Origin of the sequence: Dactylosporangium sp. CA-139066 (assembly GCF_050936175.1) — a bacterium.
Lineage (GTDB): Bacteria > Actinomycetota > Actinomycetes > Mycobacteriales > Micromonosporaceae > Dactylosporangium.
The window spans coordinates 8455099-8510391 of the sequence record NZ_JBNJNH010000001.1 but is presented as its reverse complement, the minus strand read 5'-3'; the positions used below and the strand labels follow the sequence as shown (position 1 = coordinate 8510391).

52 protein-coding genes, 5 tRNA genes and 1 pseudogene (2 of these 58 cut by a window edge) are annotated in these 55293 nt (G+C 73.3%); 22 read left to right on the top strand and 36 right to left on the bottom strand.

Features of this window, described 5'->3' with window-relative positions; genetic code table 11:
• From ACQEVU_RS38975 to ACQEVU_RS38945, 7 genes are all read left to right on the top strand, one after another.
• On the top strand, positions 1 to 182 hold the end of the coding sequence (locus ACQEVU_RS38975) for a hypothetical protein (protein ID WP_433332739.1). It extends 439 nt beyond the left edge of the window; the window shows 182 of its 621 coding nt (coding positions 440-621); its start codon lies beyond the left edge, outside the window; it ends in the stop codon at positions 180 to 182.
• 384 nt (positions 183 to 566) lie between these two features.
• Positions 567 to 1010, top strand: coding sequence for an HNH endonuclease (locus tag ACQEVU_RS38970; protein WP_433332737.1), 444 nt, complete (start codon positions 567 to 569; stop codon positions 1008 to 1010).
• A gap of 55 nt (positions 1011 to 1065) precedes the next feature.
• Positions 1066 to 1138 (top strand) — tRNA-Ala (locus ACQEVU_RS38965).
• Position 1139: 1 nt separating this feature from the next.
• Positions 1140 to 1212, top strand: a tRNA-Leu gene (locus tag ACQEVU_RS38960).
• Positions 1213 to 1249: 37 nt separating this feature from the next.
• Positions 1250 to 1334 (top strand) — tRNA-Ser (locus ACQEVU_RS38955).
• 1 nt (position 1335) lies between these two features.
• Positions 1336 to 1408: transfer RNA gene (locus tag ACQEVU_RS38950), tRNA-Arg, on the top strand.
• A 13-nt stretch (positions 1409 to 1421) separates the two neighbouring features.
• Positions 1422 to 1507: transfer RNA gene (locus tag ACQEVU_RS38945), tRNA-Ser, on the top strand.
• A gap of 223 nt (positions 1508 to 1730) precedes the next feature.
• Here ACQEVU_RS38945 and ACQEVU_RS38940 read toward each other — a convergent pair.
• Together ACQEVU_RS38940 and ACQEVU_RS38935 are read right to left on the bottom strand one after the other, a co-directional pair.
• Entirely contained in the window at positions 1731 to 2621 is an 891-nt protein-coding gene (locus ACQEVU_RS38940; RefSeq protein WP_433332735.1) for a glycosyltransferase family 2 protein, read from the bottom strand.
• A 793-nt stretch (positions 2622 to 3414) separates the two neighbouring features.
• Positions 3415 to 6027, bottom strand: a complete 2613-nt coding sequence (locus ACQEVU_RS38935) for a hypothetical protein (protein WP_433332733.1) — start codon at positions 6025 to 6027, stop codon at positions 3415 to 3417.
• Between the two features lie 342 nt (positions 6028 to 6369).
• Here ACQEVU_RS38935 and ACQEVU_RS38930 point away from each other — a divergent pair, with 342 nt between their 5' ends.
• The gene (locus ACQEVU_RS38930; RefSeq protein ID WP_433332731.1) at positions 6370 to 7998 is read left to right on the top strand and encodes a DUF2334 domain-containing protein; all 1629 of its coding nucleotides are present in this window, start codon (positions 6370 to 6372) and stop codon (positions 7996 to 7998) included.
• Between the two features lie 1686 nt (positions 7999 to 9684).
• On the opposite strand, the gene ACQEVU_RS38925 is transcribed toward ACQEVU_RS38930, so the two are convergent.
• Both ACQEVU_RS38925 and ACQEVU_RS38920 read right to left on the bottom strand, forming a co-directional pair.
• Positions 9685 to 10464 carry a hypothetical protein gene (locus ACQEVU_RS38925; protein ID WP_433332729.1) on the bottom strand — a complete coding sequence of 260 codons (780 nt, stop codon included), beginning with the start codon at positions 10462 to 10464 and terminating at the stop codon, positions 9685 to 9687.
• A 408-nt stretch (positions 10465 to 10872) separates the two neighbouring features.
• A pseudogene (locus tag ACQEVU_RS38920) lies at positions 10873 to 12084 on the bottom strand (MFS transporter); the annotation flags it as partial.
• 108 nt (positions 12085 to 12192) lie between these two features.
• Here ACQEVU_RS38920 and ACQEVU_RS38915 point away from each other — a divergent pair.
• Positions 12193 to 12735 carry a hypothetical protein gene (locus ACQEVU_RS38915; protein ID WP_433332727.1) on the top strand — a complete coding sequence of 181 codons (543 nt, stop codon included), beginning with the start codon at positions 12193 to 12195 and terminating at the stop codon, positions 12733 to 12735.
• Here the strand turns inward: ACQEVU_RS38915 and mgrA are convergent.
• The 11 genes from mgrA to ACQEVU_RS38860 form a co-directional block, all read right to left on the bottom strand.
• Positions 12712 to 13716 carry an L-glyceraldehyde 3-phosphate reductase gene (mgrA, locus tag ACQEVU_RS38910; protein ID WP_433332725.1) on the bottom strand — a complete coding sequence of 335 codons (1005 nt, stop codon included), beginning with the start codon at positions 13714 to 13716 and terminating at the stop codon, positions 12712 to 12714. The genes ACQEVU_RS38915 and mgrA overlap by 24 nt on opposite strands.
• A gap of 68 nt (positions 13717 to 13784) precedes the next feature.
• Entirely contained in the window at positions 13785 to 15491 is a 1707-nt protein-coding gene (locus ACQEVU_RS38905; RefSeq protein ID WP_433332723.1) for a S8 family peptidase, read from the bottom strand.
• A 190-nt stretch (positions 15492 to 15681) separates the two neighbouring features.
• Positions 15682 to 15927 (bottom strand): hypothetical protein, encoded by a 246-nt coding sequence (locus tag ACQEVU_RS38900; RefSeq protein ID WP_433332721.1) that lies wholly within the window; start codon positions 15925 to 15927, stop codon positions 15682 to 15684.
• Positions 15928 to 16010: 83 nt separating this feature from the next.
• A complete protein-coding gene (locus ACQEVU_RS38895) occupies positions 16011 to 17045 on the bottom strand; it encodes an ABC transporter ATP-binding protein (RefSeq protein WP_433335242.1) in 1035 nt (344 codons plus the stop codon).
• A gap of 107 nt (positions 17046 to 17152) precedes the next feature.
• The gene (locus tag ACQEVU_RS38890; protein WP_433332719.1) at positions 17153 to 18232 is read right to left on the bottom strand and encodes an ABC transporter ATP-binding protein; all 1080 of its coding nucleotides are present in this window, start codon (positions 18230 to 18232) and stop codon (positions 17153 to 17155) included.
• 49 nt (positions 18233 to 18281) lie between these two features.
• Positions 18282 to 19283: an ABC transporter permease gene (locus ACQEVU_RS38885; protein ID WP_433332717.1), complete on the bottom strand. Its 1002-nt coding sequence runs from the start codon at positions 19281 to 19283 to the stop codon at positions 18282 to 18284.
• A gap of 152 nt (positions 19284 to 19435) precedes the next feature.
• Positions 19436 to 21199 (bottom strand): ABC transporter substrate-binding protein, encoded by a 1764-nt coding sequence (locus tag ACQEVU_RS38880; protein ID WP_433335240.1) that lies wholly within the window; start codon positions 21197 to 21199, stop codon positions 19436 to 19438.
• A gap of 176 nt (positions 21200 to 21375) precedes the next feature.
• Positions 21376 to 22377 carry an ABC transporter permease gene (locus ACQEVU_RS38875; protein WP_433332715.1) on the bottom strand — a complete coding sequence of 334 codons (1002 nt, stop codon included), beginning with the start codon at positions 22375 to 22377 and terminating at the stop codon, positions 21376 to 21378.
• A gap of 494 nt (positions 22378 to 22871) precedes the next feature.
• Entirely contained in the window at positions 22872 to 23687 is an 816-nt protein-coding gene (locus tag ACQEVU_RS38870; protein WP_433332713.1) for an exodeoxyribonuclease III, read from the bottom strand.
• Between the two features lie 594 nt (positions 23688 to 24281).
• Positions 24282 to 25292 carry a LacI family DNA-binding transcriptional regulator gene (locus ACQEVU_RS38865; protein WP_433335238.1) on the bottom strand — a complete coding sequence of 337 codons (1011 nt, stop codon included), beginning with the start codon at positions 25290 to 25292 and terminating at the stop codon, positions 24282 to 24284.
• A gap of 300 nt (positions 25293 to 25592) precedes the next feature.
• Complete coding sequence (locus tag ACQEVU_RS38860; RefSeq protein WP_433332711.1) at positions 25593 to 25976, bottom strand: hypothetical protein; 384 nt, start codon at positions 25974 to 25976, stop codon at positions 25593 to 25595.
• Between the two features lie 92 nt (positions 25977 to 26068).
• On the opposite strand from ACQEVU_RS38860, the gene ACQEVU_RS38855 reads away from it, so the two are divergent.
• The gene (locus ACQEVU_RS38855) at positions 26069 to 26599 is read left to right on the top strand and encodes an AAA family ATPase (protein WP_433332709.1); all 531 of its coding nucleotides are present in this window, start codon (positions 26069 to 26071) and stop codon (positions 26597 to 26599) included.
• Between the two features lie 33 nt (positions 26600 to 26632).
• Positions 26633 to 27154 (top strand): hypothetical protein, encoded by a 522-nt coding sequence (locus ACQEVU_RS38850; RefSeq protein ID WP_433332707.1) that lies wholly within the window; start codon positions 26633 to 26635, stop codon positions 27152 to 27154.
• Positions 27155 to 27176: 22 nt separating this feature from the next.
• On the opposite strand, the gene ACQEVU_RS38845 is transcribed toward ACQEVU_RS38850, so the two are convergent.
• The gene (locus ACQEVU_RS38845; RefSeq protein WP_433332705.1) at positions 27177 to 30308 is read right to left on the bottom strand and encodes a penicillin acylase family protein; all 3132 of its coding nucleotides are present in this window, start codon (positions 30306 to 30308) and stop codon (positions 27177 to 27179) included.
• Positions 30309 to 30437: 129 nt separating this feature from the next.
• Here ACQEVU_RS38845 and ACQEVU_RS38840 point away from each other — a divergent pair, with 129 nt between their 5' ends.
• Positions 30438 to 33371 (top strand): SNF2-related protein, encoded by a 2934-nt coding sequence (locus ACQEVU_RS38840; RefSeq protein WP_433332703.1) that lies wholly within the window; start codon positions 30438 to 30440, stop codon positions 33369 to 33371.
• Here ACQEVU_RS38840 and ACQEVU_RS38835 read toward each other — a convergent pair.
• Positions 33368 to 34129: a DUF3105 domain-containing protein gene (locus tag ACQEVU_RS38835; protein ID WP_433332701.1), complete on the bottom strand. Its 762-nt coding sequence runs from the start codon at positions 34127 to 34129 to the stop codon at positions 33368 to 33370. The two genes, ACQEVU_RS38840 and ACQEVU_RS38835, sit on opposite strands and share 4 nt — an antisense overlap.
• A 320-nt stretch (positions 34130 to 34449) precedes the next feature.
• Between ACQEVU_RS38835 and ACQEVU_RS38830 the strand changes: the two genes are divergently transcribed.
• A complete protein-coding gene (locus ACQEVU_RS38830; protein WP_433332699.1) occupies positions 34450 to 35082 on the top strand; it encodes a hypothetical protein in 633 nt (210 codons plus the stop codon).
• Here the strand turns inward: ACQEVU_RS38830 and ACQEVU_RS38825 are convergent.
• The 5 genes from ACQEVU_RS38825 to ACQEVU_RS38805 form a co-directional block, all read right to left on the bottom strand.
• On the bottom strand, positions 35057 to 36379 hold the full coding sequence (locus ACQEVU_RS38825) for a hypothetical protein (protein WP_433332697.1): 1323 nt from the start codon (positions 36377 to 36379) through the stop codon (positions 35057 to 35059). The two genes, ACQEVU_RS38830 and ACQEVU_RS38825, sit on opposite strands and share 26 nt — an antisense overlap.
• A 519-nt stretch (positions 36380 to 36898) precedes the next feature.
• Positions 36899 to 37903 (bottom strand): ABC transporter permease subunit, encoded by a 1005-nt coding sequence (locus ACQEVU_RS38820; protein WP_433332695.1) that lies wholly within the window; start codon positions 37901 to 37903, stop codon positions 36899 to 36901.
• A gap of 5 nt (positions 37904 to 37908) precedes the next feature.
• Positions 37909 to 38643 (bottom strand): ABC transporter ATP-binding protein, encoded by a 735-nt coding sequence (locus ACQEVU_RS38815; protein ID WP_433332693.1) that lies wholly within the window; start codon positions 38641 to 38643, stop codon positions 37909 to 37911.
• 93 nt (positions 38644 to 38736) lie between these two features.
• The gene (locus tag ACQEVU_RS38810; RefSeq protein ID WP_433332691.1) at positions 38737 to 39579 is read right to left on the bottom strand and encodes an SWIM zinc finger family protein; all 843 of its coding nucleotides are present in this window, start codon (positions 39577 to 39579) and stop codon (positions 38737 to 38739) included.
• Positions 39576 to 39863, bottom strand: coding sequence for a YciI family protein (locus ACQEVU_RS38805; protein WP_433332689.1), 288 nt, complete (start codon positions 39861 to 39863; stop codon positions 39576 to 39578). Before ACQEVU_RS38805 ends, ACQEVU_RS38810 begins: the two co-directional genes overlap by 4 nt.
• Before the next feature lie 192 nt (positions 39864 to 40055).
• On the opposite strand from ACQEVU_RS38805, the gene ACQEVU_RS38800 reads away from it, so the two are divergent.
• Positions 40056 to 40316: a YciI family protein gene (locus tag ACQEVU_RS38800; protein ID WP_433332687.1), complete on the top strand. Its 261-nt coding sequence runs from the start codon at positions 40056 to 40058 to the stop codon at positions 40314 to 40316.
• Here ACQEVU_RS38800 and ACQEVU_RS38795 read toward each other — a convergent pair.
• From ACQEVU_RS38795 to ACQEVU_RS38760, 8 genes are read right to left on the bottom strand one after another with little or no spacing between them, the layout of a single operon-like run.
• Positions 40256 to 41566 (bottom strand): glycosyltransferase 87 family protein, encoded by a 1311-nt coding sequence (locus ACQEVU_RS38795; RefSeq protein WP_433332685.1) that lies wholly within the window; start codon positions 41564 to 41566, stop codon positions 40256 to 40258. The genes ACQEVU_RS38800 and ACQEVU_RS38795 overlap by 61 nt on opposite strands.
• Positions 41563 to 42048, bottom strand: a complete 486-nt coding sequence (locus tag ACQEVU_RS38790) for a hypothetical protein (RefSeq protein ID WP_433332683.1) — start codon at positions 42046 to 42048, stop codon at positions 41563 to 41565. The genes ACQEVU_RS38795 and ACQEVU_RS38790 overlap by 4 nt, the downstream gene beginning before the upstream one ends.
• A complete protein-coding gene (locus ACQEVU_RS38785) occupies positions 42045 to 43172 on the bottom strand; it encodes a molybdopterin-dependent oxidoreductase (RefSeq protein ID WP_433332681.1) in 1128 nt (375 codons plus the stop codon). Before ACQEVU_RS38785 ends, ACQEVU_RS38790 begins: the two co-directional genes overlap by 4 nt.
• Positions 43148 to 43288 carry a hypothetical protein gene (locus ACQEVU_RS38780; protein ID WP_433332679.1) on the bottom strand — a complete coding sequence of 47 codons (141 nt, stop codon included), beginning with the start codon at positions 43286 to 43288 and terminating at the stop codon, positions 43148 to 43150. The genes ACQEVU_RS38785 and ACQEVU_RS38780 overlap by 25 nt, the downstream gene beginning before the upstream one ends.
• Positions 43264 to 43908, bottom strand: a complete 645-nt coding sequence (locus tag ACQEVU_RS38775; protein WP_433332677.1) for a methyltransferase domain-containing protein — start codon at positions 43906 to 43908, stop codon at positions 43264 to 43266. Before ACQEVU_RS38775 ends, ACQEVU_RS38780 begins: the two co-directional genes overlap by 25 nt.
• Positions 43905 to 44240: a hypothetical protein gene (locus tag ACQEVU_RS38770; protein WP_433332675.1), complete on the bottom strand. Its 336-nt coding sequence runs from the start codon at positions 44238 to 44240 to the stop codon at positions 43905 to 43907. The genes ACQEVU_RS38775 and ACQEVU_RS38770 overlap by 4 nt, the downstream gene beginning before the upstream one ends.
• Positions 44237 to 44875, bottom strand: a complete 639-nt coding sequence (locus ACQEVU_RS38765; protein ID WP_433332673.1) for a TIGR04282 family arsenosugar biosynthesis glycosyltransferase — start codon at positions 44873 to 44875, stop codon at positions 44237 to 44239. Before ACQEVU_RS38765 ends, ACQEVU_RS38770 begins: the two co-directional genes overlap by 4 nt.
• Entirely contained in the window at positions 44872 to 45525 is a 654-nt protein-coding gene (locus ACQEVU_RS38760; protein WP_433332671.1) for a glycosyltransferase family 2 protein, read from the bottom strand. The genes ACQEVU_RS38765 and ACQEVU_RS38760 overlap by 4 nt, the downstream gene beginning before the upstream one ends.
• Positions 45526 to 45639: 114 nt before the next feature.
• Here ACQEVU_RS38760 and ACQEVU_RS38755 point away from each other — a divergent pair, with 114 nt between their 5' ends.
• Positions 45640 to 46674: an NAD-dependent epimerase/dehydratase family protein gene (locus ACQEVU_RS38755; protein WP_433332669.1), complete on the top strand. Its 1035-nt coding sequence runs from the start codon at positions 45640 to 45642 to the stop codon at positions 46672 to 46674.
• 216 nt (positions 46675 to 46890) lie between these two features.
• A complete protein-coding gene (locus tag ACQEVU_RS38750; RefSeq protein WP_433332667.1) occupies positions 46891 to 47736 on the top strand; it encodes an NAD-dependent epimerase/dehydratase family protein in 846 nt (281 codons plus the stop codon).
• Between the two features lie 67 nt (positions 47737 to 47803).
• On the opposite strand, the gene ACQEVU_RS38745 is transcribed toward ACQEVU_RS38750, so the two are convergent.
• Positions 47804 to 48199, bottom strand: coding sequence for a DUF2267 domain-containing protein (locus tag ACQEVU_RS38745; protein ID WP_433332665.1), 396 nt, complete (start codon positions 48197 to 48199; stop codon positions 47804 to 47806).
• On the opposite strand from ACQEVU_RS38745, the gene ACQEVU_RS38740 reads away from it, so the two are divergent.
• The 6 genes from ACQEVU_RS38740 to ACQEVU_RS38715 all read left to right on the top strand — a co-directional run bounded on the left by ACQEVU_RS38740 (position 48198) and on the right by ACQEVU_RS38715 (position 51052).
• Complete coding sequence (locus ACQEVU_RS38740; protein WP_433332663.1) at positions 48198 to 48332, top strand: hypothetical protein; 135 nt, start codon at positions 48198 to 48200, stop codon at positions 48330 to 48332. The two genes, ACQEVU_RS38745 and ACQEVU_RS38740, sit on opposite strands and share 2 nt — an antisense overlap.
• 31 nt (positions 48333 to 48363) lie before the next feature.
• Positions 48364 to 48933, top strand: a complete 570-nt coding sequence (locus ACQEVU_RS38735; RefSeq protein ID WP_433332661.1) for an Hsp20/alpha crystallin family protein — start codon at positions 48364 to 48366, stop codon at positions 48931 to 48933.
• Between the two features lie 30 nt (positions 48934 to 48963).
• Complete coding sequence (locus tag ACQEVU_RS38730) at positions 48964 to 49827, top strand: DnaJ C-terminal domain-containing protein (protein ID WP_433332659.1); 864 nt, start codon at positions 48964 to 48966, stop codon at positions 49825 to 49827.
• Positions 49828 to 49855: 28 nt separating this feature from the next.
• A complete protein-coding gene (locus ACQEVU_RS38725) occupies positions 49856 to 50431 on the top strand; it encodes an HdeD family acid-resistance protein (RefSeq protein WP_433332657.1) in 576 nt (191 codons plus the stop codon).
• 166 nt (positions 50432 to 50597) lie between these two features.
• Positions 50598 to 50750, top strand: coding sequence for a hypothetical protein (locus tag ACQEVU_RS38720; protein ID WP_433332655.1), 153 nt, complete (start codon positions 50598 to 50600; stop codon positions 50748 to 50750).
• Positions 50750 to 51052 (top strand): hypothetical protein, encoded by a 303-nt coding sequence (locus ACQEVU_RS38715; RefSeq protein ID WP_433332653.1) that lies wholly within the window; start codon positions 50750 to 50752, stop codon positions 51050 to 51052. The genes ACQEVU_RS38720 and ACQEVU_RS38715 overlap by 1 nt, the downstream gene beginning before the upstream one ends.
• On the opposite strand, the gene ACQEVU_RS38710 is transcribed toward ACQEVU_RS38715, so the two are convergent.
• The 5 genes in view from ACQEVU_RS38710 to atzF are tightly spaced (at most 11 nt apart) and all read right to left on the bottom strand, a layout consistent with a single transcriptional unit that may run on beyond the window.
• Positions 51042 to 51449 carry an AtzH-like domain-containing protein gene (locus ACQEVU_RS38710; protein ID WP_433332651.1) on the bottom strand — a complete coding sequence of 136 codons (408 nt, stop codon included), beginning with the start codon at positions 51447 to 51449 and terminating at the stop codon, positions 51042 to 51044. The genes ACQEVU_RS38715 and ACQEVU_RS38710 overlap by 11 nt on opposite strands.
• A gap of 11 nt (positions 51450 to 51460) precedes the next feature.
• Positions 51461 to 53023: a regulator gene (locus ACQEVU_RS38705; protein ID WP_433332649.1), complete on the bottom strand. Its 1563-nt coding sequence runs from the start codon at positions 53021 to 53023 to the stop codon at positions 51461 to 51463.
• On the bottom strand, positions 53014 to 53700 hold the full coding sequence (locus tag ACQEVU_RS38700; RefSeq protein ID WP_433332647.1) for a cysteine hydrolase family protein: 687 nt from the start codon (positions 53698 to 53700) through the stop codon (positions 53014 to 53016). Before ACQEVU_RS38700 ends, ACQEVU_RS38705 begins: the two co-directional genes overlap by 10 nt.
• Before the next feature lie 11 nt (positions 53701 to 53711).
• Positions 53712 to 54407, bottom strand: a complete 696-nt coding sequence (biuH, locus tag ACQEVU_RS38695; RefSeq protein ID WP_433332645.1) for a biuret amidohydrolase — start codon at positions 54405 to 54407, stop codon at positions 53712 to 53714.
• Positions 54404 to 55293, bottom strand: partial view of an allophanate hydrolase gene (gene atzF / locus ACQEVU_RS38690; RefSeq protein ID WP_433332643.1) — the 3' portion only. Its footprint extends 847 nt past the window's final position; only the last 890 of its 1737 coding nucleotides appear in the window; its start codon lies off the right edge, out of view; its stop codon occupies positions 54404 to 54406. Before atzF ends, biuH begins: the two co-directional genes overlap by 4 nt.

Below are 55293 nucleotides of genomic sequence, written 5' to 3'. Positions count from 1 at the left end.
TCGGCCTCGAGGACGTCGACCGCGCGACCCTCATCGCCAACATGGTCCGCGCCTCCCACGGCTTCGAGCAGTTCATCCACCGCTTCTGGCTGGAGAACTCGCTGTGGTTCAGCGTCAACGAGGGCGACGAGTCCACCGACGAGATGAACCTGTACCTCGCGCATTACACCGCCGCGATTTAATCTCTTGCGCCCTTCGCGGGGCGCGCCTATCTTTGAATACATCAGCGACGAGCACGAGCAGAGAAGGGACTGGCGATGAGTGAGCTTCGAGCACTACGACTGGCGGCGGCCTCATGGCTGGTCAGCGGCTTGTCGACGTTCACCGGTAGGTGGCGCGGCTAGGGGACACCCTCGGCTCACGCAACCGCCCGGTGCATCATCCGGGCGGTTTTTTCATGCCCTCATACATTGAAGTACTTAAATAGAAGACACGCCGTGGTAGCCCAATCGGCAGAGGCACTCCCCTCAAACAGGAATCAGTGCGGGTTCGAATCCCGCTCGCGGCTCGCAAGATCGTTTGGTTCGTACGTCGGATTTGTTGTGCAGATGAAGGGAGGAGGCCCGGTGACCGCGGTTCTCGTACTCAACGCCGACCTCGGACCCCTGCACCGGGTCTCCATCCGCCACGCCATCCGCATGCTCCTGCGCGAGGTGGCCGTGATTCACGAGGCGGAGCCGGACCGGTTGATCGGGGTGTACCCGCTCCCGCGGGTCGTGCGGCTCGTGTCCTACGTCGTCACCCGCTGGCGCTTCACCGGCGGGCCGGCCTGGTCCCGCGCCGGCGTCCACGCCCGCGACGGCCGCCGCTGCGGCTACTGCGGGGCCGAGGCGACCACCATCGACCACATCCTGCCCCGCTCCCGCGGCGGCCGGAACAGCTGGAAGAACACCGTTGCGGCCTGCACGGGCTGCAACCAGCGCAAGGGCGACCGCACTCCCGCCGAAGCGGGCATGGTGCTGCGCGTCAAGCCGTCGGTTCCGACGTGGCACGCGCTCGTCCAGCGCTGACGATAGGCCCCGGCGGCGCGGCTCCTTCGCTACCGCCCGCCGCCGGGGCCCTCAAGGGTCTGTAGCTCATCTGGTAGAGCGCCGCTCTTGCAAAGCGGAGGTGGCCGGTTCAAGTCCGGCCGGATCCACGCCCGGGTAGCCCAAAGGAAGAGGCGCCTGAATCAGACTCAGGAGGTTGGAGGTTCGAATCCTCTTCCGGGTACGCAGCACGGTCGCCGGCCCGCCCGGCCGGCGACACTGGAGAGTTGGCCGAGAGGTAAGGCTGCGGCTTGCTAAGCCGTCGACGGGGGAGACCCCGCGGGGGTTCGATCCCCTCACTTTCCGCGCCCTTGTAGCTCAGTGGAAAGAGCGCCCGGCTACGAACCGGGAGGCCGGAGGTTCGAGTCCTCCCTGGGGTACGCGCGTGTCATTGGGAAGGCCAGCCGATTGGTGCCGGCACCCGTCTCGAAAACGGCGTTGGGTTCACGCCCGTGTGGGTTCGACTCCCACCCTTCCCGCGCATCCGGTCAACGGCCCGGCGCAGGCGCCGCGCCAGCCGCCCCAGGTCGGCCTCGGCGGCCCGCCGCTCGTGCCCGTACGGCGCCATCTCCTGCCACATCGGGATCATGTCCCCGCTCCTTCGTTCGTCGTCACCCAGATGACGAACCGGGATCCGGGATCCGGACGCTGTGCCGGCGCGGCTTTCGTGCTCGGCGGCTTTGAGGTCAGCCGCTTTCGTGCTCAGCGCCCGAACGCGTACCGGGTCAGCACCCGCACGCTGCCGCCGCTGCGCTGCTTCGCGGCCGCCGGCAGCATCGTGAGCGCGTGGATGCGCGACGACAGCCGCAGCCGCGCCGCCCGCCCGGCCCGCGGCCAGCCGTGCTCGTCCATGCGCCGCGCCACCGCGACGAAGAAGTCCCGCGCCTCGCTGAAGCGGTTGCCGGTCACCGCCGTCGACGCCGAGAGGCTCTCCCCGTGCCGGCGATACTGGAACACGACCTCGTCGTCGGCCACGAGCGCCCCGCCGCGGGTCACCAGCTGCAGGATGAGCTTCAGGTCCTGGATGACGCTGAGCGCCGGGTCGAAGCCCACCGCCTTGATTTCCTCGGTACGCCAGACCAGCGACGGAAAGTACAACCAGTTGCCCCGCAGCAGGCTCACCGCGAGGTCCTCCCCGGCCATCGTCACCGTCCCGGCGAACCGCGGCGCGTACACCCGCCGCTTCGTCGTGTCCGCCAGGGTCTTCACGACGCCCCCGTCGCCCCCGATGACCTCGACGCCCGGCTGCACCAGCACCGCGTCGGGGTGCGCCTCGATCAGCTCGTGGACGCGCTGGACGTACCGCGGCAGCATCACGTCGTCGCACCCCATGAGCGTCATGAACGGCGCGCTCGCGAGGTCGACGCCCTGCTGGAAGTTCCGCGTGATCCCCAGGTTGACCCGATTCGGCCGGTACCGCACCCGCGGATGCCCGAGCCCCGCGAAGTACTCGGCGATCTGCGTGCCCCGCTCCGCCGGGTTGTCGTCCAGGACGGTCAGCCGCCACCGGTCGTCGGTCTGCGCGAGGATGCTCTCGACGGCGATCCTGAGCAGCCTCAGGTCGCCGTAGTGCGGCAGCATGATGTCGAGCACCGTGCGATGGTATCGGCTGCGCCGGGACCGCCTCCCGGCCTCGCGCCGGGCTTCGCCCGCGTCCAGCGGATATGTCCGCCGCTTCGCGACGGACATATCCGAAATTTCGGTTATGCGCGCTTGGTCGCCAATGGCATTGCTGATCCGACATGTCCGCCACTCCGTGACGGACATGTCGGATTTATCGGTTATGCGCATATCTCGAAGGCCGCGGGGTTGCTCGGCACGTGACGGAACCGCGAGGGCTGCTGCGCGCTGCGAAGGCCTCGGGCGGCGGGAAGGGTGCGCGGGGCGCCACCAGAGGGCCGTGGGCCGCCGAACGAGCGCCGCATGCGGCCGAGGGACGTCCCGCGCCGCATAGGGAGGCTGTGAGCCGCGCAGAGCGGTCGTCCGGCGGGCAGTGGTCGTGCGGGGGCGCAGGTTGGGCGGTGTGCCGCGCAGGCGGCCGTGTGCCGCGTGGGGGAGGTCGTGCGGCGGCGGGGCGCAGGTTCGGCGGTGTGCCGCGCAGGCGGCCGTGCGGCGCGTGGGGGAGGTCGTGCGGCGGCGGGGCGCAGGTTCGGCGGTGTGCCGCGCAGGCGGCCGTGCGGCGGCGGGGCGCAGGTTCGGCGGTGCGCCGCGCGGGCGGCCGTGCGCCGCGTGGGGGAGGTCGTGCGGCGGCGGGGCGCAGGTTCGGCGGTGCGCCGCGCAGGCGGCCGTGCGCCGCGCGTAGGGGGCCGAGGAGGCCGGGCGCCGAGACGGCGAAAAAAAGCCGGTCCGGCCGTGACAACGGCCGGACCGGTTCGAAGCGTCTAGATCAGTGTCGGGCTCGCCGCGGACCGGCCGGGGGCTGGCCCGCCGCGGCGCGCTTGGCGGCCTGCTCCTCCGGGGAGTTCGGGTCTTCGTCCCACGCCTTCGCGCGGCGGATCTCGTCGAAGAACCCGAGCAGCCGGTCGAGCTCCTGCGTGCTCGTCTTGTCGTCGGCCCGGGTGGCCTTGCCCTTCTTGTTGTGCGAGCGGATCTCCCGGCCAGTGGTGATCGAGGAGGTCTCGTCGGCGGGCTCGGCCTGCTCGTCCGGCATCGGGGCCCGCTGGGCCGGCATGCGGCCCGTGGGCTCGTCGTGGTGCCGGGTCGGCGCGGTGACCGGGTCGAAGTGGTGCTCGTCGTAGTTGGGGGCGTCGAAGCTGTACCCCTGCTGCGGCCCGTTCTGGTGCAGCGGCTGGTCCTCGCGGTGGAACGCGTGCGGGGGAGCGACGTGCAGGTCGGGGTGCATCCCGCCGTACGTGCTGCCGTTGTGCGCCGGCCGCCCACCGCCGTTGAGCCCGTGGCCGTTGACCGGAGCCGCACCGTGGCCGTTGACCGGAGCGCCGTGCCCGTTGGCGTAGCCGTTGGGACCCTGGTGGCCGTTGTGCCCGGGGTGGCCGTGGCCGCCGCCGTACGTCGTGCCGCCGTGACCGTTCGGGCCGCCGTGCCCGTTAGGGCCGCCCTGCGTCGGGCCGGGGACGACGGGGACGATCGGGGCGGTCGACTCCGGAGTACCACGGAAGCCACCCGCCGCCGGGAACGCTCCCGTGGCGTCGGCCGGGCGCTGCCGCGGCTGCTGCATCGGGGGCTCGGCCGGGTAGCCGCCGCCGCGACCCGGGCGGGGCTGGCCGTTCGGGGTCAGCGGGGCGAAGCTGCCGGTCGCCGTCGGGTCCGAGGCGGCCGGGAACGAGCCGGTGCGCGAGTCGAACCCGTTCGGCCGCTCGAACGTGCCGGTCGAGTCGACCGCCGGGAAGGAGCCGGTCCGGGTGCCGTTGGGGCGCTCGAACGTGCCGGTCGAGTCCACGGCCGGGAACGAGCCGGTGCGCGGGTCGCGGCCGCGCGGCGCGTCGAACGAGGTTGTGCGGGGCTCGGTGTAGCCGGGCTCGTACCCGCGGTCGTGCGCCGCCGGGCGGGCCACCGTCGGGTGCGCGCCCGACGGGTGGTTGTTGGCCGGGCGCCCGTCCACGAGGTACGGCCCGTTGGCGTCGCCGCGGCGGCCGCCGGCCGGGTGGCTGGCGTGCCGGGGCGCGTCCTGGACCGCCGGGAACGAACCGGTCGTGCTCGCGCCGGCCGTCGCCGCCGGGGCGACGAGCTCGACCTCGCCCGGCTCGGGCAGCGAGTCGCGCAGCCCGGTGGCGAGGATGAACACGTTGGGGGCGGCGCCGCGCGGCACGGTGAGGTACGCGCGCTTGCGGGCGTCGATGGGGAGCTTCTCGAGGATCTCGGCGATGGTGTGCGCCGGGGGCGGCAGCTCGGCCGCGTTCGGCGCGCCCACGATGATCGCGCACCGGTTCACGTCCACCGGCAGGCCGCGGATCCAGTCGGCCGGGTCGTTGAGGTGCTCCGGACGGATCCAGAGGCCGGCCTGTACCACCTCGAGCACCCAGCCGGAGCCGAGCGAGAACGTCGCCTGGCCGGCCGGGGTGTCCAGCAGGTCGGGGCACGGGTTGACCCAGTCGACCGCGCGCGGGGCGCCGGTGCGGGGCGCGTGCCACAGCTCGCGGGCGAACGTACGCCAGCGGGGCAGCCCCTTGGAGTCGATGGTGACCACGGCACGCTGCCCGGCGGGCGCGCACAGCGGCAGGCCGGTGCGCACGTGGACCGCGCGGCCGAGGACGTCGGCCACGACGGGGCCGACCGGGCCGTCGGCGATGGGATCCTGGCCGTACGGCGTGTACACGCAACGGTCGGACGCCAGCGCCGGGATCGCGGTGACCGCCCGCGCGACCTCGTCGCGCTGCAGCGGCTGGTCGCCGGGGTGGCCGAGGATCAGCGCCGGGTTGGCGTGGTCGGTCGGCACCGAGTAGGCCAGGTCCGTGACGCTGCCGACGCGGCGGCGGTGCAGCCACAGGCCGGCCGGGATCTGGTCCATGACCAGGTCGCCGGGCAGCTCGGGCAGCTCGGTGCACAGGTCGGACTCCCACGCCGGGGCGGGGAAGCGCCAGCCCACGCGGACCGGCTGCGCGCCGGTGCGGAAGCGCCAGAAGCCGCCGGGGCGCTGCTCGCCGCGCCCGACGGGGGCGAACAGGGAGCCGCCGGGCACGCCCAGCAGGGGGCCGGCCGCCGCGATGACGTCGATGCCGAGCCGCATGGCGATCATGTGCGCCGCGGCCGGGCGCTCGTTGGTGGCGCAGGCCCCGTCCCAGGCGACGAAGCGCATCGCCGCGAACCCGCGGGGCAGCCCGTTCGCCAGTACCTCGGCCAGTTCCTCGATCATCGCGGGCTGCAGCTTCACCGTATGGGAGCTGATCACCACCGCGCATTCCGCGGAACCGTGGGGCGAGACGACCAGCGCCGCCGCGCCCGGGCTGGGCTCCTCACCGGAGTGGACGACCGCACCGGCACCGAGCCAGGAAACCTTCATCCCCGGCCAGTGCCGCAGCCGCACCTGCATCGCCGTGCTCATGCGGACCTCTCAGCACTATGGAGCCATACCCCACCGAGGGCGGGTGCCGGCCGCATGGCCACCGTCCCGGCTGAAGGCCGTGGTCGGCCCAGCGTTCCCGGTGTGCGAGCTGCGAGCAGGCAGCAACGATTCAAGATCGCCCTCCGTCGGGTTTGCCACAAGCGGTGCGATGCGGAGGGGGTTCCACACCGATCACCGCAGGGCGGCTCTGCCGGATCGTACCGCGCTGAGTGACGGACGCAACCATCCCGTTTGTCGGTGCACCCGCCAGATTTGCCCAACCGGGGGGTTAATTCCGCCCGATTTGCTAGCGTTGATGGCGACTTCTCCGGAGAGTTGCTCATGCATCGAACCGCAGTCCGCCGAATACTGGCTGTCACCTTCGGGCCGGAACGGCGCCTCGCCGCCAAGGTCATCCGGATCGCGCTGGTCGTCGCCGTTGCGCTTTCGATGAGCTCCTGCAAAACCTCTCCAATCGGTACATCCCCGGCCACGCCATCGCCGGGCCGTTCTCCTGCATACCCGGCGAGCGGTGTGCTCGTCCTGTATGACACAACCGGGCAATACGGCTCCCTGGGCGAGCTGTACGCGGTCCAAGCAGGCAATCTGGCCTCCCACTTCGGCGCCTGGGAGTCCGCGCCAGTGACGAAGTACACGCCGGGATCGGCACAGAAACACCTGCTGACGATCTATATCGGATCGACGTATGACGAGCCCTTGCCGCAGTCCTTCCTGGCCGACGCGGCCGCCGGCGCGCCGGTGCTGTGGTTGGGGGGCAACGTGTGGCAGCTGATCAGGAAGTACCCGCAAATCGGCTTTTCGACAGCGACGATCGACGATGCGGTCCCCACGGAGATCCGTTACCGCGGCACGGCGCTCACCAGAAATGCCGCCGCGGGCGGCACGGTGCACATCGAGGCCGCCCAGGGCGTCTATTCCAAGACCCTGGCCGAGGCCGTACGCCCCGATGGCACCACGGTCCCGTGGGCGCTGCGCGTGGGTGCGCTCACCTACATCACCGAGGTCCCGTTCACGTACGCCGGCTTCGACGACCGCTACCTGGCCTTCGCCGACCTCCTGTACGACCTGCTCGCCCCCGGTACGCCCGAGCGCCACCGCGCCCTGGTCCGCATCGAGGACGTCGGCCCGCACTCGGACCCCGCCCAGCTGCGCCAGATCGCCGACTATCTGCAATCTCGTAATGTTCCGTTCGCCGTTGCGGTTTTCCCCGTTTACGACGACGCCGCCGGCGTCTATTCCGGCGGCGTTGCGGTCCACCGCACCCTGAGCGGATCCCCGCAGGTCGTGGCCGCCCTGCGCTACATGACCGAACACGGCGGAACCCTGATCATGCACGGCTATACGCACGGAATGGCCGGCGCCAAGAATCCGTACGGCGTCAGCGCCGAGGATTACGAGTTCTACCGCGCCCACGTGGACGAGGCGGGCGCCGTGGTCCTGGACGGCCCGGTGCCGTCCGACTCCGCGGACTGGGCACGATCCCGCCTCGACGCGGCCCGCCAGGAGTGGACGAAGGCGGGCTTGACCCCGCCGGACATCTGGGAGTTTCCGCACTACACGGCCAGCGCCACGGACTACGAGACCATCGCGAAGGCACCGGGCATCCGCGCCCGATACGAGCAGGTTCTGTACTTCAACGGCATCCTGGGCGGCACCGGTACACGCTCAGTGAGCCAGTTCTTCCCATACGTCGTAAAAGACGCATACGGTACGCCGGTCATCCCCGAAACACTTGGAAACGTTGCAACACAAAGATTTAACCAGCACGGTGTCCGACTTGTCCCAGATCTCCTGGCGTCCGCGAAGCGCCAACGCGCCGTCCGAGACAACGTGGCGAGCTTCTTCTACCACCCGTTCCTGGCGCTACAATACTTACCGCAGTTGATCGAAGGCATACAGTCATTGGGTTACACCTTCGTCGCGGCCCCTTCGCTCCTCGAGCCCCGCTAGCGCCATCCGAAGACTGGAAGCCCTCCAGTCTTTCACTCTTAACTGACAAGACGCCTATTTCAGTTGAGCGTTTGAGCACTTCAGCACCGCTCTCCGGGCGCAACCCGAAATATCGGATCCGCCCCACTCGCCGGCCTCCGCGCCCTTTCGTCGGCAGCATGATCGTTGCTCGCGCCGGCGGTCGCGCTCACCCCATCCACTCGGCTCGAAATCGCTCTCGTCCGGCCGCCCGCGTTCGCCCCGCCGGCCCCCTCGTTCGCCGCCGCTGCGGTGTTGTTCGCGACCCCCCATTCAGGTCACCCATTTATGTGGGGACGCAATGTATAAGGCACAGGCGCGCCAACCTGCCCGCTCCAAGACGAGCCACCCGATCGAGGAGGCAGCCCCGAACCGCGCCCGCGTCCGAGACACTTGCGACCGCGTCGGCGCCCCTGCCGAACTTAGGGCTGCGCTGCGCCGTTGGCGGGAGTGGCGCGGTCTGGTCCGCGGGGCGGTCGCGGGCAGCGCCGTTTGCGCGGGTGCGGCTGGTGTAGGTGGGCGTGCTGTGGGCTGGTCCACCGGGCGCGGCGGTCGTGGGCGGCGCGTTTCGGCGGCCGCGGCTGGTGTGGGCGCAGTGCACCGTCGGCCGGCTTCCGCGCTTCGCGTGAGCCTGGGCAGCCACGACCGGGCGACCTCACCGGGCGCAGCGGTCGTGCGCGGCGCGGCGCGGGCTGGTTTGGCGGGCGTCAGCGGCGCGGCCTGGGCAGCCGCGGAGGGCGTGGGGGCGAGGTCGGGTCCAGTTCGCCAAGCGCGGCCGGCGTGTGTGACGCGGTCTGAGCTGGATCGGCGGGCGCGGCCGGCGTGTGCGGCGCGGTCTGAGCTGGATCGGCGGGTGCGGCCGGCGTGTGCGGCGCGGTCTGAGTCGGTTCGGCAAGCGAAGCGGGCGTCGGCGGCGCGGCCTGGGCGGGTGCGGCTTGTGTGCGTGGCGTGGTGTGGGCTGGTCCGCTGGGCGCGGCGGTCGTGCGCGGCGCGGGCTGGTTTGGCGGGCGTCGGCGGCGCGGCCTGGGCAGCCGCGGAGGGCGTGGGGGCGAGGTCGGGTCCAGTTCGCCAAGCGCGGCCGGCGTGTGTGGCGCGGTCTGCGTCGGTTCGGCAAGCGAAGCGGGCGTCGGCGGCGCGGCCTGGGCGGGTGCGGCTTGTGTGGGTGGCGTGGTGTGGGCTGGTCCGCTGGGCGCGGCGGTCGTGCGCGGCGCGGCCGAGGCGGGCGCGGCCGGTGTGGGTGCCGTGGTGTGGGCGCAGCGCGACCGCCGGCTCGCTTCCGCGCTTCGCGCGAGCCTGGCAGCCACGGCCGAGGCGACCTCACCGGGCACGGCGGTCGTGGGCGGCGCGGCCGAGGCGGGCGCGGCCGGTGCGGGCGTCAGCGGCGCGGCCTGGTCCGGCGGGCGTCAGCGGCGCGGCCTGGGCAGCCGCGGAGAGCGTGGGCAGCGCTGTCTGGGTCGCTTCGCAGGGCGCGGCGGGTGTGGGCGGCGCGGTCTGGGCCGGTTCGCCGGGCGCCGCGAGTGTGGGGGGCCAGTTCGCCGGGCGCGGCGCGGTCTGAGTCGGTTCGGCGAGCGAAGGGGGCGTGGGCGACGCGGCCCGGGCGGGTGCGGCTTGTGTGGGCGGCGCGGTGTGGGCTGGTCCGCCGGGCGCGGCGGTTGTGGGCGGCGCGGCCTAGGCGGGCGCTGCCGGTGTGGGCGGCGCGGTGTGGGCTGGCTCGCCGTGCGCGGCTGGCGTGGCGTGGGCCGGTTCGGCGGGCGTCAGCGGCGCGGCCTGGGCGGCCGCGGCGAGCGTGGGCGGCGCGGTCGGCGCCAGTTCGCCGGGTGCGGCCGCCGTGTGCGGCGCGGTCTGAGTCGGTTGGGCAAGCGAAGCGGGCGTCAGCGGCGCGGACTGGGCGGGCGTGGCCGGTGCGGCTTGTGTGGATGGCGTGGTGTGGGCTGGTCCGCCGGGCGCGGTGGTCGTGGGTGGCGCGGTCTGAGTCGGTTCGGCAAGCGAAGCGGGCGTCAGCGGCGCGGACTGGGCGGCCGCGGCGAGCGTGGGCGGTGCGGTCGGCGCCAGTTCGCCGGGTGCGGCCGCCGTGTGCGGCGCGGTCTGAGTCGGTTCGGCAAGCGAAGCGGGCGTCGGCGGCGCGGCCGGGGCAGCCGCGGCGAGCGTGGGCGGCGCGGTCGGCGCCAGTTCGCCGGGCGCGGCCGCCGTGTGCGGCGCGGTCTGAGTCGGTTCGGCAAGCGAAGCGGGCGTGGCGGGGCGGACTGGGCGGGCGTGGCCGGTGCGGCTTGTGTGGATGGCGTGGTGTGGGCTGGTCCGCCGGGCGCGGTGGTCGTGGGTGGCGCGGCCTGGGCGGGCGCGGCTGGTGTGGGCGGCGCGGCGCGGGCTGGTCCGCCGGGCGGTGTGGTCGTGGGTGGCGCGGCCGAGGTGGGTGCGGCTGGTGTGGGTGCCATGGTGTGCGCAGCGCACCGTCGGCCCGCTTCTGCGCTTCGCGCGAGCCTGGCAGCCACGACCGGGCGACCTCACCGGCCCGGCGGTCGTGGGTGGCGCGGCCTAGGCGGGCGCGGCAGGTGTGGGCGGCGCGGCGTGGGCTGGTTCGGCGGGCGTCAGCGGCGCGGCCTGGGCGGCCGCGGCGAGCGTGGGCGGCGCGGTCGTGGCCAGTTCACCGGGTGCGGCCCACGTGTGCGGCGCGGTCTGAACTGGTTCGCCGGGCGCGGCCGGCGTGGGCGGCGCGGTCTCGGCCGGTTCGGCGAGCGCAGCGGGCGTGGGCGGCGCGGTCGTGGCCAGTTCACCGGGTGCGGCCCACGTGTGCGGCGCGGTCTGAGCTGGTTCGCCGGGCGCGGCCGGCGTGGGCGGCGCGGTCTCGGCCGGTTCGGCGAGCGCAGCGGGCGTGGGCGGCGCGGTCGTGGCCGCCGTGGCGGCCGGCCGCTCCAGGTGGCGGAACGCCAGCAGCGCGCCGGCGACCGCGGCGCCGACCGCGCCCACCGTGGCGAAGCCCCACGCCGGTGAGGCGCGGTCGATGGCCCAGCCGGCGAGGGGTGAGCCGATGGCCAGGCCGACGGTCAGGGACGAGCCGTGCCAGCCCATGGCCTCGCCGCGGGCCGAAGGCGGGACCAGGCGGCTGATCAGGTCGGTGCTGGCGCTCAGGGTCGGGGCGCACAGGGCGCCGGCCGGCAGCAGGGTCAGGAACAGCAGGGGCCAGGCGTCGCCGACCAGGCCGGCGGGGGCGGTGAGCAGGGCCAGGGCGCCGAGCAGGGCGACCAGCGGGACGGCCCGCGGCAGTGCGCCGTAGACGAAGCCGCCCACCAGCGAGTAGATGCCCCAGGCGGCCAGCAGGAGGCCGACCAGGGTGACCTGGCCGGCGTTGCGCAGCATGGCGACGATGCCCAGGTCGGTGCCGGCCAGCACGAGGGTCGTGGCGGATGCGGCGGCGCACACCGCCACGAAGCGGGGGGTCAGCCAGTCGCGGCGGCGGATCGGCGGGGTGGGGGAGTCGGTGGCGGCGGCCGGCTCGCGGACCGGGGGGTTGAAGACGAACAGCGCCGTGCCCGACAGCACCAGCGCGGCGCCGATCGACCACATCGCCGCGCGGCCGGACAGCGAGCTCATCAGCAGCACGGCGAAGGGCGGGCCGGCCATGAACGACAGCTCCACCGACATCGAGTCGAGGGCGTAGGCCTGGCGGCGGTGCTCGGCGGGGACCAGGGCGGCGATCGACTGGCGGACCACGGAGAAGACGGGCAGGGACAGCACGCCGGCGACCAGGGCGCCGGCGAGCAGCGCCGCGTAGCCCAGGAACGGGGCGGCGGCCCAGAAGAGCGCCTCCGCCACCGTGGTCACCACCAGCATGGGGCGCAGGCCCCGGCGGTCGACGAAGCGGCCGTTGAGCGGGCCGCCCAGGGCCGTGCCGACCGTCAGCGCCGCCCCGACCAGACCGGCCGCGCCCCAGCCTCGGTGGAGGTCCTGGGCGACGTGCAGGGTCAGGGTCACCCCGATCGCGGTGATCGGGATGCGGGCCAGCAGGGCCAGCACCATGAGGGACCGCACGCCCGGTAGGGCGAGGACGCGGCGGTAGGGGTCGAGGCGCATGGGGTCATCATGTCGTGGGGGTATGACAAAAACGCGCGATTATCCGGGGAACCGGGTGGGTCGGGCCGCAGTCCAATCAGCAAGACTCATGGATGGAGCTGAATCACGATGAAGTCCCGGATCCTCGTCATCGCCCTGCTCACGCTGGCCCTCGGGGCCTGCTCGGACGACCAGAAGGGTGCCGAAGGGGCGCCGGCGTCCGGGCCGGCCGCCGTGAGCAGCGACACGGCGGGCACGGGCGGCAGTGCCGGGCCGGCGCCCAGTGCCGGGCCGCAGACCGACCCCAGCTCGAAGACGAACACCGGCGGCAACTCCACCGCCATGGACACGCTGGTGACGTTCACCCGGACCGGCGGGCTGGCCGGCAACAACGACAAGCTGGTCGTGCACCCCGACGGGTCGTACACGATCACGACCCGCCAGGGCAGCAAGGACGGCAAGCTCACCGCCGACGAGCTGGCCGCGCTCAAGGCGGCGCTCGCCTCGGTCGACTTCAACAAGCTGCCGACCGCGAACGACGGCGGGGCGGTGGCCGACGGCTACACGTACACCGTGACCTACAGCGGCCGCCAGATCGAAGCGAAGGACGGCGGCATCCCGCCCGCCCTCCAGCCGGTGATCAGCGCGCTAGGCGCCTTCCTCAGCAAGTAGCCCGTCGATCCGGCCGAGCTCGTCGGCCGACAGCGACAGGTTCTGCAGCGCACCGAGGTTGTCCAGCAGCTGCCGCACGCTCGACGCCCCGATGATCAGCGAGGTGACCCGCGGGTCGCGCAGCGCCCAGGCCAGCGCCAGCTGGGCCAGGCTCTGGCCGCGCTCGCGGGCCACCTCGTCCAGCGAGCGGATGAGCTGCAGCCGGGCCGGGGTGAGGTCGCTCTCGTTCAGGAAGCGGCTGGTGCGCACCCGGGAGTCCGCGGGGATGCCGTCGAGGTACCGGTTGGTCAGCAGCCCCTGCGCCAGCGGCGAGAACGGGATGCAGCCCGCGCCCTCGGCCTCGAGCACGCCGAGCAGCTCCGGCTCGATCCAGCGGTCCAGCATGGAGTACCGCGGCTGGTGGATCAGCAGGGGCGTGCCGAGCGCGCGCAGGATGCGGGCCGCCTCGGCGGTCTGCGCGGGGCTGTAGTTGGAGATGCCGACGTACAGCGCCTTGCCGGCCCGCACGGCCGCGTCCAGCGCCCCCATCGTCTCCTCGAGCGGCGTGTCCGGGTCGGGGCGGTGGGAGTAGAAGATGTCGACGTACTCCAGGCCCATCCGGCCCAGCGACTGGTCGAGCGAGGCGAGCAGGTACTTCCGCGACCCCCACTCCCCGTACGGCCCCGCCCACATGTCGTAGCCGGCCTTCGTGGAGATGATGAGCTCGTCGCGGTACGGCCGCAGGTCATCGGCCAGGATCCGCCCGAAGTTCTCCTCGGCCGAGCCGGGCGGCGGCCCGTAGTTGTTGGCCAGGTCGAAGTGGGTGACACCCTCGTCGAACGCGCGCCGCACGATCGAGCGCTGCGTCTCGTACGCCCGCTCGGCGCCGAAGTTGTGCCAGAGCCCCAGCGAGATGGCCGGCAGCTTCAGCCCGCTGCGACCGCTGCGCCGGTAGGTCATGTCCTGGTATCGGCCCGAAGCCGCCTCGTAAGCCACGCCCATGATCCTAGGCCGGGCCGACGGCCCGCCGAGGGGCCGCCTCACGAACCGCGAGGCGGCCCGGCGATCAGCTAGTGGTGCTCCCACCAGGCGTGGGCGGTCACCGCGGCGTAGGCATCGACGATGCCGAAGCCGTAGAACCCGTTGAAGTCCTTGCCACCCTCACAGGTCGCGTCGAACTCGGCCGGGCGGCCGACGTCGACGTACGACACCGTGCGCGGGTTCGGGCAGGCGTGCTGGGCGGCGGAGGAGTAGAGGATCCACTCCACCTTCCAGGGCTCCAGGCCGAAGCCGTTGCGGCCCTGCTTGGTGCCGTGCGCGCTCACGATGAGCGCCGCGACGCCGGCCGCGTGCGGCGAGGCCATCGAGGTGCCCTGCAGGTACGTGTAGTACCCGCACTGCCCGGCCTTGTTGCACTCCTTGAACACGGAGTCGGCGAAGTCGGGCAGGACGTTGCCGTCCGCGTCGACCGAGCCCTCCTCCTGCAGCACCTTCTTCGGGTACGTGGACAGGATCTCGTTGCCCACGGTGCGATAGGTGTCGGTGCCGAGGCCGTCGCGGAAGTACCCGCCGGGCGCCGCGACGCTGATGTTCTCAAGGCCGTAGTTCGAGTAGTCGGACTTGTTCAGCGACGGGCCGAGCGCGGACACGCCGATGACGAAGGGGCCCTCGGTCGGCAGGTCCCAGCAGGACCGGTTGTCGATCGGCCGGTCGTAGGCCGAGCCGTCCGGGTAGTCCGGGCTGGAGATGTCCGTGCGCGGGTGACCCTCGTCCTCGTGGTTGTTGCCGGCGGCGGCCACCAGCGTCACGCCCTTGAAGTGCGCGTACGTGAGGGCGCGGAACATCGCCTTGATGATGGTGCGCTGCTCCGCCTGCGCGGCCGGGGAGTCGGCCGGGTTGGCGGTGCAGTTGTACAGCCACGGGTCGACGTAGAACGACATGTTGACGACGTCGATGCCGTTGTTGGCCGCGTGCACGAGCGCGTTGACGGTCGGCTCCAGGAAGAAGTACCCGGAGTCCTGGCCGCCCTTGAGCTCGACCAGCGACACGTTCGGCGCGACGCCGGAGACGCCGAAGCCGTTGGCCGCCGCGCCGATCGTGCCGGCGACGTGCGTGCCGTGCCCGCCGTCGTCGGTGCCGACCGGGTCGAGGCAGCTGGGAACCTCGCACGGGCCGTCGATGTCGACCTTGTCCGGCGCGAAGTTCTTCGACAGCGCCCAGTTGAAGTTCGGGGCGATGTCGGGGTTCGACGCGTCGACGCCGGTGTCGAGGATGCCGACGGTCACGCGCTTGTCGCCCGCGTTGACCTTCCGCGCCTTGTCCGACTTGACCGCCGCGAGGCCCCACAGCTTGTCGTCGAGCGGGTCCATGCCGGCCGTGGCCGGCTTGTTCCCGCCCGCCTTCTTGGCCGCCGCGGCGGCCTGCTGCGCCTCGCGCTCCACGTCGGCGGGCCGCTCCTTCTTCGGGGCCTTGCCGATGGCGACCTGGTGGGTCGCACCGACCAGCTGCGGCGCGGCCGCGGCCTTCTCCACGAATCCGTTCTGCGGCGCGACGACCGTGAACATGCCCACCGCGTCATTGGTGCCGACCACCTGCCCGCCGGCCTTCTTGATGGCGGCGGTGGCGTCGGCGGCCGAGACGTTGTCCGCGGCGATGACCGTGTACTGCGTCGTCGCCGAGGTCTCGGCGCTGGCCGGGGCCGACATCAGCCCGGCCGCCGTCACCGTCAGCGTCGCGGTGAAGACCGCGGCGCCGGTGAGCCTCCTGTTGAATCCCACATAACCTCCCTGGTCGAGGGGATGTGGTCATGAAACAAGAGTCGATGTGGCCGGGAAACCCTTTCCCGCCAAGATCTTCAGGGAAAGGGGGTGCAAAGAGCGGAAATGCCGAGCTACCGCGACGTCCGTCGTGGTCGCGGCCCGTGACTCCCGGGCCTGCGGCGTCCGCGGTGGGTTGCGGTGGAAAGCCTCAGACCGAGTGGGCGATGCGCTCCACCTGGTCCTTCGCCTCGGCCAGCCCCGCGCCCGTCACCTGGCGGTAGATCTTGATCGCGGCGATGAGGTTGTTGCGGCGCAAGGCCTCGGTGAACTCCGGCGGCATCCCGTCCGCGCCGGGGAAGGCGTCGGCGAGGGCCGGGTCGAGGCCGAAGTGGCGGTACAGGAAGGCGACCTGCCGTTCGAGGCGGGCCAGGCGGGTGGCGTCATCGGCGTGCATCGGACCACGGTATGGCGACCGGCCCAAGAACGAAGTCGGGGAGCCGCCAGATGGCGACTCCCCGGACTGTCAGAAAACCACCGTCAGGCGATCGGCTCCGCGAACGGGTCCTCGGCCGTGTCGACCGGGATCTCGGCCGCCGCCGCCCGGGCCGCCGCGGCGCCGCGCGCCGAGCGCTCCTCGTCGGTGATGGGGAAGTGGCAGGCGACGGTCTGGCCGGGGGCGAGCTCGCGCAGCGGCGGCTCCTCCGACGCGCACACGTCCTGCGCCTTCCAGCACCGGGTGCGGAACCGGCACCCCGACGGCGGGTCGATCGGGCTGGGCACGTCGCCGGTGAGCAGGATCCGCTCCCGGTGCGCCTTGTCCCGCCGGCCCGGGTCGGGCACCGGCACCGCGGACAGCAGCGCGAACGTGTACGGGTGCAGCGGCGACAGGTAGAGCCCGTCGCGCGGGCCGACCTCGACGACCTTGCCGAGGTACATGACCGCGACCCGGTCCGAGATGTGCCGGACGACCGACAGGTCGTGCGCGATGAACACGTACGTCAGGTTGAACTCGCGCTGCAGGTCGTCGAGCAGGTTGACGACCTGCGCCTGGATCGACACGTCCAGCGCGGACACCGGCTCGTCGGCGATGATGAGCTTCGGCTGCAGGGCCAGGGCCCGGGCGATGCCGATGCGCTGGCGCTGGCCGCCGGAGAACTCGTGCGGGTAGCGGTTGTAGTGCTCGGGGTTGAGCCCGACCAGCTCCAGCAGCCGCTGGACCTCCCGCTTCTGCCCGTGCGCCGTCTTGATGTTCTGCACCTGCAGCGGCGCGCCGACGATCGAGCCGACCGTGTGCCGCGGGTTCAGCGACGAGTACGGGTCCTGGAAGATCATCTGGACCTCGCGGCGCAGCGGGCGCATCTTGCCCACGCCGAAGTGCGAGATGTCCTTGCCCTCCAGCAGCACCTGGCCGCCGGTGGGCTCCAGCAGCCGGGTCATCAGGCGGCCGGTGGTGGACTTGCCGCAGCCGGACTCGCCGACCAGGCCCAGCGTCTCGCCGGCCTTGACGGCCAGGTCGATGCCGTCGACCGCGCGAACGGCGCCGACCTTCCGCTTGATGAAGGCGCCGCGCATGATCGGGAAGTGCTTCTCCAGGCCCCGCACCTCGAGGAGGTTCTCGCCGGTGCCGGCGGCGGCCGCCGCCGGCTGGGGTTGGGTGCTCGTCGACACTGTCGTGCTCCTCAGAGGTTCGGGGCGATGTCCGACTTGAAGATGGCCGTGCGTTCCGCGGGCGGGATGTGGCAGGCGACGCCGTGCTCGGGCGTGCCCTCCGCCAGGGTCGGCTCGACCGCCTTGCAAGGGATGCCGTTGCGCTCCACGTAGGGGCAGCGCGGGTGGAAGGAGCAGCCGCTCGGGAGGTTGATGAGCGACGGCGGGTTGCCCTTGATCGGCACCAGCCGTTCGCGCACCTCCCGGTCGACGCGGGGCATCGACTGGAGCAGGCCCCAGGCGTACGGGTGCTCGGGGCGGCGGAACACGGTCTCCGCGGTGGCGTGCTCGACGCACTTGCCGCCGTACATCACCAGGATCTCGTCGGCCAGCTCGGCCACGACGCCCAGGTCGTGGGTGATGATGATGACCGCCGAGTTGAACTCCGACTGCAGGTCGCGGATCAGGTCGAGGATCTGGGCCTGGACCGTCACGTCGAGCGCCGTGGTGGGCTCGTCGGCGATGAGCAGCTGCGGGTTGTTCACCAGCGACATCGCGATCATCGCGCGCTGGCGCATACCGCCGGAGAACTGGTGCGGGTAGTCGTCGACCCGCCGCTGCGGCTGCGGGATGCCCACCCGGTCGAGCATCTCGACCGCGCGCTTCCTGGCCTCCGACTTCGAGACCTTGTGGTGCACCCGGTACGCCTCGACGATCTGCGCCCCGACCGTGTAGTAGGGGTGCATCGCGGTCAGCGGGTCCTGGAAGATCATCGACATCTTCGCGCCGCGCAGCAGGCGGACCCGCTCAGGGGAGGCGCCGATGAGCTCCTCGCCGTCGAGCCACACCTCACCGGAGATGGCGGCCGAGCCGCGGCGGTGCAGGCCCAGGATGCCCAGGCTCGTGACGCTCTTGCCGGAGCCGGACTCGCCCACGATGCCGAGGGTCTCGCCGCGCTCGAGCTTGAACGTCAGGCCGTCGACGGCCTTGACCACGCCGTCGTCGGTCTTGAAGTGGATCCGCAGGTCGCGCACGTCGAGGAAGGACTGCGCGGGATCCGAGCCGGGTCCGCCCGGGTTGGGGCTGACGTCGGTGAGCAGGCTGCTGGACATGCTCACTCCTTTCCAGGGGTGCCGTGAGGGGACCGGGATGCGGGCCGGGTCATGAGAGCCGGACCCGCGGGTCGATCACGGCGTAGAGCAGGTCCACGACCAGGTTGGCCATGACGATGAAGAACGAGGCGAACAGCGTCGCGCCGAGGATGATCGGCAGGTCCTTGGTGTTGACCGCGTCGATGCTGAGCTTGCCGATGCCGGGCAGGCTGAACACCCGCTCGGTGAGGATCGCGCCGCCGAGCAGCGTGCCGAGGTCGAGGCCGAAGATCGTCACGATCGGGGTGAGCACGGCGCGCATGGCGTGCTTGCCGACGACGATCCGCTCCTTCAGACCCTTCGCGCGGGCGGTGCGGATGTAGTCCTCGCTGAGGGTCTCGAGCATCGTGGCCCGCGTCAGCCGCGCGTAGGTCGCGGCGAACAGCAGCGCCAGGCTCACCCAGGCGAGGAAGAGCTTGTTGGCCCAGCCGAGGGGGTCGTCGACGAAGTTGATGTACTCGCCGCCCTGGAAGATCTTCCACTGGTGCACGAACAGGGACTGGAAGACCAGGCCCGTGAAGTACACCGGCAGCGAGACGCCGGCGAGGGCGATGATCATCACGACACGGTCGGCGAGCTTCCCGCGTCTCAGCGCGGATATGACGCCGCCGGCGACGCCGCCGACGAGCCACAGGATGGCCGCGCCGATGGCGAGGGAGATGGTGACCGGCAGCCGGTCCAGCAGCAGCGGCCAGACTTCCCGGTCGGTGCGGAACGAGTAGCCGAAGCAGGGCGCGGAGCAGTGCGTGACCGACGGGCCGCTGTTGTAGTCCCGTCCCACGACGAGACCCTTCACGAACCGGCCGTACTGGATGTAGATCGGCTGGTCGAGGCCCAGCTTGACCCGCGTTGCCGCGACGTCGGCCGGGGTCGCCGTCTTGCCGACGTACATCTCAGCGGGATCGGCGTGCGCCGCCTTCGGGATCAGGAAGAAGATCGCGAAGGTGACCATCGAGACGGCCACGATGAGCAGTGCCGCGGTGACCAGGCGGCGCAGGATGTAGTTGATCACGTGTGCGGCCTGACGCCGGCCGGCTCGACGGGGTTCCCGTCTCACCGGCCGGCGCCGTGGCCCTCACCTGCCTTCTGTACTCGTGAAGGGCGGGTTACCGGCGTTCAGGCTTGCTGCTCCGTCAGTGTCAGGAGTGTCTGCGGACCCGGAGGTCAGCCCGACACGCCCAGGCTGCCGAAGTCGTACATGCCGTAGTACTCCGTCACGAACACGTTCGTGACGCGGGGGTTGCGGTAGTTGAGCGCCTTGTCGTAGACGAACGGCACCATGACGGCCGAGTCCATGACCTTGTGGTCGATCTGGGCCCAGATGTCGGCGGCCTTCTTGGGGTCGGCCTCCGCCTTGGCCTGGTCGATCAGGCTGTTGATCTCCGGGTCGTTGAGCTCGCCGTAGTTGTTGTTACCCGAGTCCAGGATCTGGCGACCGTCGACCAGCACGGACAGGAAGCCGTAACCGGTCGGGAAGTCGGCGCCCCAGCCGGCCATCATCAGGCCGTAGCCCTTGGCGTGCACGTTGGACGGCGCACCGATGGTCGAGCGGAAGTACAGCGACGGCTCGGTCGGGTCGAGGCGGGCGTTGATGCCGACGTTCTTCAGCGCGGCCTGCAGCGCCTCGGCCGACTTCGGCTCCTTGCCGGAGTTGCGGGTCGCGATCACGGTGTCGAAGCCGTTCGGCTTGCCACACGCGGCCAGCTCTTCCTTCGCCTTGTCGATCTGCGGCTTGCCCGACTTGGTGTTGTACGGGTCGTAGTCGTCGTGACCCGCGATGTTCGGGGGCAGCATGTTGTAGGCGATGTCACCGCCGGCGTCGGCGCCACCACGCGCGGTCTGCATCGTGACCTTGTCGGTCGCGTACTGCACGGCCTTGCGGCAGTGGATGTTGTCGAACGGGGCGACCTTGGTGCTGATCGAGAAGTAGCGGATGAAGCCCGTGTTCGGCGCGTCCGCGTTCTTCTTCTTCTCCGGGTCGAGCAGGATCTTCGGCTGCGAGCCCTGCTGGACACCGGTCTGGCCGGTGTCGATGTCGACGTCGCCGCTGAGCAGCTGGTTGTCGATCTCCTCCGGCGCGGTGCCGATCGTCAGGTCGATCTGGTCCGGCAGGGCCTTGCGGACGGTGTCCGTCTTCGGGTCCCAGTTCTCGTTGCGGACCATGACGGCCTTCTTGCCCTGGTCGTACGACTGGAACTTGTACGGGCCGGTCGAGACCGGCTTGTCACCGTACTTCGCGCCGGTGTCCTTCGCCTTCTGGACCGGCGACGCCGACGGCATGGCCAGCAGGTAGTTGAAGTCCGCCAGCGGTTCCTTCAGGTGGAAGATGATCGTGTTGTCGTCCGGCGTCTCGACGGACTTCAGGCCCAGCTTGTCCGGGTCGGTGTCCTTGTACGGGCCGGGGTACTTCTGGCCGCCGTCCAGGACGTCGGCGAGGTACGGCGGGCCGCCGGAGAGGACATCGGTGGCGAAGTTGCGCTCGATGCCGTACTTGATGTCCTTCGAGGTGATCGGCGAGCCGTCCTCGAACTTCACGCCCGACTTGAGCTTGAAGGTGTAGGTCTTGTTGCCGTCGGAGAGCTCCGGCATGGCCGCGGCCAGGTCGGGGACCAGCTTCAGACCGTCCTCGCCCGGCTTCGCCTCATTGGTGAGCAGCGAACGGACGTAGTAGCCCTTCATGTAGTTCCACACCCAGGCGTAGTACGCACGCGCGGGGTCGAACGAGTCCGGGTCGGAGTTGGCGGTCAGCTTCAGCGTGCCGCCCTTCTTGTCGGACGGGTTGACCACGCCCTTGGTGGCGGCGTTGAAGCCGGAGACGCCGCCTCCGGTGGTCTCGTTCGCGTTGGGCTTGGCGCCGTCGCCCGAACCGCAGGCGGACAACACCAGGGCGAAGGCGACCGAACTGGCCGCCAGTGCCCCTGTCCTCATTCTCACTGGTTTCCCTCCTTGTTTGGCGCGGCCCGCCGAGGGACGGGCCGTCCGAGCTGTGCTGCTGTGCGCGTGAAAGCCGGGGTATGCACAGGGTTTCGACCGGGCTGGCGGTAGCCGGACGTGGTGGTGCCAGGGTTGCGTGACGGGCCCGAAGCCCGGCCGGTGGCTGGGGGCTACCGGTTGGACTTCGGGTCGAGAGCGTCGCGCAGGCCGTCGCCGAACAGGTTGAAGGCGAGGACCATGAGGAAGATCGCGAAGCCGGGCACGAACATGTACATCGGGTCGTACGTGTAGTACTGCACGGCGTCCGAGAGCAGCCGGCCCCACGAGGGAGTGGGCGGCAGCACGCCGACGCCGAGGAACGACAGCGCGGCCTCGAAGAGGATGTTCGTGGGAATGATCAGCGTCGCGTAGACGAGGATCGGCGCGACGAGGTTGGGCAGCAGCTCCCGGAAGAGGATGCGGGAGGGGCCCGCCCCGATGCTGCGCGCGGCCTCGACGAACTCGCGTTCCCGCAGGGAGAGAGTCTGGCCGCGGACGATACGCCCGATGTACGGCCAGCTGAAGAACGCGATGACCGAGATGACCACGCCGATGCGCCAGCCGGTGCTCACCGGCACGACGGAGATCAGCGCGATCGAGAAGAGCAGGTACGGGAACGCCAGGATGAGGTCCATCAGGCGGCTGATCAGGTTGTCGATGATGCCGCCGAAGTAGCCGGCGACGATACCGAGCACCACGCCGATCGCGACCGCCGCGATCGTGGCGGCCAGCGCCACCAGCAGCGACACCTGCGCGCCGTAGATGATCTGGGAGAACATGTCCCGGCCCGTGACCGGCTGGACGCCGAGCAGGAAGTCCTTGGAGATGCCGCCCCAGGTGCCGACCGGCGGGATGCCGCCGAGGTTCGGGTCGATCCTGTCTTGGTGGAACTCGTTGACCGGGTGCCCCCAGACCTTGTTGATCAGGGGGGCGAACACCGCTACAAGCACCAGGAAAATGATGAACCCGCCTCCAGTCAGCGCGACCTTGTCGCGCTTGAGCCGGGTCCACGCAATCTGACTGAGCGAGCGACCTTCGATGGCCTTCGCGGGAACACCGGCAGGCGTGGCGGTCGCCTCTTCGACCGTCGGCACCTGCTCGTCGCTCTTCGACGTGACGGGTCCCATAGTCATGGGCGTGGTGCCCCTCTCCCCGGCCGCCTGAACGCATCACGAACCCGCCAGCGTTGACCGCCGCAATGCGGAGCGAGCATGCGTCGGCCAGACCGGGGCCCGTGGCAGTCAGCAGCCGATCGGCTGTGTCTTCGTGGACTCCTGGTGCCCTATCCGCAGGTTCGGTCCACGGGCAGAGCGTGCACGAAGCCGACATGGTGTTGTCGCCTTCGTTGGAGGAACCCTGTCTCCCGTTTGGCCGATCGTCAAGGGTCACCCCCTGTCCTGTAACCAAGTCCACGCCGCGCCGTGATGAGGGCGTGATCCAAGCACAACGACTTTTGGATCATACACCCCCTAAACGGGCGATTTACCGGCGAATCGTAACGGTGTGATCACGCAACGTGCCGGAAACATCGCGGCAAGACCGGCGAGAACGGGCTATCCAGGACGATCGTTGATCCTTTCACACTTAACAGTACGGTCCGGTCGCCCATCATGGTGACACAGCGTACTCAAATATCGAAATCGATCACAACGGGCGCGTGATCCGAGGGACCCTTGCCCTTGCGCGCCTCACGATCGATGTAGGCACCCTCGACCGCACCCGCGATTGCCGGGCTCGCATAGACGAGGTCGATCCGCATGCCTTTGTCCTGATGGAACATCCCGGCCCGGTAGTCCCAGTAGGTGAACGGGTTCGGCCCCTTCATCGGCTTCGGCACGATGTCGACCAGCCCGGTGTCCCGCAGCGCCGCCAGCGCGTCGCGCTCGGGCTTGGTGACGTGCGTGGACCCGATGAACGCGGCCGGGTCGAACACGTCGGAGTCCGCCGGCGCGACGTTGTAGTCGCCGCAGACCGCCACCCGCTCCCCGGCGCCGAGGTCGGCCGCCACGGCGAGGCGCAGCCCCTCGAGCCAGGTCAGCTTGTAGCCGTAGTGCGCGGATTCGGGCGTCCGCCCGTTGGGTACATAGACGGACCAGACCCGGACCCCGCCGCAGAGCGCCGAGACGGCCCGCGCCTCGCGCCGCGGCTCGTCGAACAGCGCCTCGTCCCCGCCCGGCTCCCCGCTCCACCCCGGATCCCCGTCGAACCCGCGCCGCACGTCCTCGAGCCCGACCCGCGACAGCAGCGCCACCCCGTTCCAGCGCCCCTCCCCGTGGTGCGCCGTGTCGTACCCGAGCTCACGGACCTCCCCGGCCGGGAAGCCGTCCGCGGCGACCTTGGTCTCCTGCACGCACAGCACGTCGGGCCGGGTCTGTTCGAGCCAGGGCAGCAGCCGGGGCAGGCGCGCCTTGACGGAGTTCACGTTCCAGGTGGCAAGCCTCATTCCTGCCACAATGCCAGCCTCCGGCTGTGTTTATCTCAGCCGGGGGAGCTCCGCTCCACCCGGACCCCCTCAAAACCCCCCGTGCGCTCGAGCAACGACGCTCTCGGTCGCCGGCAGTCCTCGAGCACACGCATGCGGGACGGGTGGCGCGCAGGGACGGTGTGCCGACCGACAAGTCGGGCACTCCGTGCCACGACTTGTCGGATTTATACCCTGACCGGGGATAAATCCGCCTTCAGCGTTCCGATTCGCTCGACTCGCCGCAACCGGGTCGCTGACCGGCCCTGTGGGCGGGACGAGCGGCCCGCGCGGCCGGGACGCGCTCGGCGCCGGGCGTCCGGCCGCCGGCCGACCCGGCGGGCTCATGCACCTGTTCGCCGCTCGGCGCGCCACGGCCGGTCCCGCGGGGTTCGCGTTGCGCCGGTTCGCGGCTCGGCGCGCCACCGCCGAGGCGCGCCACCGCCGGTCCCGCGGGGTTCGCGTTGCATCGGTTCGCCGCTCGGCGCGCCGCTGCCGGTCCTGAGTGGTCCGTTGCACCTGTTGCCGGTCGGCGCGCCGCGCCGGTCCTGAGCCGCCCCGGGCGTGTGGAAACGGTCAGGCCGACTCGCGCTTCACCAGCTCCGTGGGGAGGAGCAGCACGGGCTCGATCTGTTCGCCGCCCGCCATCCGCAGGACCTGCCGCGCCGCCATCCGGCCCAGGTCGGTGATCGGCTGGCGCACGGTGGTCAGCGGCGGCTCGGTGTCCCGGGCGAAGTCCATGTCGTCGAAGCCGACCACCGCCACGTCGTCGGGCACCCGGCGGCCGGCCTGGCGCAGGGCGCGCAGCGCGCCGTCGGCCATGGCGTCCGAGGCGGCGAAGACGGCGTCGAGGTCCGGGTCGTCGCCGAGCAGCTGGCTCATCGCCAGGGCGCCGGACTGGCGGGTGAAGTCGCCGACGGCCACTAGCGAGCGGCGGCCGCTGTCCTGCATCGCCGCGCGGTAGCCCTTCAGGCGGTCGATGCCGGCGCTCATGTCCTGCGGGCCGGCGATCGTGGCCACCCGGCGCCGGCCGGTGTCGAGCAGGTGGCGCACGGCCGCGCGGGCCGCGTCCTCGTTGTCGACGTCGACGTACGGCACGGAGGACTGGATCAGCAGGCGGCCGTTGCACACGACCGGCACCCCGGCCCGGCTCAGCCGCTCGGGCAGCGGGTCGGCGCCGTGCATGGAGAAGATGATCGCCCCGTCGACGTGGCCGCCGGTCGCGTAGCGCTCGACGCGGTCGTGGCTCGGGCCCGACGGGCCGACCATCATGAGCACCAGCTGCTTGTCGACGGCCTCGAGCTCGAGGCTCACGCCGCGGATGATGCTGGAGAAGAAGGGGTCGTCGGAGAACACCCGGCTCGCGGTCTCCGACGCCACGAGTGCGATCGAGTCGGTGCGCTGGGTGACGAGGCTGCGGGCGGCCTGGTTGGGCACGTAGCCCAGCGCCTCGACGGCGCTGAGGACCTTGTCGCGGATGTGGGGCGCGACGGAGGTCGACCCGTTGACCACACGGGAGGCCGTGGCCCGCGACACCCCGGCGCGTTGCGCGACGTTTTCGAGTGTGGGCCGGTCCCGCCCCGACATCACCATTGTGGCGTCCCCCATATCTGTTCCGCGGACCATCATGACTGAAGCTCAGCAATGTGTAGCGCACAAAGAATGACGGGCGATGGAGCATGTCGCTCCATCGCCCGTCGCACCCTCACACCGGTTACACCCTGATCACGATTTCGCCGGTCCGATCCGCCGGTCACCCGATCCGCCGCCTCGGCCGGAGAGCGCTCTCAAGACTGGACTCAGACTGGCCCATGACAAGCCCAATGTCAATCACAGAATCGGTTGAGAGCGCTCTCTGGAATATGTTGTGGGAAACGCCAAACCTCCTTATGCCGCCTGGCGGCGCCGGCAGGCCTCCAGGTGCGCCGCGATGACGGCCGCGGTGCCCGAGCGCACGCAGGCGTCGGCGCCGGCCTCCAGCACGTCGACGACCCGCTGGTGGTCGCTGTACGGGCTGATCACGGCCACGATCGACGCGGCTGGATGGCGCAGGCACGCGGCGGTCACCGCGCGGGGGCCGGGGTCGTCGAGCACCACGATGTCCGGCTCGCGGCAGCCGGCCGGCAGCTCGTGGCGGCGGGTCAGCACCCAGCCCTGGGGCAGGTGCCGCTCGAGGTCGCCGAAGCGGCCGTTGGGGGCCACGAGCAGCACGTCGATGCGCTCGTGGGCGTCGGTCGGAATTCGGCGCTGGGGGAGGGTCACGATCGTCATGCCTCATTTATCGCGTGCCGGCCTGGCATCCCCCTCGGTCCCGCCTGCGAGAATCCTGGTAGCCCGCCGCGCACGAAGAGCGAGGGAGCGCCGTGATCGTCTGGCTCAACGGCCCGTCCGGGGTCGGCAAGGTGACCCTGGCCGCACATCTGTGCCGGCGCGAGCCGCGGGCCCGGGTGTTCGACCCGGAGGTGATCGACCGCCTGCTCAAACGCACCGTCGGCCTGGTCCGCCGGGGCGACTACCAGGACCTGCCGGCCTGGCGGGCGGCCACGGTCGCGGCCGCGGCCCGGCAGGCCCGCGGCGCCGAACCGCTGGTCGTGCCCATGACCGTGCTGCGCCGCCGGCACATCACGGACATCCTCGGCGCCCTGCGCAACCGCGGCCACGACGTACGCCACGTGCTGCTGGACGCCTCGCCCGACGTCCTCATCGAGCGGGTGGAGGCGGACGAGAGCCTGGACGCGGACGGCTGGCGGCTGGAGGACCTCGGGACGTACCTCACCGCCCGCCGCGACCTGCGCGAGCTCGGCGCCGTCGTGGACACCGACGACCTCGAGCCCGGCGAGGTCGCCGACGAGGTGCAGCGGCTGCTCCACACCTGGCGGCCGAACGTGCATTGACCCGGGGGTCCCGGGTGGGCGAACCTGGTCGCCATGCTCTCGTGGGGGCGGTTCCGGCGCTCGGCGCCCGGCCTCGCCGCGGCCGGCCGGGCGCTGCTGTACCGCAGCGGCGTCGGCCTGGCGTACCTGGGCACCGTCCGCGCCGACGGCGGCCCGCGGGTGCACCCGGTCAACCCGCTGCTGGTCGAGGACGGGCTGTACGTGCTGCTCATGGTCTCGCCGAAGCTCGAGGACCTGCTGCGCGACCGCCGCTTCGCGCTGCACACGTTCCCCATGGGCGCCGCGGACACGTCCACGGGCCCGGGCGAGGACGCCTTCTACCTCACGGGGCGGGCCGCGTTCCCGCGCGAGGGGGCGCTGCGGCGCAGCGTGGCGGCCGCCTTCGTGGCCGAGCGCGCGCTGGCCGCACCCCCGCCCGGCTTCGCCCGGCACGTGCTCGTCGAGCTGCTCGTCGGCACGTGCGTGCTCAGCCGGGCGGGGCAGTACGTCACCTGGGCGGCGGCCGACGCCCCGGCCGGCGGGCTGCCGGCCGGGCGCCACCGCGCCACGCTGTGAAGCGCCGCCGCGCAGCGGTGCTCTAGGAGGAGTACACCTCCATCTCCCACAGCGAATAGCCGTATCCGGTGCCGCGGGCCACCCCGGCCATGCGCACGTACCGGGCGCTGACCGGCGCGAACGTGACGTTGTCGATCCCGCCGTTGCCCGCGTCGACCACCGCCGCCGGCGTCCAGGAGCTGCCGTTGGCGGAGACTTCGATGCGGTACCGCGACCCGTACGCCGCCTCCCACCGCAGGATGACCCGGCTGACCGTGCGGGCCGAGCCGAGGTCGACGGTGATCGACTGGTTGTCGGTCCACCAGCTGCTCCACCGCGTGGTCGGGTCGCCGTCGACCGCGGCCCCGGCGGAGTAGCCGATGAACGTGCCGCTGGCGCTCACGCCGCGGCCCTGCGCCAGGTTGGTCAGGTCGGCGCCGCGCCGGGCCGGGAACGACACCACCTGCTGGTACGTCGGCCGGTTCTGCCACGAGATCTTGTCGTGCGTGATCCCGCCCAGCGGCGACTGGATGATCGTGTCGGCGCACCACTGGTCGCCGGCCGAGCAGTTCTTGTCGCCCGGGTAGGTGGTGGTGGCGGGCTCGGCGGCGGCCGTCGCCAGGGTCGTGGCCAGCACCTGCCGGCACCCGGCCACGGTGCCGCCGCCGCAGTAGGTCCGGCCCAGCCCGCTGCGGACCGGGTCGCCGAGGACGGCGCGGAGGTCTTTGTCGAGGTACCCCCACCAGCCGTACTGGAACGAGGACCCCTTGTGGCCCTGGCTCTGGTTCAGCGAGCCGGCGCTGGTCGGCCCGGTGGCCCCGGAGGGCGACTCGTCGATCTGCAACGCCCTGGTCAGCGCCGCGTAGACGTCGTCGCCGAGCCCGGGCCGGAACGCGGCGTCGACCAGCTTCGGCCACCAGGCGTCGAACGTGCGGATGGCGGCGGCGTGCTGGTAGACGTGCGAGCCGGGGGAGGTCTCCACCCGCTTGGCCCCCGCCGCCTGCCAGGCCCGCAGCGCCGCGACGCTGGGGTCGGTGCTCGTCCCGGCCGGGTCGAGGATGCGCAGCAGCTCCGGCAGCAGGTTCTCGCCCCGCAGGTCGGTCACGGCGGCGTCCTCGACGAGCCGCACGACGCCGGCCCGGTCGAGCTTGGCGCCGCCGCCCAGCGCGGATTTGACCCGCTTGTCGAGCAGATCGGCGCGATGCACGGCGCCGAAACTGAAGTTTCCGTCCGCCGCCCCCGTGTCCTTACTTTGCTTGTTATTCCAAGAGACGAAATAATCCTGCCCGGTCGACTGCGGATGCGCGGTCACCGGAATGTAGTCGGCCGTATTCGTATCCGCATTCCAGCCGGACCATTCATAAGCGGCGTCGGCCTTCGTCGGCAGGTTCGGGTTGGCGCCGGACTTGCGCACCGGGTCGTTGCCCGAGTTGAAGTACGCCGTGTCCGTGGCGTTGACGTAGAACCAGTTGAACGCGTACCCGACGTCGGAGGCCGAGGCGATGAACTGGGCCGGCGTGCCCATGGCCGCCGGGTCGTTGAACGCCTGGAAGCCGATCGCCGAGTCGGCCTCGTGCCGGTACGTCGAGCGCAGCTGGGTGAAGGCCACCGGCTGCCCGCCGACCGTCCCGCGCCAGGCGACCAGGCCGTACTTGGTGCGGTACGTGATGAGCTGGTAGGACCCGGCGGGCGTGGAGTCGGCGACGGTCGGCGTCCAGGCGTTGGTCTGGGTCAGCGCCTCCATCGGCGTGCACACGCCGTGGTACAGGTAGGCGGTGCCGGCGGCGTTGCACAGCGGCACCGCGTAGGTGTCGGTGATGTCCTGCTCCGACGACGTGGCGCTCCACGCGTAGTCCTGGCCGCGGCCGAGCAGCACGTAGAGGTTGAGCCCGGCGAAGGCGACCCCGTGCGCGCTGACCCCCGGCCCCTGCAGCTCCTGCAGCATGAGCAGCTGTGGCGAGAAGTACCCGGTCTGCGGCCCGAACACCGCGATCGGGTGCCCGCTCGCCGAGTGGGCCGCGTCGATCACCACCGCGTTGGACATGCCCCGCTTGGTCGCCGCGCCGGGGGCCACCTGTGCGGTACTCCCGGCCGAGCCCGTCGGGTTGAAGACCACCGGCTGGGGCGAGACGCTGCCGGCGTCCGGCAGCGCCACCCCGGGCGCGTCCGGGTCGGCCGCGCCGTAGGGGAAGGACTGCCCGTTGTGCAGGGTCAGCACGGCCTCCTCGTCGTTCTGCTCGCGGAACGCGGCCCACAGCCGGTCGCCCTCGGCCGCGCCGTAGCGCGCCCGGGCCGTGACCCGCACCAGCGCCGACTCGACCTCGCCGCCCCCGCCGCCGCCGAACAGGCCGCCGACCACGCCGGCGATCGCGATCAGGTCGGTCATCTGGAACGGCTCCGGCCCGCCGGCGTTGGTGACCGCGTCGAGGTGCCCGGTCAGCACGTACTCCCCGGGGCAGTTGCGCCCGGCCATGCACGCGGCGATGTAGGCGTTGATGCCGGCGACGTACTGCTGCACGTCGTCGTAGAGCTGCGCCCCGCGCGCGCCCTTCGTGCGCAGCGCCGCCACCTGGGCCTGCAGGTCGGCCTCGGTGTAGGGGGCGTTGCGCCAGATGCTCTGCTCGAGCTCCCGGTTGCCCGGCGCGCCGCCGGCGAACGGGGTGAGCTTGCCGCGGCCGACCCGGCGCATGAGGTCCATGACGAACAGGCGGTCCTCGGCTCCGGCGTACCCGGCGCCGAACATCGTCCCGGCCCGCGTCGTGCCCGTCACGTGCGGCACCCCGAGCGCCTTGTCCCGCACGATCGTCACGTCGGAGCGCGGGCTGTAGCTGCGCGCGACCTGGCCGGCCGGCACGCCGAACGACGAGCTGTTGTAGAAGGACGAGATCTGCTCGTCGGTGAGCCCGGTGTAGGCGGCGACGAGGTTGGCGTACGGGCCGAGCTGGTCGGCCGAGTGCGCCGGCCGGAAGCCCAGCGCCTGGTGGGCCAGGATGTCGGCCAGCGTGGCGTTGCCGTTCTCTCCCGGCGGCAGGATGTCGTTGCACTGCTCCAGGCAGTAGTCGTTCGGCGCCAGGACGGCCGCCTCGGCCGGTGCGGCGGCGAGCGCGGGTGCGACGAGGGCGGCGGAGGTGAGCAGTAACGCCGCCAGGGCGCGTTTGACGAGGGGTAGGGACATGGCGGATCCCTTCCGGGGGTTGCGAGCCAATATGAAAATGACTCGGATTACCGGATCGTAACAACGACGTCCGTCTCTGGATAGATGTCTTATACGGTCGATACGCTGGGGCTCCACTACGCTTCAGCGGTGCTCGTGGTCCATGCGCTCTGGGTCGAGGGCCGGGTCGGCCTGTGGGCGGAGGGGGACCCGGCCGACGCGGCGGTCCGCGGGCGCCGCCACCCGTTCGCCCTCGGCCGCCTCGACCTCGACGGCGACACCGCCGTGCACGCCGAGCGCCGCCTGCGCCTGCCCACCCGCGACCGCCGGCCCGAGGCCTCACCCGGCGACGGCGCCGCCACGAAGCTCGCGGGCTGGATCGTCGAGACCGCCGAGTACGCCCCCGACGACGCCCTCGGCCTGCTGCGCGCCCTGGGCGCCATGGCCGGGGCGGACATCGCGCTGGGGGAGTCCACCCGCTGGTTCGCCGCCGTCGCCTCGTTCGCCGCCGGCCTCGCCGCCCGCGGCCGCATGCTCCCCGCCGTCGTCGGCGACGAGGCCCGCTGGCTGCCGGTCCTCACCGGCCGCGACGCCGCCTACGCGCGGTCCCTGGTCCTGGCGATGCCGACCGCCGCGCTCGCCGCCGGCGAGGACGGCGCGACCCGGGCCGCCGCCCTGGCCGAGGTCCTCGACGCCCTGACCGATGCCGCCGCCCGCGCCGCGCTGCCCGACGACGCCGCCCGGGCCGCGAACGAGGGCTGGCTGGCCGCACTCACCGGGCGCGACCGGCGCATCGCCGGGCTCACGCCGGCCGCCCTGGAGCGGCTGCGGACCCAGCTCGCCGCGTGGGAGGCCGACGCCGTCGGCGGCGCCGTGCGGGCCTGCTTCCGGCTCGTCGAGCCGCCCGAGCCCGAGCCGGGGGAGGAGGTACCGGCGGATCCGCGGTGGACGCTCGAGTTCGCGCTGCAGGCGGCCGACGAGCCGACCCTCGTCGTCGACGCCGAGCGGGTGTGGCAGTCCCGCGGCGCGCTCAAGGCCCTGCAGCGGCACATCCCGGCGCCCCAGGAGACGCTGCTGGCCGAGCTCGGACGGGCCAGCCGGCTGTACCCCGCGATCGAGGACGCCCTGCGCGAGGCCCGGCCCGTGGCGCTGCGCCTCGACACCGACGGCGCGCACCGGCTGCTCAGCGAGTCGGCCCCGCTGCTGGCCGCGGCCGGCTTCGGCGTCGTCCTGCCCGGCTGGTGGCGGCGCGCCTCGGCCCGCCTCGGCGCGCGGCTGACGGCCAAGTCCGGCGGCGCCGCCCCCGGCACGGTCGCCACCGACAGCGGCCTCGGCCTCGACGCCGTCGTGGACTACCGGTGGGAGCTCGCGATCGGCGACGAGCCGCTCTCCGAGGACGAGCTGCGCCGGCTCACCGACCTCAAGGCGCCCCTCGTGCGGCTGCGCGGCCAGTGGGTCGAGCTCGACCCGCGCCGCCTCGCCGAGGGCCTGTCGTTCCTCGAGCGGCACCGGGAGCAGGAGACGATGACCGTCGCCGACCTGCTGCACCTGGCCGGCGGCGCCGCCGAGGGCCCCGGCGGGCTGCCGGTCGTCGAGGTCACCGCCGACGGCTGGCTCGGCGACCTGCTCAGCGGGGAGGCCGACCTGCGCATCGGCGACGGCGACGTGCCGCCGGCGTTCCGGGGGGAGCTGCGGGCGTACCAGATGCGGGGTTTGCACTGGCTCCGGTTCCTCGAGACGGCGGGCCTCGGCGGCATCCTCGCCGACGACATGGGCCTGGGCAAGACCGTCCAGCTGCTGGCCCTGATCGCCGGGGACGCGCCCGGCCCGACGCTGCTGGTGTGCCCGATGTCGCTGGTCGGCAACTGGCAGCGGGAGGCCGCCCGCTTCGCGCCTGCCGTGCGCGTGCACGTCCACCACGGCGCCGACCGCGCCCGGGCGCTCGACCCGGCCGAGTTCGACCTCGTCGTCACCACCTACTCGGTCGTCACCCGCGACGCGGAGAAGCTCGGCGCCGTGTCGTGGCACCGGATCGTGCTCGACGAGGCCCAGGCCGTCAAGAACGCGGCGACAAAGCAGTCGGCGGCGGTACGCGCACTGCCGGCCCGGCACCGCATCGCCGTCACCGGCACGCCCGTCGAGAACCGCCTCGCCGACCTGTGGTCCATCATGGACTTCGCCAACCCGGGCCTGCTGGGCAGCGCCACGAAGTTCAAGGAGCGCTACGCCGAGCCCATCGAGCGCTTCGGCGACGCCGACGCCGCCGCCCGGCTGCGCCGCGTCACCCAGCCGTTCGTGCTGCGCCGGCTCAAGACCGACCGCAGCATCATCACCGACCTGCCGGAGAAGCTGGAGTACGACGTCGTCTGCAGCCTGACCCGCGAGCAGGCCAGCCTCTACCAGGCCGTCGTCGACGACATGCTCGCCCGCATCGACAGCAGCCAGGGCATCGAGCGCCGCGGCCTGGTGCTGGCCACGATGACCCGGCTCAAGCAGATCTGCAACCACCCGGCCCTGGCCCTGCGCGACGGCAGCCGCCTGCCCGGCCGCAGCGGCAAGCTCGCCCGGCTCGAGGAGATCGCCGAGGAGATCCTGGCCGCCGGCGAGCGCGCGCTCATCTTCACGCAGTACGCCGAGTTCGGCGCCATGCTGCGCGCCGAGCTCTCCGCCCGCTTCGGCCGCGAGGTCGCCTTCCTGCACGGCGGCCTGCCCAAGGCGTCCCGCGACGCGCTCGTGGCCCGCTTCCAGGAGGCCTCGGCGTCCTCGCCGCCGCTGTTCGTGCTCTCGCTCAAGGCCGGCGGCACCGGCCTCACCCTGACCGCGGCCAACCACGTGATCCACGTCGACCGCTGGTGGAACCCGGCCGTCGAGGACCAGGCGACCGACCGCGCGTTCCGCATCGGCCAGCGCCGCGCGGTCCAGGTGCGCAAGTTCGTCACCGCCGGCACGGTCGAGGAGAAGATCGCCGGCCTGATCGGCGACAAGCGCGGCCTGGCCGCGAAGATCGTCGGGACGGGCGAGGGCTGGCTCACCGAGCTGTCCACCGCCGACCTGCGCGAGCTGCTGACGCTCTCCCCCGGCTAGGCCGTGGCGGTCGGCGCGGCGCTCACGTCGTTGGAGGTGGTGCCGTTGCTGCACGGCACGCCGGCCTCCATGCTGGCCGTCTCGCGGTACGCCTTGATGAACCGGTCGATGCGCGCGTCGCTCGCCGTGGACACCCGCAGCTGGTACCCCCACGCCTGCAGGGAGATCGGCGTCGGCTGCCCCTCGTACGGGCTCATGAGCATGAAGTCGTTGTTGCGCACCTTCTGGGCGAGCTTCTCGACCTCGCCCGCCGGCGTCCCCGGCTGGTAGGTGATCCACACGGCCCCGTGCTCGAGACTGTGCACGGCGTTGCCTTCGTCGATCGCGGTCGGGTACACGTCCCCGGCGCACCGCTGCCAGACCGGATGATGCGGCCCACCCGCCGCCGGCGTCATCGGATACTCGATCTTCTCGCCCTCGGGCTTGTGCTCGCGCTCGAGCCACTCGGGGTGCGTGGTGCGGTAGTCGATGAGCCCGGCGATCGCCTGCCCGTTGTCGCCGGCGTCGTCGTGGGCCCTGGTCGTGTACCACACCACCCCGACGATCCCGGCCACGCACAGCACGGCGAGCGCCCCGACGATGCTGACCACCGCGATGAGGACGCCACGGTTGCTCTTGCCCCCGCCCGGCGGATACGGCGGCGGCTGCTGCCCCGGGTACGGCGGCTGCGGGGGATACGGCGGCTGGGGCGGCTGCGGGGCACCGTATGACGGCGGCGGGCCGTACGACGGCGGCGGTTCGGGGTAGGCGCCGGTCATGCGGTGGACATTACCGGAATGTGCGGTTGCGCCCTCGCGCCCTTCGGCTGAGATTCGCGCAGCGCCGGCTGCGGACGGGCGTGGTGTTGCACGGGGCCTTGTCCGCTTGCGAGCACGCCGCGGTTGTTGCCACGAAAAGTCGGGCGCTGGCGCGCCACGACTTTTCGGACTTTTCGCCTGTCAGGAGATAAATCCGATAAGTCGTGGCACGGAGTGCCCGACTTATCGGAAAAGCCCGGCCCGTACCGTTCCGACAGTCGGCGCAAGCATCCGGGCCACGTCCGCGGCGGGTCCGGTTGAGGCACGATATCGTCGGCCGCATGGCGGCCGAGTGTGAAGTCGATGGATGCGCGGTCCTCGCCATCGGGCGATGCCGGGAGTGCGGGCGCGCGTTCTGCATGTCGCACCAGGCACACAACGACGTGACCGGCGAGGGGTACGCCGCGCTGTGCATCCAGTGCCTGGAGCGCCGCGCGCGGGTGCGCCGGCCGGGCGACGAGCGGGCCGACGCGCGGGCGGCGACGGAGCGGCTGTGGGTGACGTCCGGGCAGGCGGTGCTGGACCTCTACGCGGCCGGGATCGCGCCGGTGAGCATCGTCGAGCGGCGCTCGCGCTTCGTCAAGCAGCGCTTCGGCCGGCCGCGCGAGGAGATCGACGAGGTCGAGGTCGGCGGGCTGTGGGTCATCGGGCGGTTCGAGTGGACCGAGATGCAGGAGATCCCGGAGACCCGCGAGTGGACGACCGGGCTGCTCGCGCACCCCGCCGGCGGCTACCCGGTGTCGATGGTCGCCCGGGCCGTCGCCCGCTGCCGGGTCGTCGAGGAGGGGGTGGCGGTGCTGATCCGCGACGCGGCGTACGGGGACAGCTTCACGCAGCTCGAGCGGCGCGAGATCCCGCGCATCGCCGCGGCGGTGAGGTCGCTGATCGCTAGCGCGGAGTCCCCAGCGCGTTGAGCGCGTCCAGGTAGCGCGGCGGCACCACGTTCGGGCCGTCGCCGCGGAACGCCGCCTCGACCTCGGCGTCGCTCGGCAGCGCCGGCACCTCGGCGGCGAGCGCCCGCACGATCGGGGCGTCGCGCCAGTCGGGGTGCTCGGTGAGCAGCCGCAGCGCCACGAGCGACTCCTCGATCTCGCCGACGCACTCGAACGGCTTGTGCGCGGTGAGTCCCATGAGTTCGCGGTACCCCGGAAGCTGCGTCATGTCCGTGAACACATCGGCGCCGAAGATGTGCAGCAGGCGGTCGCGCCCGGTGAACGGCGCCAGGGCGAGGAACACGAACCGGCACTTGGGGCAGTGCCCGCACCAGCGCTCGCTCGCGTCGCGCTGCTTGAACGCGGCGTTGCAGCTGGTGACGACCTCGTCGTAGTCGGTGAACTTCGCGAACAGCCCGGCGATGTGCAGCTCGGACAGGCCGCGCAGCAGCGAGAAGTACGCGTCGCGCAGCCCGGCGTGGGCCAGCAGCGCGTCGCGCAGGTGCACCTCGGCCGGCAGCCCCTTGGACCACTGGTGGTTGATGTCCCGCCCGAGCCAGTTGAGGTTCGGCACGGAGGCGGAGCTCTCGTTCGACATCACCACCGGCCCGAGCCCGTGCATCACCGAGGCGGCGACCGCGATCAGCGAGTTGATCGCGGTGACGGGGATGTGGCCGTTGTACGCCCCGGCCTCGTTCAGCTCGCGCATGCGCGGATCGAGCTGCCGGCGTACGGCGCGGACGGGCTGCGGCGACACGGCCATCACCCCGCGGATGATCGCGTTGGGGTTCACGGAGAAGAGCACCGGTTCGAGCCCGGCCAGCTCCAGCGCCTCCATCGTCACGATGGAGTCCTTGCCCCCGCCGACGGCCGCGAGCGGCGCCCCGCCGGGCGTACGCTCCCAGGTCGGCGCCGCGGCCGTCTCCTTGGCCTCGATCGGCAGGTCGAGCACGTACTCGAGCTTGTTCTGGTACGCGAACTCGCCCAGCCCCTCGCGGAAGAGCGCCCGCACCCACGGCAGCGCCCCTTCGGTGAGCGCCACCCCGTCGAGCTCGACGCGCCGCGGCGCGGCAATCTTGTAGTACGAGGTGGAGGCGGCCACGTACAGCAGGTCGAGCACGCGCTCGAGCGCGGGATGCTCGACGCTCGGCGGCCCGAAGTCGACGGTCTCGGTGAGCACGAGGTCCCCGAGCGCATAGTGGAACCGCGCCACGCCGGTCGCCGGGTCGAACTCCCGCCCGGGAAACCGCAGCGCCTCCACGTCCTCCCACGCGTTCAAGCTCGTTGCCTCCGTCGTTGTCCGGTGCCGCGCCGACCCGCAATGGTAGCTTTCACGCCCCGCCCCGCTCGCCGACCGTCCACAACTCCACGGACGAACCCCGTTCAACCCCGATAAGTCGGGCACTCCGTGCCACGACTTATCGGATTTATACCCTGACAGGCGAAAAATCCGAAAAGTCGTGGCGCGCCAGCGCCCGACTTTTCGCACCCGCAGGCTGCGTACGCACCGCAACCGAGCGCCGCCGACGCTTCCGCTCCACGAGCATGCCCAAGATCTTCGAGCGTTTGTGCTCATGGCGATGTCCATTTTGCCCACCGCCGCTTTTCGCGGTCCGGAAGCGAAAACGTCGCCCGCGCACCCGAAGTGCGTACCGGCGCCATTCGATCGCATTCCGTGGGAGCGCAACCCGATACGTCGGGCACTCCGTGCCACGACTTATCGGACTTATGCCCTGACAGGCGAAAAATCCGAAAAGTCGTGGCGCGTCAGCGCCCGACTTTTCGCAGCGCAGCGCCGTCAGGTGCGGTGGCGGATGCGCCAGGCGGCGACGAACGCCAGCAGTGCCGTAAGAGACAGGTACAGCGCCGTCTCCAGGAGCTGGAAGCGCCAGAAGCGGGAGTTCGGCTGGTACGCAATGTCCAGGTGCAGGTCATAAGCGGCCAGGCACGGCGACGAGTCGCCGAACGTGCCGCGGGCGCCCGTCTTCGGGGCGCGCATCAGGCAGTCGTCGAACGCGCGCGCATCGAGCGGGCGGCCGTCCGCCGTCAGCAGCTCGCTGGTCGACGTCACCCACGCGTCCGGGACCTCGATGCCGCGGACGACCGGGGCGCTGCCGAGCGTGCCGAGGCCGTGGGCCTCGTCGATCGCCGACGCGGTCATCGGGCGGGTGAGGTGCAGGGGCGGCATGAGATGCGGGCGTACGGCATTGGGCATCACGAACAGCACGGCGATCACGAGCAGGCCGGTCAGGGCCATCGCCGGTACCGTCCGGCGCACGAACAACCCGGTCACCGCGCCCAGCACGCTCGCGAAGGCGGCCTGGGCGATCGGGGAGAGGTCGCGTGCGCCGAAGTTGACGGTGGCGAAGCGGTCGCCGGCGACGGCGTCGACCGGGGAGGCGGCCCAGGTCAGCAGGGCGGCGGCGACCGCCGCGAAGAGCAGGGTGGCCAGCAGGACCGTGGACAGGCGCACCGCCAGCCAGCGGCGGCGGGTCACGCTCTGGTTCCACGCCAGGCGGTGGGTGCCGGTCTCGAGCTCCCGGGCGATCAGCGGCGCGCCCCAGAACATGCCGATCAGCGGCGGTACCAGGCCGAGCACGCCGGCCAGGAGCAGCAGGCGGGTGCGGTAGTCGCCGGCCAGGCGGGCCATGGTCGCGGTGCAGTCGCCCGTAGCGTGGCACTGCGCCAGGTAGCCGTCGCGGGCGGCGCGGATGTCCAGGCCGGTGCTGATCAGGTACGCCGCCAACGCGGCCAGGACCACGGCGCCGACCATCAGGGACAGGCGGGACTGGCGCCAGCTCATCCAGATCATCGGGCGGCCCGCTCGAGGTAGGACAGGACGAGCTCGGACAGGGCGACCGGGGTCCCGTCGGCGCGGCGGTGGGCCGCCAGCAGGTCGGTGACGTCGCCGGCGAGCTGCACGCGGGCGCCGGCCAGGACGACGAGGTGGTCGCAGACGCGCTCGACGTCGGCCAGTAGGTGCGAGGAGAGGATCGCGCTGGCGCCGAGGTCGGCGACCGAGCGCAGCAGGCCGCGCAGGAAGCCGTCGCGGGCGAGGGGGTCGAGGGCGGCCGCCGGCTCGTCGAGGATGAGGAGCTCCGGGCGCTTCGCGGCGGCCAGGGTGAGCGCCAGCTGGGCGCGCTGGCCGCCGGAGAGGCGGCCGGCCTTCTGGGTCAGGGGGAGCGCGGCCTGCTCGACGCGGGCGCGGGCCGTCGCGGCGTCCCAGCGCGGGTTCATGCGCGCGCCCATGCGCAGGTGGTCGGCGACGGTCAGGCCGGCGTACACCGGCGCGTCCTGCGCCACGAACCCGACCCGGGCCAGGTGTGCGGCGCCGGCGGCCGGGCGGGCGCCGAGGACGTGCAGGGCGCCGGCGGTCGGCTCGATGAGGCCGCAGGCGAGCTGCAGCAGGGTGGACTTCCCGGCGCCGTTGGGGCCGACGAGGCCGACGATGCGCCCGGCCGGCACGTCGAGGTCGACGCCGGCCAGCGCCTCGCGGCGGCCGTAGCGCTTGGTGAGGGCTTCTGCCCGCAGTACCGAAGACATGCCCTGAATGTTCGGTGGCGGCCGAGGCGCGGGCACCGGTCCGAAGCAGGGGTGGGCCCCTACTTTCGGCCACCGGTACGGCGGTGAAGCCGCCTACCGGTACCAGCGGCGCAGGGTGCGCAGCGTGTCGGCGCCGCCGAGGTCGGGCGGCGGGGCCGGCAGCTGGCGCAGCAGCAGGTCCCGTTCGGCCACGAACGACGGCTCGGGGTCGGTGAGCGGCACCGGCGGCAGCCAGAAGCGGGCGACCTCCACGTCCGGCTCGGCGAGGCCGGCGAGGGCCGCGGCGGTGCCGATGGTGGGCACCGGCAGATGCCCGGCCTCCGCCTCACCGTCGGCCGGCGCGGAGCCGGACCGCAGGGCGCGCAGCGCGGCGAGCAGGTCGTCGCGGGTGCGGCCGCGCCACAGCAGGATCTGGAACGGGTCGGCGTCGAAGCGCTCGGCCAGCAGGTAGCACGTGGCCGCCAGGTGCTTGCACGGCACGGCCTGGTCGGGGCACGTGCAGCGCATCGCGAGGTCGGCGAAGCGGGCCGGGAACAGCGGGGCGCCGGCCGCCGCGAACACGTCCTCGACGTGCGGCGGCAGCTCGCCGGCCAGCAGCTTCGCGGCGCCGAGGGCCTCGGCGGCGAGGGCGTGCTCGACGGCGTCCCACACGGCGTCGCCGAAGACGGCCAGGCCGATGGAGACCTTGTACGGCTCGCGGCGGGAGCCCTGGACGGTGGCCTTGACCAGGCCGGACGTGACGTCGAGCGCGAGCACCTGGCCGGCGCGGGCGTAGTTGCGGCCGCGGGTCAGGCGGGTGCCGAGCGCGAACGACTCGAGGACGGCGAGGAAGCGCTTGGACCACCAGCTCTCGCCGATCGCGCCGCGCGTGCTGCGGGCGCGGATGCCGCCCTCGACGCGGACGGTCCGCGAGCCCCAGTACTCCGGCGTCGTCACGCCTGCAGGCGTTCCAGGCCGGGGGCGACCCGCCGGGGAGCGAACTCCACGATGGTGTACTGCGCCAGGCCCTGCTGCAGGAACGGGTCCAGCGCCAGGCGCGCCTCCAGCTCGGCCCGCTCGAGGCCGGCGGCCAGGATCACGCCGCCCGTGCGGGGGACCATGGCGCCGGAGGCGACGAAGACGCCGTCGTCGTACTGCCCGTCGACCCACGCCTTGTGCGCCTCCATGGCCGCGTCGATCCGGTCGATCTCGGCGCGGTACGCCAGGGTCAGCACGAACATGCCCGGCAGTCTACGTCAACCCCGGAACGCGGCGATGACCTGCGACATCGGCTCCAGGCAATCGGGGTGCGGCAGGCGCCGCCGCCCACGTGGACTTCCCGGCCGCTCCCGGCCCGACCAGCACCACGACGCACGGCTCCGGCAACGTCAGCACGGCCCATTGTCCCGGGCCGGCCTCGATACGATCCCCGTATGTGGATCGTGGAGCTCTCCTACGGCGCCGACCCCGGCCGGCTCGACGCCCGTCCCGCGCACCGGCAGCTGCTCACCGGCCTGCACCAGCGCGGCGTGGTGCGCATGGCCGGCCCGTTCGCCGACGACAGCGGGGGCCTCATCGTCGTCGACCTGCCGGACCAGAAGGCGGTCGAGGAGTTCATCGCCGCCGATCCGTACTACGCCCTCCCCGGCGTCACCGTCGAGCGCATCCGCGAGTGGGCGACGTTCCTGGACTGACGGCGGCGCAGCGCCAGCCCGGTGAGCACGACGGCCAGGGCGGCACCGTAGCCGAGCCGCTGGGCGGTCGCCGTGGCCAGGCCGATGTCCGGGGCGAACTGCGCGAGGTACGCGGCGAACGCCACGGCCAGCCACTCCCACGGCGCGCCGTAGGCGACGAGCATGACGAGCAGCAGCGCGTACCACGGGTAGGCGGGCGCGGCGACCAGCAGCGTGACGGCGACCATCGCGGCGGCGGCGCGCCACGGCCGGCCCGGGTCGGCCCGGCGCCACGCGAGGACCGCGGCCGCGGCCAGGATCGCGACGGCGGCGGGAGCGGTCAGCGCGGCCGGGAGGACCGCGCTCAGCAGGGCGAAGCGGGAGCCGTCGGCGTAGCCCTCCTCGTGGAGGTACCCGGGCAGGTAGCCGAGCACCGCCGGCCCGACGGCGAGGACGTGCGGCAGGTACACGGCGGCGATCGCCCCGGCCGCCGCCAGGCCGACGGCCAGGGGACGGCGGCGCACGAGGGCCGGGGCGAGCAGCGCGGGGGTGAGCTTCGTGGCGATCGCCAGCCCCCAGGCGATCCCGCCGGGCACGGCGCGGCCGCGGGCCAGCAGCCACACCGCGAGGGCGGCGAGGCCGACCGCGACGACGTCGACGTGGGCGTTGTTCCCGGCCTCCAGCGCGACCATCGGGCACCACGCCCACAGCACCGCCCGGCGCGGGTCGCGGCCGAGCGCCGCCAGCGCCCGCCACAGCAGCGCGCCGACGGCGGCCGCGAACGCGGCCATCACCAGCTGCAGCGGCCGCTCCCGGGCCCCGCGCGGCGCGACCGCGGCGACGGCGGCGAAGAGCCCCTCGGCGGCGGGCGGGTAGATCGTCGGCACGGCCGGGCGGTTGATGAGCGTGCAGCCGCCGGGGACGCACCAGTGCGCGTCCGGGCGCCACAGCGTGCCGTCGCGCAGCGGGGCGAGCTGCGGGGCGGCGGGCGGATACCGGTAGGGGTCGATGCCGGAGAGCTGGACGCGGCCGTCCCAGATGTAGCGGTACACGTCGTCGCTGCTGTCCGGCGGGCGCGCGGCGGCGGTCAGGGGCAGCAGCGCCCCGCCCAGCAGGACCACGACGAGCGCGGCCCGCCGGTCCAGCCGCGCCACCAGCCACGCGCCGGCGGCGAACGGGGCGAGGGACAGCAGGTACCAGCGGCCGGGCAGCAGGAGCGCGGCGGCGATCGCGGCCAGGCAGACCGCGGCCCCGGCGCGGCGGGCGGTCATGAGCGCCGTCCCGGTCGCCGGTCCCGCCACCACCGTGCGGCCGCGACCCGTGCGGCTGCGACCCGTGCGGCCGCGACCCGCCCGGCCCCGATCCGTGCGGCCGCGATCCGTGCGGCGGCCACCGCGGCGAGCACGGCCAGGACGATGAGCAGGTTGCGGCCGTAGTGCTGCGGGAACGCCGAAGGGTTGTCGGCGATGCGCCCGGCGCCGACGACGAACGGCAGCGCGACCGCGCCGGCCGCGGCGCCGGCGACGAGGGCGGCGCGGGCCGGGCCGCGGGCCGGCCCGGGAACGAACCGGGCCAGCAGGGCGCCGGCGGCGAGCACCAGCGGTACCGCCACGAAATCGTGTGCGGCGAGCGCGGCCGCGGCGAAGACGAGGCGCCCGCGCAGCTCGGCGGCGGGCGCGTCCAGCCAGCCGGAGACGCCGTAGGCCAGCAGCGCGAGGCCGGCCGCGATCAGCAGCGCACGGATCAGCCTCATCGCGGCGCCACCGTGATCGCGGCGACCCACTTGGTCTGCAGGACGCCGGGGCGGTTCGGGGCGATGAGCCGGCACGGGTACCCGTGGTCGAGGTGCAGGGGCTCGTGGCCGAGCCGCAGCGCGATGAGCGTCAACGGGTCGCGGGCCGGCCCCGGGTCGAGGACGGACTCGCGGTACGGCCCGTCGGGCTGCAGCGACTCGACCCGCACCGGCCGGTCGGTGTGCTCGGCCCCGACGAGCCGCAGCAGGTCGGCGAGGCGCACCCCGGACCAGGTGCCGGTGGCGCTCCACCCTTCGACGCACGCGATCGGCAGCTCGACGCTTGCCTGCGGCAGGCGCTCGAGGTCGGCGAGGCTCAGCGCGTGCCGGCCGCCCGGCCCGGTGACGAGCAGCCGGTACGACGCGTCCGCGCGCGCCACCCGGGCCGCGGCCGCCGTCTTGTTCACCGGCAGCCCCTGCGGCCCGACGCCCGGCAGCCGCGGCGCGAGCAGCGACACCCGCCGCAGGGGCGCCACGGTCTGCCCGACGGTCGCGGCGGTGACCGTCGCCGCGGCCGCACCGGCCAGCGCGAGGACCCGCCGCCGCGCGGGATCGGGCGGGGCCGCGGGCCGCAGCGCCGGCAGCTTCGCGGCGAGGTGCAGCAGCACGGCACCCGCCAGGAGGTAGGCGGTCCAGTAATGGGCGCCGAGGAAGCCGAACGGCATGGCGGAGTACCAGTACGCGATGTTGAGCACGCCGGTGACCACCTCGAAGACGGCCGCGGCGGACAGCAGGCCGACCGCCGCCCGGTCGAGCGCGGACCCGATGCCGCGGACCGGCGGCCAGGCGAACAGCCGGGGATAGACCGACCAGATCTTTGCGGTCAGCAACGGTACGGCGGCCAGCCCGCTCGCCACGTGCAGCCCCTGGGTGACGCGGTAGAGCTGCACGGGCCGCGACGGCCAGTGGAACCACCCGGGCGGATGCTGGACGAGGTGGCTGAGCACCCCGGTGAGGAAGCAGACGCCGAACGCGATCCCGAGCCACATCCCGAGCCGCGCCGTGAGCCACGGCGAGCGCAGCGGGCTGGTGAACCGCCGCGGCAGGGAACGGGCCAGGGTCAGGGGGTCAGGCGGGCGAACCATCGGCCGGCCTCCGTCCACTCGTCGAGCCGCGCCGTGAGCCACGGCGAGCGCAGCGGGCTGGTGAACCGCCGCGGCAGGGAACGGGCCAGGGTCAGGGGGTCAGGCGGGCGAACCATCGGCCGGCCTCCGTCCAGGTCTCGTCGAGCCGCAGCGCGGCGCGGCGGGCGATCGCGGCGATGTCGTCGGCGGCGACGAACGCCCATGGGAACGGCGCGCTGGTGCGGCCGGGGCCGGCGAGCGCGACCGGGCCGTGCCAGCTCTCGGCGCCGGGCGGGTCGACCTCGGCGAGCACGGCGCCGTTGGGGCCGACGAGGCGGCGGCAGCGGCGCAGCAGCCGGGCCGGGTCGCCGCCGATGCCGATGTTGCCGTCAGCCAGCAGCGCGCCGCGCCAGCCGCCCTCGCCGGGCAGTGGGCGGAACAGGTCCTGCCGCAGCACGGGCGCGCCGCGGCGGCGGGCGTAGCGGACCGCCTGCGGGCTGACGTCCACGCCCAGGACGCGCCGGCCGCTCGCGTGCAGCGCCGCGGCGAGCCGGCCGGGGCCGCAGCCGAGGTCGACGGTGCCGTCGGGGCAGCGCGCCAGCAGCGAACCGTCGCCGGGCCGGTGCCGCGTGTGCCAGGCGTCGGCGTCGAGGATGCGCACCGCGGCGCCGTCCGGGCCGACCAGCCGCAGGGCGGCGGGCTCGCCGCGCTCGGCCCGGCGCAGCGCCTCGCCGAACACCGCGACCGGGGCGGTCATCGGTCGGTCCGCGCGGCGACCAGGGGCCGGGCGGCGCGCGCGGCGCCGTCCGGGCCGAGCAGCCGCGGGGCGGCGGGCTCGCCGCGCTCGGTCCGGCGCAGCGCCTCGCGGAGCACCGCGACCGGGGCGGTCATCGGGCGGTCGGGGCGGCGGTCGGGGCCCGGGTGAAGCGCGGGCTCGCCGCGCTCGGTCCGGCGCAGCGCCTCGCGGAGCACCGCGACCGGGGCGGTCATCGGGCGGTCGGGGCGGCGGCCGGGGCCCGGGTGAAGCGCGGGCTCGCCGCGCTCGGTCCGCCGCAGCGCCTCGCGGAGCACCGCGACCGGGGCGGTCATCGGGCGGTCCGGGCGGCGGCCAGGGCCCGGGCGAAGCGGGTGCCGGGGCGGGCCGCCGCGGCCGCGTACGCGTCCGGTGCCGTGTCCACGTCCCGCAGCGTGGCCGCGGTGGTCACCGTCAGGCCCCGCGCGGCGAGCGCCGCCCGCGTGCGGGCGAACGTGTCCGATGTGGACATCGGCACGGCCGGGAGGACGGCCGCCGCGGAGGGGTCGCGCAGGGCCAGGGCCCACCAGCCGCCGTCCTCGGCCGGGCCCAGGACCGCGTCGGCGGCGGCGAGGGCGGCCGCCGCGGCGACGAGGTCGGCGACGGCGAGGTGCGGGGTGTCCATGCCGACGAGGAGGGTGGCGACGCCGGGGCGGGCGGTGTCGGCGTACGCGGCGGCGAGGCGCTCGCCCAGGCCGGTGCCGCGCTGCTCGACGCGGCCCCAGCCGGGCGGGGCGGGCAGGGGGCCGTCGGCGACGACGGTGCGGGCGACGGCCGGCGTCGCGGCGAGCACCTCGACGGTGTCGGCGATCGCCGCCGCGGCCAGCGCGGCCGCCTGCTCGAGCGTCCACGGTGGACAGAGCCGGGTCTTGACGCGGCCGGGTACCGGGGCCTTGGCCAGCAGGAGCAGCTGGATGCGGGGCGCGGTCACGACGCCAGCACCCGGCTCATGTCGCGGACCGTGCGCAGCGTGCCGCGGACCGTGCCGGTGACCTTGGAGCGGCCGCCCGCCGCGCGCGGGGCGTAGTCGACGTCGACCTCGCCGACGCGCCAGCCCGCCGCCGCGGCGCGGACCATCATCTCCAGCGGGTAGCCGAAGCGGCGGTCCGCGAGGCCCAGGGCCAGCAGCGCCTCGCGGCGGGCGGCGCGCATCGGGCCCAGGTCGTGCACGAGCATGCCGGTGGTGCGGCGCAGGCGCCAGGACACCACCGCGTTGCCGGCGCGGGCGTGCAGGGGCCAGGCGCCGCGGGCCGTCGGGCGGCGGCGGCCGAGCACCAGGTCGTGGGAGCCCCGCGCGATCGGCGTCGCGACCCGCGGCAGCTGCCGCGGGTCGAACGAGCCGTCGGCGTCCATGAAGCACACGACGTCCGCGGTGGCGGCGGACAGGCCGGCGTGGGCGGCGGCGCCGAAGCCGCGCGGAGAGGCGTGGACGACCTCGGCGCCGAAGGCCGCGGCGATCGCGGGGGAGCCGTCGGTCGAGCCGTTGTCGGCGACGATCGCGCGGAACCCTTGCGGCATCCGGGACAGCACCCACGGCAGCGCGGCGGCCTCGTCGAGGCAGGGCAGGATCACATCGGGCACGGTGCGGACGCTACGGACGAAGCCGGGCCGAAGGTCTTACGAGACGCTTTCAGACCATTACGAACCGCGAACGCGGGCCGGTCCTGCGGCGTCGGCGGCCATAGCGTGACGGGCATGCGAATCCTGGTCACCGGCGCGGCCGGCTTCATCGGCGGGCCCGTCGCCGCCGCCCTGCGCGCGGCCGGGCACGACGTCGTCGGGCTCGACTCGCTGCACCCCAAGGCGCACCGCGGCACCGAGCTGCCCGACGGCGTGCGGCGCGGCGACGTGCGCGACGCCGCCGTCGTCGCGGCCGCGCTCGAGGGCGTGGACGTGGTGGTGCACCAGGCGGCCGTCGTCGGGATGGGCGTCGACCTCGGGGACCTGCCGGAGTACGTGGGCTGCAACGACCTCGGCACCGCCGTGCTGCTCGCCGGGATGGCGCGGGCGGGGACGCGGCGGCTGGTGCTCGCGAGCTCGATGGTGGTCTACGGCGAGGGCGCGTACACGTGCCCGGCGCACGGCCCGGTCGCGCCGGCCGAGCGCCGCCCCGACGACCTCGCCCGCGGGCGCTTCGAGGCGCGCTGCCCGCGCTGCGGCGAGGCGCTCGAGCCGGGCGAGGTCGACGAGGACGCGCCGGCGCGGCCGCGCAGCGTGTACGCGGCGACGAAGGCGGCGCAGGAGCACCTCGCGGCGGCGTGGGCCGGCGCGTGCGGCGGCTCGGCGGTGGCCTTGCGGTACCACAACGTGTACGGGCCGGGGATGCCGCGCGACACCCCGTACAGCGGCGTGGCCGCCATCTTCCGCTCGGCGCTGGAGGCCGGCCGGGCGCCGCGGGTCTTCGAGGACGGGGCCCAGCGCCGGGACTTCGTGCACGTCGCCGACGTGGCCGCGGCGAACGTCGCCGCCGTCCGGGCGACCGGGGAAGGGGCGGGCTTCCGGGTGTACAACATCTGCTCCGGAAAACCGACGACGGTCGGGGAGATGGCGGCGGCCCTGGCGGCGGCGATGGCCGGCCCCGAGCCCGTCGTCACCGGCCGGTTCCGCGCGGGCGACGTGCGGCACGTGGTCGCCTCCCCGGCCCGGGCGCGGCGCGAGCTCGGCTTCGCCGCGGCGATCGGCCCGGCCGAGGGCCTGCGCGGCTTCGCGACGGCGGTGCTGCGCGACTGACGCGCCCGCGTCGTGCGGCGCGCGGTCGCCTCCCCGGCCGGGCGCGGCTTCGCGACGGCGGTGCTGCGCCCGGCTGAGGCGCTCGCGTCGTGCGGCGCGCGGTCGCCTCCCCGGCCGGGCGCGGCTGCGCGACTGACGCGTCCGCGTTTTATTCCGGCGGCGGCCGAGGCGAACGACACGCCTCAATCGGCCCGCGCGCGAACTAGGTTCGCCCGCATGAGGATCGTGATGACCGGCGGGACCGGGTACCTGGGCTCCGTCGCACTGCGGCGCTTCGTCGCCGGCGGGCACGCCGTCACCGCGCTGGTGCGCGGCGCGGAGGCGGCCGAGCGCGTGCGCAAGGCCGGGGCCGAGGCGGCGACCGGTGACCTGTTCGACACGGCGTGGACGGCGCAGCGGTTCGCCGAGGCCGACGCGGTGGTCCACCTGGCCGCCACCGGCGACGCCGACAACCCGCGCTTCGACCGCGCCGTCGTCGACGCCGCCGTGCAGGCGCTGGCCGGGACCGGCAAGCCCTACGTGCACACCAGCGGCGTGTGGATCTGGGGCGACAACCCGGCCGTCGACGAGGACGCGCCGCTGCGGCCCCCGGCGCTGACCGCGTGGCGCCTCGACGTCGAGCGGGCGGTCCTCGAGGCCGACCTCGCCGCCACCGTCCTCGCCCCGGGCATCGTCTACGGCCACGGCGGCGGCATCCCGGCCGGCGTGCTCGCCCCGGCCCGCGACGACGCCGGCCGCGTCCGGCTCGTCGGCGACGGCGCGCAGCACTGGACCAGCGTGCACGTCGACGACGTGGCCGCGCTGTACGCGCTGGTGCTGGAGCGCGGCGAGGGGCTCGGGCGCCTGATCGCGGTTTCGGGGGACAACCCGACCGTGCGCGAGATCGCCGAGGCGGCCTCCGGCGGGGCGGGCGTCGCCCCCGAGACGGTGGAGGAGTCGCGGGCCCGCCTGGGCGCCGGGTTCGCCGACGCGCTGCTGCTCGACCAGCAGGCCACCGGCGCGCGCGCCCGCTCGCTCGGCTGGACGCCCTCCGGCCCTCCGCTGCTCGACGAGATCCGCTGAGTCGTCGGCGGGATACGCCAAGGCGGGGAGCGCGGCCGCGGCCGCGCTCCTTCTGGTTTGGGGTGGCTCAGACGGGCAGTAGCGAGGAGTCCGACTCGGTCAGCACGATCACGTCGCTGGTGAGCGGCTGGTACACGCGGCGCAGCAGGGCCGGGTCGCAGGCGCTCGCCACGACCGCGAAGACCGCCCGGGCCACGCGCTCCGCGTCCCCCGGCGCGACCGCCGCCCGGGCCGCCACGTCCGCCAGGAAGTCGAGGTGTACCTCCTGGTCGTACAGGTGCTGGAAGGACCACAGCGGCTCGGCGAGGGTCGGCGGCAGCTCCGCGGCCAGTTGGTGCACCCAGCCGTCGGGCAGCCGGTTCGCCAGTGCGTGCAGCACGCCCCGCAGGGCTCGACGGGCGCGCTCGGGGTCACTGATGCCGGTCTTGTCGCGTACCTCCGCGATAAAAACGTCTTCGTACATGCCGCGAACGCTGCCGGGCGAGCAGGTGAGCGGCCATCACTCGGCGGGGACGGGCCGGGCCCGGGCGCGGCGGCGGCTCACCCGCGCCGGGTGGGAGCACGTCACCCGGTCCTCGCCCAGCATTGCGCTGTAACCGGCAGTCCGCAGATTTGGGAGGCGTCACCATGACACTGCTGGTCACCCGTCCCCGCCGGTCGCTGGCCATGTACCCGGCGCTGGGCATGCCCGTGACGAGCGGCGCGCCCGTCGACATCGAGGAGACCGGCGACGCGTTCCTGATCGACCTGGACCTGCCCGGCGTCGCGCCCGGCGACGTGCAGATCGAGCTGCGCGACAACGAGATCCGCGTCTTCGGCACGTTCGGCGAGCGCCACCGCGAGGGCACCCTGCGCCACCAGGCGCGGCGGTCGGGCGAGTTCGAGTACGTCATCGCCCTGCCCGGCGACGTGGAGCCCGACGGCGTCGAGGCCGACCTCGACGGCGGCGTGCTCACGATCCTGGCGCCGAAGGCCCGCGGGCGCCAGGCGCGCCGGATCGAGGTGCAGCGCAAGGGCCAGCCGCCGGTCGTCGAGTCCACGATGGTGCCCCAGGAGCCCTCCACCGAGCAGCTACGCTCGCCCGACAATCCCGCGGCGGCGGCGAAACAGATGAAGGACGGCCAGTCCCGGCCCGGCTCGCCGGGGCCCTCGGGCACGGGCAGTACGGGCCAGGTCGGCCGCTCCTCGATGGGCTGAGCGGACACACCGACCCCGGGAGCGGCCGCCATGGCCGTCGACTTCCGCGACCCCTATGAGGTGCTCGGCGTGGCACGGGGCGCGGGGCGGGACGAGATCCAGCGCGCCTACCGGCGCCTGGCCCGCCGCCACCATCCGGACGTCAGCGCCGAACCCGGCGCGGAGGAGAGGTTCAAGGAGATCACGGCGGCGTACCGCGTGCTGGCCGACCCCAGGCGCCGGCGCGAGTACGACGCGACCCGGCGCCGCGACAACGACGCGTCCCGGCGACCCGGCGACGACGCGTCCCGGCGACGCGAGTACGACGGGACCTGGCGCCGCGACGTCGACCTGACCGGCGGGCTGTTCCGCGGCGTGCGCGGCGCGGATACGCGCGGCGACCTCACCATCGGCGTCGAGACCGTCTACACCGGCGGCCGGCACCGGGTGACGCTGCCCGGCCCGGCGGGGCGGCCGCGGCAGTACGACGTCGCCGTGCCGCCCGGCGTCGTGGACGGCGAGAAGCTGCGCCTGCCGGGCCAGGGCGCGCCCGGCGCCCAGGGCGGCCCGCCCGGCGACCTGTTCCTCGTCGTACGCCTGGCCCCGCACCCGAGGTTCAAGGTGTCCGGCCGCGACGTCATGGTCGAGGTGCCGGTCAGCCCGTGGGAGGCCGCCCTCGGCGCGGTCGTGCCGGTCGGCATGCCGGCCGGCGACCTGCGCCTGGACGTCCCGCCCGGCTCGTCCTCCGGCCGCCGCCTGCGCCTGCGCGGCGCCGGCCTGCCCAACGCGCGTGGCCCGGCGGGTGACCTGTTCGCCGAGGTCCGCATCGTGGTGCCGGAGCGGCTCACCCCCGGCGAGCACGCGCTGTACCGCTCGCTCGCCCGCGAGTCGCCCTTCGACGCCCGGCTCACCTAGTGCATATTTTCCGGAAGGCAGGGATCACATGCTCAAGAGGGAAGCGTGGCTACTGGGCATCCGCGGGGTGCTCGCCATCATCTTCGGGGTGCTCGCCATCATCTGGCCCGGCGTGACGGTGATCGCGCTGGCGCTGCTGTTCGGCATCTTCGCCATCGTCACCGGCGTCGAGCAGCTCGTGCACGCGATCCGCCCGGCCCCCGGCCCGTCGAACCCGGTCACGGGCTTCGCCGACGGCACCGGCCCAAGACTGGCCCGCGGCGTCGCCGGCGTGGTCGGCATCGTCCTCGGCGTCCTGTCCGTCGGCTGGCCCCACATCACCGCCATCGTGCTCGCCGTCCTGGTGGGCGCCTGGGCGGTCGTCACCGGCCTGGCCGACCTGTGGCTGGCCACCCGTCAGCACGGGGGCTGGTCGCTGGCGCTCATCGGCGCCCTGGCCATCGTGGCCGGCCTGTTCATCATGGTCCGCCCGGCGGCGGGCGCACTGGCCATCGCGTGGGCGATCGGCCTGTACACCATCATCAGCGGCATCCTGCTCCTGGTCGCCGCCTACCAGCTCACCCACCAGGGCTCGGGCCGCGGCCGGATGGCGGCGGCGCACTGAGCCGACGCGGCTCCTGCTCCTGGCACCCGCCAGGGCTGGGGCCGCGGCCGCATGGCGGCGGCGCACTTGCCAGGGCTCGGGCCGCGGCCGGATGGCGGCGGCGCACTGAGCCGACGCGGCTCCTGCTCCTGGCACCCGCCAGGGCTCGGGCCGCAGCCGCATGCGCATGGCGGCGGCGGCCGCGCTGCTGGAGTACGGCCGCACGACCGTGTGGGCCCGGGCCCTGCACCACGACGCCGCCCTGCACGCCCTGCAGCACTGGGAACCGGGCATCGCCCGCCGCCTCGCGGAGGTCCGCGCCCGGCTTGCTCGTTCCTGATGGTGCCCGTCCGGTATCGCGGCGGCGCGCTGGCCGGGCCGGCGCACGGGCCGCACGGGTCGCTGGCGGAGCTCTACGCGCTGCACCTCTTCGGCCTGCCCGGCGACGGCGTGGTGGATCGCCAGCGCGACCTCGCCGCGGCGCTGCCGGTGAGCGGGCGCAAGCCGATGACGTTCCTGGCGTGGCGCCGTACGAGTCCGCGGCCGACGCGTTCGCCCCGGACGCTCTCGCCCGCCTGCGCGATCAAGGCCGCCCGCGACCCGGGCAACGTGTTCCGCAGCAACTTCCCGGTCAACTGTTAGCCGCCGCCGGGCCGGCCGCGGGAAGTGGGTGGGAGACGTGGGCGTGGACGATGCGCCAGCCGTCCGGGAAGCGCACCCACGTCTGGGACTGCCGGCCCGGGCGGTCCGGGGCGTCCGGGTAGTCGAACATCGTCGTCACCGTGGCCGTGTCGGGCCCGAAGGTCGTGATCCGGGTGTCGAAGAGCCGGCGGCCCGGCGGCAGCGGGGGCTGGGCCGCGCGCCAGGCGTGCAGCTGCGCGGCGCCCGTCTGGTGGTCGGCGACGCCGAAGCGGGTCACCCGCTCCGAGGGCCAGAACCACGCGTCGAGCGCCCCGACGTCGCCGGCCACCAGGGCCTTCTCGTAGTCGGTGAACGCGGCCGCGATCTCGGCCACGACGTCGGGGCGGTCGATGTCCACTGTGGATCCTCCTAGACGGCGGCCGGCTCGGGGGTCTCGGACTCCTCGAGCTCGTCCGGTTCCTTCGGGCGCGGGGTGGGGCGGGTCAGGGCGAACAGGCCGCACACCACCGCGATGAACAGGTACCCCAGGGCCACCGGGCCGTCGGCATTCCAGGCCACCTTCTCGGCGTGGATGAGGCCGACGAAGCTCAGCAGCGCGCCGGACGCGGCGAAGACGGCCGCGTGGATGAAGCGCTTGTCGATGACGAACGCGACGATCGAGCCGAAGACGAGTCCGGCCAGGATGGCGCCCTGGCCGAGGGTCAGCAGCCCCGTGTAGACCACGCCGTTGCCCTCCAGCGCGGCCTCGCCGACCTTCGCCGCCGTCGTGCCCGCGGCGGCCAGCGAGTTGTCGATCTGGCCCGTCGCCCACTGGGCGATGTTGGGCACGAGGGCGGCGATGACCGCGGCCGCGTGGGCCTTCGGGGTGAACTGGAACGCCTGCGCGCCGATGAGCAGGCCGATGTACAGCAGGATCGGCACGATCGCCGGCATCGGGAACACCGCGCCGAGCAGGCCGAACATGCTCAGGAAGCACAGCAGTGCGATGACGATGCCGGTGGCCATCGAGTAGCCGTTGCGGCCGCCGGCGCGCTTCCAGCCGGGGTGGCCGACGTACACCGCCGGCGGGAACGGCGAGCCCAGCGCGGAGCCGATGATGGCGCCGGCGCCGTCGGCCAGCAGGACGCTGCGCAGGTTGTAGTTGTCGCCGGCCGCCGCGGCGCTCTCCACGTTGGACATGCCCTCGGTGAAGTTGTAGACGCCGAGGGGGATCGCGGTGGCCAGCAGCGGGGCCACGTCCGACAGCCCGGACAGCAGCAGGTCCAGGTGCAGGCCGGGGACCGCGAAGCCGATGTCGTGCACCGCCGCGCTCACCGCGTTGCCGTCCATGGCGCCGCCGACCCAGCCGATCGCGGTGCCCAGCAGCAGCGCGGCGAGGCCGATCGGGAAGTTGCCGGGCAGCTTCGTGTCGGTGAGCAGGCCGATGAGCAGCAGCGCGAAGACCGGCAGGGCGACCCAGGCGAGGTTCCACATGCGGGCCGCGGGCAGCATCGAGATGAACGTGATCGAGATGCCCGCGAGCGTGCCCAGCAGGGCGGCCCGCGGTGCGTACCTGCGGATGTAGGGGCCGACGAAGGCGCCGATGAGCACGATGACGCCGATGATGAACGCCCAGGCGAGGCCGGCCTTCCACGCCTTGGTGGCGTCCTGCGTCTTCAGGTACACCGGCAGCATGATCACGAAGATGACGATGAACATGTGCGGGACGCTGGGGCCGTACGGCAGGGCGGTGACGTCGGTGCGGTTCTCCCGGCGCGCGAGGCGCCGGGCCAGGAAGGTGTAGTAGATGTTGCCGGCGACGAGCGCGATGCCCAGGGCCGGCAGGATCGCGTGGAACACGTCGTGCTCGCTGAGCTTCACCACGCCGAGGCACAGGGCGGTCAGCGTCAGCACGTTGACGAGCACGTTGACGCCGAAGCCGAAGAAGGCGTTCGTGTCGCCGCGCACCCACCACGGGATCTTCAGGTCCATGTCGACTCCTTCACGAGCTGCAGTGCGGCGACGAACGCCGGGGACTCGGCGACCCAGCCGAAGATGCCGCCCTGTGCGGCGATCATCCGCAGGCCCGTCGCCTGGAACTCCGGGAAGTAGGAGCCGACGCAGTCGGCGAGCACGAGACACTCGTACCCGCGGTCGTTGGCCTCCCGGACGGTGGTGTGCACGCAGACCTCGGTGGTCACGCCGGTGACGACGAGGCTCGTGATCCCCTTGGCGGCCAGCATGGGCCCGAGCTCGGTGGCGTAGAACGCGCCCTTGCCGGGCTTGTCGATGACCGGCTCGCCCGGGGCCGGGGCGAGCTCGTCGATGATGCCGTGGCCGCGCTCGCCGCGGATGAGGATGCGGCCCATGGGCCCGGGCGCGCCGATGCGCAGGCTGGGGTCGCCGCGGTTGAGCTTCGCGGGCGGGCAGTCCGACAGGTCGGGCAGGTGGCCCTCGCGGGTGTGGATGATCGTCAGCCCGGCCGCGCGGCACGCGGCGAGCAGCGCCGCGGTCGGCTCGATGGTGCGCCGCAGCTGCCCCACGTCGTTGCCGAGGGTCTCGCCGAAGCCGCCGGGCTCGAGGAAGTCGCGCTGCATGTCGATGACGAGCAGCGCCGTCGTGGCCGGATCAAAGACATACGGAGTGGGTGATGCGTCGAGGGTGGCCACTGTGGACGCTCCTAACAGGATGTTGCCGCGATGACGTCGAGCGACGTGGCGACGCAGCCGAAGACGCCGCCCTGCATGGTGACCATGTGCAGCGCGGCGGCGTGGTTGCCGGGGTCGGTGGCGCCGGTGCAGTCGGACAGGATCAGGCACTCGAACCCGCGGTCGTTGGCCTCCCGCATGGTCGTGTGCACGCAGACGTCGGTGGTGATGCCGGTCAGGATCAGGTGCGTGATGCCGCGCGTGCGCAGCACCAGGTCCAGGTTGGTGGCGTAGAAGGCGCCCTTGCCGGGCTTGTCGACGACGACCTCGCCCGGCGCCGGCGCGACCTCGGGGACGATCTCCCAGCCGGGCTCGCCCTTGACGAGGATCCGCCCACAGGGTCCGGTCGAGCCGATCTCGGCGCCGATCTGGGCCGAGCGCCAGCGCTTGTTCGGCGGCAGGTCGGACAGGTCGGGGTCGTGGCCCTCGCGGGTGTGCACGACGAGCATGCCGAGGCCCCGGACGTGGTCGAGCAGCTTCGCCGTGGCCGGCAGGCCGGCCCGGGTGAGCCCGATGTCGTACCCCATACTGTCGACGTAGCCGCCGGGCCCGCAGAAGTCGGTCTGCCAGTCGATGCACAGCAGGGCGGTGCGCCCGACCGGCACCTCGCCGTCGTAGGGCCAGGCGTACGGCTGCGCGCCGACGACCGGGCCGATGGTTGCGTTCATGGTCCCTCCTCGTGCCGGTGGGCCCGCCAGCCGCCGCCGGCGGTGATGTCCAGCGCGCCCGCCGCCGCGTACGCCTCGCACAGGAACCCCTGCACGACGCCACCGTCCACGGTGGACACATAACCGATCGACAGCGGCGCCGCGACGCTGCCCAGCAGCGGGCCCAGCGCCGCGGCCGGGAGCCGCCAGATCTCGACCTCGATCGGCGCGCCCTCGCCCGCGCCGGTGCGCACCAGGCCCGGCACGCCGCTGGGCAGCCGGTACAGCCGGTAGCAGTCCGCCGTCCGGGTCGTGCGCTCGTAGCGGCCGCCGAGCGCGACGAGCTCGCCGTTGCGCGACTCCCCGCGCAGGTGGTGCCCGACCACCGCCAGCTCGGCGTCCGGCGTTTCCCGCGGGTGTACCGCGGGTGCCTCGCCCAGCAGCGCCGCGCCGAGCGCCAGCAGGGTCGCCTCGGCGAACGCGGGGGCGATGAGCGAGACGCCGGCCGGGCGCCCGTCCGGGGTGTGGCCGTTGGGGACGCTCAGCACGCAGAGGTCGAGGAGGTTGGCGAACTGGGTGTACCGCCCGAGGACCGCGTTGCGGCGCAGCGGTTCGGCGGCGATGTCGTCGAAGGTGTACGTCGTGGGCACCGTCGGCAGCGCCAGCACGTCGATGCGCTCGAACAGCCGCGCGGTCGCCGCCCGCAGCTCGCGCAGCCGGTGCTGGGCGCGGAACGCGTCGGTGGCGGCGAATCGGCGCCCGCCGCGCAGGATGCCCAGCGTCAGCGGCAGGACGGCGTCCGGGTGCGCCTCGGCGAAGTCCTCGAGGCCGGCGAGGCGCTCGGCGACCCACGGCCCCTCGTACAGCAGTGCGCCGGCCTCCAGCAGCGGGCCGAGGTCCACCGCGG

Bases quoted from the DNA above. Each gene is read 5' to 3' on its own strand.
- ACQEVU_RS38935 (WP_433332733.1), bottom strand. From the start codon at position 6,027: ATGAGCACGGCGATGCAGGTGCGGCTGCGGCACTGGCCGGGGATGAAG.
- ACQEVU_RS38930 (WP_433332731.1), top strand. From the start codon at position 6,370: ATGCATCGAACCGCAGTCCGCCGAATACTGGCTGTCACCTTCGGGCCG.
- ACQEVU_RS38915 (WP_433332727.1), top strand. From the start codon at position 12,193: ATGAAGTCCCGGATCCTCGTCATCGCCCTGCTCACGCTGGCCCTCGGG.
- mgrA (WP_433332725.1), bottom strand. From the start codon at position 13,716: ATGGGCGTGGCTTACGAGGCGGCTTCGGGCCGATACCAGGACATGACC.
- ACQEVU_RS38900 (WP_433332721.1), bottom strand. From the start codon at position 15,927: ATGCACGCCGATGACGCCACCCGCCTGGCCCGCCTCGAACGGCAGGTC.
- ACQEVU_RS38895 (WP_433335242.1), bottom strand. From the start codon at position 17,045: ATGCGCGGCGCCTTCATCAAGCGGAAGGTCGGCGCCGTTCGCGCGGTC.
- ACQEVU_RS38890 (WP_433332719.1), bottom strand. From the start codon at position 18,232: ATGTCCAGCAGCCTGCTCACCGACGTCAGCCCCAACCCGGGCGGACCC.
- ACQEVU_RS38880 (WP_433335240.1), bottom strand. From the start codon at position 21,199: ATGAGGACAGGGGCACTGGCGGCCAGTTCGGTCGCCTTCGCCCTGGTG.
- ACQEVU_RS38875 (WP_433332715.1), bottom strand. From the start codon at position 22,377: ATGACTATGGGACCCGTCACGTCGAAGAGCGACGAGCAGGTGCCGACG.
- ACQEVU_RS38870 (WP_433332713.1), bottom strand. From the start codon at position 23,687: ATGAGGCTTGCCACCTGGAACGTGAACTCCGTCAAGGCGCGCCTGCCC.
- ACQEVU_RS38865 (WP_433335238.1), bottom strand. From the start codon at position 25,292: ATGTCGGGGCGGGACCGGCCCACACTCGAAAACGTCGCGCAACGCGCC.
- ACQEVU_RS38860 (WP_433332711.1), bottom strand. From the start codon at position 25,976: ATGACGATCGTGACCCTCCCCCAGCGCCGAATTCCGACCGACGCCCAC.
- ACQEVU_RS38850 (WP_433332707.1), top strand. From the start codon at position 26,633: ATGCTCTCGTGGGGGCGGTTCCGGCGCTCGGCGCCCGGCCTCGCCGCG.
- ACQEVU_RS38845 (WP_433332705.1), bottom strand. From the start codon at position 30,308: ATGTCCCTACCCCTCGTCAAACGCGCCCTGGCGGCGTTACTGCTCACC.
- ACQEVU_RS38835 (WP_433332701.1), bottom strand. From the start codon at position 34,129: ATGACCGGCGCCTACCCCGAACCGCCGCCGTCGTACGGCCCGCCGCCG.
- ACQEVU_RS38830 (WP_433332699.1), top strand. From the start codon at position 34,450: ATGGCGGCCGAGTGTGAAGTCGATGGATGCGCGGTCCTCGCCATCGGG.
- ACQEVU_RS38820 (WP_433332695.1), bottom strand. From the start codon at position 37,903: ATGAGCTGGCGCCAGTCCCGCCTGTCCCTGATGGTCGGCGCCGTGGTC.
- ACQEVU_RS38815 (WP_433332693.1), bottom strand. From the start codon at position 38,643: ATGTCTTCGGTACTGCGGGCAGAAGCCCTCACCAAGCGCTACGGCCGC.
- ACQEVU_RS38805 (WP_433332689.1), bottom strand. From the start codon at position 39,863: ATGTTCGTGCTGACCCTGGCGTACCGCGCCGAGATCGACCGGATCGAC.
- ACQEVU_RS38800 (WP_433332687.1), top strand. From the start codon at position 40,056: ATGTGGATCGTGGAGCTCTCCTACGGCGCCGACCCCGGCCGGCTCGAC.
- ACQEVU_RS38795 (WP_433332685.1), bottom strand. From the start codon at position 41,566: ATGACCGCCCGCCGCGCCGGGGCCGCGGTCTGCCTGGCCGCGATCGCC.
- ACQEVU_RS38790 (WP_433332683.1), bottom strand. From the start codon at position 42,048: ATGAGGCTGATCCGTGCGCTGCTGATCGCGGCCGGCCTCGCGCTGCTG.
- ACQEVU_RS38785 (WP_433332681.1), bottom strand. From the start codon at position 43,172: ATGGTTCGCCCGCCTGACCCCCTGACCCTGGCCCGTTCCCTGCCGCGG.
- ACQEVU_RS38780 (WP_433332679.1), bottom strand. From the start codon at position 43,288: ATGGTTCGCCCGCCTGACCCCCTGACCCTGGCCCGTTCCCTGCCGCGG.
- ACQEVU_RS38775 (WP_433332677.1), bottom strand. From the start codon at position 43,908: ATGACCGCCCCGGTCGCGGTGTTCGGCGAGGCGCTGCGCCGGGCCGAG.
- ACQEVU_RS38770 (WP_433332675.1), bottom strand. From the start codon at position 44,240: ATGACCGCCCCGGTCGCGGTGCTCCGCGAGGCGCTGCGGCGGACCGAG.
- ACQEVU_RS38755 (WP_433332669.1), top strand. From the start codon at position 45,640: ATGCGAATCCTGGTCACCGGCGCGGCCGGCTTCATCGGCGGGCCCGTC.
- ACQEVU_RS38750 (WP_433332667.1), top strand. From the start codon at position 46,891: ATGAGGATCGTGATGACCGGCGGGACCGGGTACCTGGGCTCCGTCGCA.
- ACQEVU_RS38740 (WP_433332663.1), top strand. From the start codon at position 48,198: ATGCCGCGAACGCTGCCGGGCGAGCAGGTGAGCGGCCATCACTCGGCG.
- ACQEVU_RS38745 (WP_433332665.1), bottom strand. From the start codon at position 48,199: ATGTACGAAGACGTTTTTATCGCGGAGGTACGCGACAAGACCGGCATC.
- ACQEVU_RS38735 (WP_433332661.1), top strand. From the start codon at position 48,364: ATGACACTGCTGGTCACCCGTCCCCGCCGGTCGCTGGCCATGTACCCG.
- ACQEVU_RS38730 (WP_433332659.1), top strand. From the start codon at position 48,964: ATGGCCGTCGACTTCCGCGACCCCTATGAGGTGCTCGGCGTGGCACGG.
- ACQEVU_RS38725 (WP_433332657.1), top strand. From the start codon at position 49,856: ATGCTCAAGAGGGAAGCGTGGCTACTGGGCATCCGCGGGGTGCTCGCC.
- ACQEVU_RS38720 (WP_433332655.1), top strand. From the start codon at position 50,598: ATGGCGGCGGCGGCCGCGCTGCTGGAGTACGGCCGCACGACCGTGTGG.
- ACQEVU_RS38715 (WP_433332653.1), top strand. From the start codon at position 50,750: ATGGTGCCCGTCCGGTATCGCGGCGGCGCGCTGGCCGGGCCGGCGCAC.
- ACQEVU_RS38705 (WP_433332649.1), bottom strand. From the start codon at position 53,023: ATGGACCTGAAGATCCCGTGGTGGGTGCGCGGCGACACGAACGCCTTC.
- biuH (WP_433332645.1), bottom strand. From the start codon at position 54,407: ATGAACGCAACCATCGGCCCGGTCGTCGGCGCGCAGCCGTACGCCTGG.